The sequence below is a fragment of the Marseilla massiliensis genome, from assembly GCF_023336985.1.
In the GTDB taxonomy this organism is placed as follows: domain Bacteria; phylum Bacteroidota; class Bacteroidia; order Bacteroidales; family Bacteroidaceae; genus Prevotella; species Prevotella intestinigallinarum.
Genome location: NZ_JAMBLP010000005.1, coordinates 173,015 through 230,685 on the forward strand (window position 1 = coordinate 173,015; position 57,671 = coordinate 230,685).

The window sequence follows — 57,671 nt, forward strand, 5'->3', positions numbered from 1 at the left end:
GTGTGTTCAGAAGGAAGTGCGGATTCACTTGCGACCGCAGGTTCTTAAGCTCGGCGTTGACCCTTGCCGACTCAGCTTCCCGCCGCGCATTTTCCGACTCCTGCCATCGCATGGCCAGCTGTATCGTGGTGGCAATGGCAGCAGATATGGCAAGGTTGAACATATCCCTGAGCAAGAAAAACACATACATTATGGGGCTTGGTGGTCGTTGTGGCGGCCTGTTGTCGAACATGGCATGGGTCTGGCCCATCCATAAGTGAAGCGCAATCCCCATGGACAGTATCATTGCTATGTTGGCAAGCCAGTATATTTGCTTGTTTTCGGTGGCAAAATATTTGGGCGTCAGCCAGAGGTAATTGACGTAGAAGACTATCATCAGCGACATTGGCACGGCGCTCATAAACAAAAACTGATGCCACGATGTGCCGGCACCGTGGTTCATGAACATCAGCGGCGATATGAACATTACTGTCCATACCGCTGCGTGAATGCATATTTTGTGTTTGTTATTCATACCTAAGAGCCTCTATTGGGTCTAGCTGTGCGGCTTTCTTCGCCGGATACCAGCCGAAGAACACGCCGGTAAACGTGCACACAGCGAAACTCATGATGATTGTCCACAGCTGGATGGCGATGGGCCAATGGGCAAACGCCTTTATCGAGAACGACGCTCCGATGCCCAGTGCCACGCCTATTAGCCCTCCGCTGACGCTTAGCAAGACGGCCTCGATAAGAAACTGGTTCAGTATGTCGATGCCCCTTGCTCCCACACTCATGCGCAGGCCAATCTCCCTTGTGCGTTCCGTTACGCTGACATACATGATGTTCATTATGCCTATGCCTCCCACAACCAGCGAGATGCCTGCCACACAGCCCAGGAGAATGGTAAGCATGTCGGTCGTTGAGTTCATCATCGATGCCAGTTCTTCCTGTGACCGTATGGTGAAGTCGTCCTCGTCGGCTTCTGTTGTCTCGGTTGCGTCTTTGAGCTTATGCGTGCGCCTCAGGATGTTGCTTATCTCCTCGGTGGCCTTGTCGGTGACTCCCTCTGTCACGGCTGAGCACTGTATTCCGTTGAGATAGGTCTGCGCAAGTATTCGTTTCATTACCGACGTGTACGGGGCAAGCACAAGGTCGTCTTGGTCCATGCCCATTGAGTTGTATCCTTTCTTCTTGAGCACTCCTATAACCCGGAACGGGATGGAGTTGAAACGCACCACTTTGCCTATGGGGTCGCTGCCGTCGGGGAACAGGTTGTCGACAACCGTTTGCCCCAATATGCATACTTTGGCACTTGTCTTGATTTCGGCATCGGTGAAAATCTCGCCGTCGGCCACGTCAATCTGGCGTATCTCAAGGTAGTCTTGGTTGATACCATATATGGTCGAGGGCGTGTTTTCGTTGCCATAGATAAACTGTCCGCTGCTTGACACCATCGGGCTGATGGCCTTTATGTACTGGCATTCGTCCTTGATGGCCTCATAGTCGGACATCTTGAGCGTTTCCATTGACGACGCTTCCTGCCTTACGCCACCCCGCATGTCGGCACCCGGGCTTATCATTATCATGTTTGAGCCCATCTCTGCGATGTTTGCCTGTATGCTTTGCTTCGTGCCCTGGCCGACAGCAAGCATGGTTATCACCGACGCAATGCCGATGATTATGCCCAATGCCGTCAGGAATGAGCGTGTCTTGTTTGCTGCTATAGCTCGCAAGGCTATCTTGAAAAGGTTGGTGTAGTTCATTGTTCATTCGTCTGTGTTGGCCGGCAGGGCCGATAGTCCTTCGGCTGCCGACATTATGTTTTTGTTGTACTCGTCGCTGATTACATGCCCGTCGCGTAACATTATGTTGCGGCTTGAGTAGTTGGCAATGTCGGGGTTGTGGGTGACAAATATTATTGTCCGCCCCTGTGCATGCAGTTTTTGGAACAAAACCAGTATTTCGAACGATGTCCTGGTGTCGAGGTTGCCGGTAGCTTCGTCCGCCAGTATCACGGCAGGGTTGTTTACCAGTGCCCTTGCTATGGCCACACGCTGCATCTGTCCGCCCGACATCTGGTTGGAACGGTGGTAAAGCCTGTCACCAAGACCTACTGCCTGCAGGGCGGCGATGGCTCTCTCGCGGCGCTCTTTGGCGCTGATGCCGGTGTTGTACATCAGTGGCAGTTCAACGTTCTCAACGCTCGTGGTCTTCGGAAGCAGGTTGTAGTTCTGGAAAATGAACCCTATCTTGCGGTTGCGGAGCACTGCGCGCTGTGGCTTTGACATCTTGCGGACAGACACGCCGTCGAGATAGTATTCTCCCTTTGTCGGTGTGTCGAGGCATCCGAGCTGGTTGAGCAGTGTCGACTTGCCCGAACCTGATTTGCCCATTATTGTGACAAACTCGCCTTCGTATATCTTAAACGATACGCCACGCAGTGCATGGACGGTCTCATCACCAACAAGGAACTCGCGCTTTACGTCCTGCAATTCTATTACGACCTTCTTATTATCGTCAACCATGGTTACTTCTTCTTGTCGTCCTTACGTGGTCCGGGGGCAAACGGCGACTGTTCCTGCTGTGGCTCAGCCGGGGTTTCGTCGGCGGTCTCGTTGATTTCCGTTATCACATCCACACCGTTGGCTATGCCGCTGATTATTTCCGTGTGGGTGCCGTCAGACATTCCTGTCTGCACCGAGTGGGCTTTCAGGGTGTTGCCTTCCAGAGTCCACACCTTGTTTTTGCCGCTGCAGTCGGCCAGGGTGTATTTTCCGACAGTCTCTTTGGTTGGGTTGAAGCGCAGCGCTTTGCTCGGAACGCTCAGCACCCCCTGTTTTTCGGCTGTGTATATAGTGACATTTGCCGTTAGCCCGGGTTTCAGCTTAAGGTCGGCATTGGGCGCGCTTATCACAACTTCGTAGGTGACAACGTTGTTCGTCGTGGTGGCTTCCTGTCTCACTTGCGTAACTTTGCCGTTGAAAGTGTCGTTAGGGTAGGCGTCGACGGTAAACGTTGCGCGCGCTCCTTCTTTCACGTCGCCAATGTCGGCTTCGTCTACATCAGCCACAACCCTCATGTCGGTGAGGTCTTGGGCGATGGTGAACAGCTCGGGGGTGCTGTAGCTTGCGGCCACCGTCTGGCCCTCTTCAACTTCCTTTGAGAGCACAATCCCGTCTATCGGCGACGTGATTGTGGCGTAGCCCAAGTCTGTTTCGGCCTTCTTCACTGTCTCTTTTGCCGTCGCCACGCTCTCTTTGGCCTGTACGAAGCTGAGCCGTGCGTTTTCATATTCATCGGCGCTGACCAGTCCTTTGTCATATAAAGCCTTGTATCTGTTGTAGTTTGATGTTTCGTAAGTGAGCTGGCTTTGTGCGCTCGACAGGTTGGCTTTGGCCGTGTTGAGCGAACTGATTAGGTTGGTCTTGTCCAATTCGGCAATCACCTGGCCCTTCTTGACCACCGTGTTGTAGTCTACGAATATCTTGCTTATTATTCCCGAAACCTGCGTTCCGACCGTTACCGAAGTCACCGGTTCGATGGTACCGGTGGCGGTCACTCTGTTTTGTATGTTAGCCGGCTCAACCTTGGCCGTTGCGAAAGTTATCTGACGCTCTTTTTTATTGCCGGACAAGAGCCAGATCACTATTGCCAACAGGATGATAACGCCTGCCCATATCCATATTTTGCTAATTTTCTTCATATATCTGTTCCTTATATGCTTAATGGTTCACCTTTGTAGAATTTAAGTAGTTGGCGGTCAAGTATAGTCATATACTTGCTTTCGAGCATGTCCTGCGTGGCGTTCATCAGGTTTGCCTTGCCGGTCATCAGTTCGACAATGTTCTTTAGCCCGAGGTTAAACTGCTCGCTGAGGAGTTCGTAGCTGGCCTGTTCGCTCTCTACACTGGCCTTGGCTGCCTTGAACTTCTGCTGGTTGGTATATGCGTCGACCCAAAAGCCCTCGATGGTGCTGTAGAGTTGCTTCTGCTTGTCCTTCAGGTCGAGCAGGCTTTGCTCCCGTTGCAGCTTGGCTTTGTTAACAGCCGTCTTGGCGCTTCGGTTGTCGAGGATGGGAACGCTGAGCGTTGCTCCTACCGAGGCATCAAAGTTTGTCTGTATCTGCTTGCCCCATTTGTTTGAGTTCATTGATGTGCTGCTTGTGCCAACACTGCCAGACAGGCTGATGCTCGGAAGCCTGTCGGCCTTTGCCACGGCAATGTTCAGTTCGCTGCTTTGTATCGCCAGCTGGCTGTTTTTAATTTCCGGGCGAGTTGACAGGGCTGCCTCGTAGACAGAAGTGAGCGACGGTATCTCTTCAAGTGCATCGGCATCTGAAGCGGCAGGTATGTAGATGTCAAACTCTTCGCTGTCTGTTAGTTCTAGCAGTTGCTTTAACTGTAGTTTGTACTTTGCAATGTTGCTTTTAGCTTCCACTATGTTATAATTGTCTTGAGCAGTTTGTGATGTCAGCTGAGCGAGGTCGGCTTTCGACATTTTCCCCAGTTTTACCATTTCCCGGCCTTTGCTCTCGTTTTTCAGGCTGGCTTCATAGCTCATCCTGTTGGCTTCGACGGCCTCATTCAGATAAAGTATCTGTACATACAGTTGTGCGATTTGTTCTTGGATACTGTTGGCAGTTTCAGCCAGGCTCAGTTCCGATTGTTGTGCAGCAAGCTTGTTCAGCTTCAGGTTGTTGCGGTTTTTGTTTCCGTTCCATACCGTCCAGTTGGCGTTGATGCCGTAGCTGCCGTTGTAGTATGTTTTGTTGACACTTGTGGCGACGGTACCGTTTGTGACAGTGCTTACGCCAGAGTTAACCCATGGTCTGTAGCCGACGGCATGGTTTGTAGAGAAGCTCAGCGTCGGCATTAGTTCCGACTTGGCTTGTTTAACATCTTCTTCAGCAGAGCGCTTCGACAGCTCCGATTGCTGTAGCGAGATGTTGTTGGCAATGGCGTAGTCGATGCACTCTTGCAATGTCCACTTTTTGGGTGGCCCGGCCATAGAGTAATCGGCGGCCATGACAACTGCCATGACAAACAAGATTCCTTTTTTCATATCCTTTTTCCATGTTATTTTGCGGTGCAAAAGTATGAATTATATCTCGGAGGTGAAAAAAAGATATATGTTTGTAGGCGGTTAGTAGAAATAAGCACCCGAATCTTCGATAAGATTCGGGTGCTTAACACTTATTAGAATTGATGCAGCCGGGCAATGTATTTGCCCAGTATGTCGAACTCAATGTTTACAACAGACCCTGGCTTTATGTCGCAGAAATTGGTGTGCTCAAGCGTATAGGGTATTATGGCAACCTGGAATGTGTTTGCGCCAGGGTTGCACACAGTCAGCGATACACCGTTTACTGTTACGCTGCCTTTGTCGACAGTAAAATAACCTTTGCGGGCCATCTCATCGTTCTCGGGATACTCGAACGTGAAGTAGGTGCTGCCGTCGGCGTCTTCCATTGCGGTGCATACGGCGGTCTCGTCGACGTGGCCTTGCACGATGTGGCCGTCAAGGCGTCCGTTCATGAGCATTGAGCGCTCAACATTTACCTTGTCGCCGACTTTGAGCAGCCCGAGGTTGCTGCGCTCAAGCGTCTCTTTCATTGCCGTGACGGTATAAATGTCGCCGTCTATCTTGACTACTGTAAGGCATACGCCATTGTGAGCCACGCTTTGGTCAATCTTCAACTCATCCGTGAAGGAGCATTTCAGGGAGAAGTCTATATTCTCGCGATCCTTCTCGATTGCCACTATTGTCGCAAATTCTTCTATGATTCCGGAAAACATATAATTGATTGTGGTTATGGATGCAATAAAAATGGTCGTACCGATGATGTGATGAAAACTCCTATAACATAAGATTTGAGAGCTCTCCGCTTTTGTAATCCACCGGCATTTCTGCTACCCTGATGGGTATGTGGCCCGCCATTGGCAAGAGAAGTCATCTCGGTTTTCAATTTAATTTGATGAGTATCCCAATCTAACCGATACGACCTGTTGGATTCTCCTTTTCTTTGTGCAAAGATATGAAATTATTCTCATACTTTCATGCTTTAGGGCTGATTTTGTTTGTTAACGTTTGTAAAGGGCGTCCGGCGGCGTTGCCTTAATGCTGTGGCTTGATTGTGGTGGCTGTCATCAGGTGCATGGGCCGGCCCGTAGGCCTGGCTTTTCGCTGTGGCATTGCCTGAGTCTGTAAGGCCCTGTGTGCCAGGTGGTTTACGATATGGCTCGTTTCGCGTCGCAATATGGGCCGTTTTGCCGTGTGATATGGCATGTTTGGCAATGCAGAACCATAGTTGTCTTTCAGCGATGTGGTATGGGGCTTATCATTCAGGGCTGTGCATTGTCTTGTTTCAAAGCTGTCTGTCGGCGGCAGATTGCCATGTCGTGCTGAACCGGTATGGCTGCATTGGGCAGGATGGGGTGGGTGGTCGCTACTTTGTCTTCGTGATTCTTTTCCCTTATTTTGCTTTTACATGAAGTCGGTTGTGGTTGGGATGTCCTTATTTGTTCAAGCTTCTGTTTGCCAGAGCCGTGCAGGCGGCATATCCATAGGTGAGGGGCATCATTTCCCGGTTTAGGGCTGTAGCCGGCATTTGCGTCTGTGTTGCCCGGTCGAACGTTTGGAACCGGTGGGTCGGAGGTTTGGCTTAAACGTACAACGGGCGGAGCAATGCATGCTCCACCCGTTGTCTTTGTTATATGATGTCGATTAGGTGTGGTAAAGGAAATTATTCACCCTTCTCCATCTTCTCTTTCAGCTGTGCCAGCACATCGATATCGCCGAGTGTGGTAGCAGCGGGCTGGTTGTCTATCTTTATCGAATCCTCTTTGTCTTTCTTTACGCGGGCCTTCTTTGCAGCCTTCTTCTCCTCACGCTGTGCATCCTCGAATGTGCGGCTGTGAGACAAGATTATGCGCTTGCTGTCCTTATTGAACTCGATAACCTTGAACGGAAGTTCCTCGCCGAGTGCAGCCTGTGTGCCGTCTTCCTTTACCAGGTGCTTCGGAGTTGCGAAGCCTTCAACACCCTTCTCGAGAGATATCACGTCACCCTTCTCGAGTGTCTCGATGATCTTGCCCTGGTGTATGCTACCCACAGTGTATATCGTTTCAAACACATCCCATGGGTTGTCTTCCAGCTGCTTGTGGCCGAGGCTCAGGCGACGGTTCTCTTTGTCTATCTCAAGAACTACGACGTCGATGTCTGCACCAACCTGGGTGAACTCTGACGGATGCTTAACCTTCTTTGTCCAAGACAGGTCGCTGATGTGAATCAGGCCGTCAACACCTTCCTCAAGCTCAACAAATACGCCGAAGTTTGTGAAGTTGCGCACCTTTGCAGTGTGCTTGCTGCCGATAGGATACTTAACCTCGATGGTCTCCCATGGGTCTTCCTTGAGCTGCTTGATGCCAAGGCTCATCTTGCGCTCGTCGCGGTCGAGGGTCAGGATGACTGCCTCTACCTCGTCGCCTACCTTCAGGAACTCCTGGGCAGAGCGCAGGTGCTGGCTCCAAGACATCTCGGATACGTGGATAAGACCCTCGACACCGGGCTGTATCTCAACGAATGCACCGTAGTCGGCGATGACAACAACCTTGCCTTTCACGTGGTCGCCCACCTTCAGGTTCGGGTCGAGAGCATCCCATGGGTGTGGAGTGAGCTGCTTCAGACCGAGTGCTATGCGCTTCTTCTCGTCGTCGAAGTCAAGGATAACGACGTTGATCTTCTGGTCGAGCTCAACCACCTTGTGGGGATCGTCAACGCGGCCCCAAGACAGGTCTGTGATGTGGATGAGTCCGTCTACGCCACCAAGGTCGACGAATACGCCGTAGGTGGTGATGTTCTTGACAGTTCCCTCGAGGATCTGACCCTTCTCCAGCTTAGAGATAATCTCCTTCTTCTGGGCCTCAAGCTCTGCTTCGATGAGGGCCTTGTGGGAAACTACGACGTTGCGGAACTCCTGGTTGATTTTCACAACCTTGAATTCCATGGTCTTGCCAACGAACTGATCGTAGTCGCGTATGGGGTGAACGTCAATCTGGCTTCCAGGCAAGAATGCCTCGATACCGAACACGTCAACAATCATGCCACCCTTAGTGCGGCACTTGATGTAACCCTGAATGACTTCTTGATTGTCGAGTGCAGCGTTGACACGCTCCCAGCTCTTGCTCAGGCGGGCCTTCTTGTGTGAAAGAATCAGCTGGCCTTTCTTGTCCTCCTGGTTCTCTACATACACTTCAACCTTGTCGCCTACCTTGAGATCAGGGTTGTAGCGGAATTCACTTGCGGGGATAATGCCGTCGCTCTTATAGCCGATGTTGACTATAACCTCTTTCTTGTCGATAGAGATAACGGTTCCCTCAACAACTTGGTGCTCGCTTACTTTGTTAAGTGTTTCATCGTAAGCCTTGTCAAGTTCTTCTTTGCTGACGTTGACATGTGCGCCATTTTCAAACTCCTCCCAATCGAAGTTGTCTAATGGCTTGACGTTTTTTGTTAAATCTGACATGTTAATATAAAAGTGGTAAATTAATAAAGTTAGACTTTATGTGAATTATTTTAAAATCGGATGCAAAGGTAATCTTTATTTATGAAACGCCATGATGCTTTGCCATTTACATTCCGCCGAATTATGTTTTTTTAAGGTTTTGGGGCTTCAATGGCCGGGTTTGGTCATTTCGTTTTGTCGTTTTGCTTCTTTTTCTTCTTTATATTGAACAGGTCTTTGAACCCGTCGAAGTCTTTCTTCATTATGATTCCGATTCCTTGAGTGTTGAGGCTGGATTTCGTAAAATACCTGTCGTTGGTCTGGTTGTATACCTTTATCGACAAGTTGCCGTTGGGTTTGAGCAGGTATCTTATGTCAAAGTCGCCGATGAAGCTGGTGTTTGCCGTGTTGGCATTGTCCCTGTAGCCGAACTGTCCGTTTATAAGCAGCCTGTTGTCAAGCAGTCTTCCGCTTAGCAAACCTTCGTATTCAGCGTTGTTCCAGCCTTCGTCGCCCGTAGATATGTTTGCCCCGAAGTTCCAGTTATTGCTTTTTATTACAGAGTTGAGCACATTGTTTATCTGTGTCGAGATTGTTCCTGACAGCAGGCTTTGCATGGCCAGTGTCGTCTGGCTTTGCTGCCCGTCGTTCTGTGCTGAGGCGTTGTTTTCTCGCTGAGGGTAGAAGCGTCCTATGCCAAGGAGGTAAATCACCTGCTGGTTCATTTCCTCTTCGCTGTTGATGATGCTTTTTATCATTTGCTTTTCGTCGCTGCTCACCGTCGGCATGTCGAGGTCGAACGTTATTACGGGGCGTTGCGGCTGTCCGCCGATGTTCATCAGGCAGTTGACACGGATGGTGTTGTTGGTGAAACTGTTGCCAACGTTGAGGTCGGACAGTGACACTCCGTTGACGGTATGCTCTGCCTGCAGGTTCAAGTCGGCGTGGTAGGGGTTGCCTCTGAACGTGATGCTGCTGCCTTCGTTGAAGACAAAGTTCTTCTTAATTATGTCTTGGATGGTTATCCCGTATGTTCCATGCAGCACGGTATAAGTGCCGAACATGTTGAAACTGCCCTTGTTGTAGTATGACGCACGCAGGGTGCCGCTGCCGTTGAGGGTGATGTAGTCGTTGGTGCGGCTGTCCATGAGCAGCTTTATGGTCACGTCGGGAGTGCAGTTGAGAAAGAAGTTGAGGTGTGTGTCTGTGGGCGTGTCTTCCTCTTCTGCCTGTTGCGCCTCGTTGTCCTGCCCATTGTTGCCTTCGGCTTTGCCCGAGTCGTTCCATTTTATGAACCCTTGGTCGGCCACGGCGTCGGGGTTTGACACATTATAAGAGAATGTTGAGTTTTCCTTTGGGGTAATGTTGATGTCGATGTTCACCTCTCCTTTTCTGCCGTGTATGCCCACGTCGCCCGAGGCAAACACCGTTCCGCAGAACGTGTTGTCGCCAAATTCGCGGAAATCGTAGGCAAGCAGGTTGTCGGCCTTTACTCCGAGGTCGTATGACAAGTCTTTCAAGTACTTGTGGTGTAGCGCCCCGCTTACTATGCCTTTTTGGTTGTGGATGTCAAATATGGGGGCGTCGAGGAACCGGATTTCATTCGGTTCAAAAGCAATGGTGTCGTTGCGCAGGTAATACTTGCAATTGGTGGGAATCACGGTTGCCTCTCCGTTGACGGCAAGTTTACCCACGAGGTTGATTTGTTTCAGCGGGCCGATAACCCTCACGCTGCCTTGCGCCTGTCCGTTCACGTTGCCCAAGAAACTCTCTGTGAACGATTCCACAAAGTCGATGTGTGTGCCTGCGGCGCTTATGCCGAGGTCGATGTAGTTTCTTGACGGCGATACATAGCCATTGATATACGTCATTGCGTCAGGGCCGTCGTTGGCAATGGCGTTTATGTCTATTTGCTTTTCTTGGTTGTTCCAGTCGACCATGGCGTTGAGCACACCCATGCGACCTTCCTCAAACTTGAAGTTGTCGACTGCGATGGTGCCTTTGGCTGCCGTGTTGCCGAACAGTCCCATTACGTAAGCGCGCCCGCTGGCCTGTCCGCTGAACTCTACGGCGTGGAAGTTGACAAGGTCGAGCAAATAGCCAACGTCGATGCCGCTCAGGTCGACGGCCAGTGAGTCTTGCGCGTTAGGCGTGGCCTTCCCGTTGATGATTATGTGCTGGCCGCCGTGCTTGATGGCGAAGCCGGCCACCTCGATGTTGTTTTTGGAGTAAGTGATGCTCGACGGGAGCACGTTCCACACCACGTCGTTGATGTTTATGTGTGAAGGCTGAACGTTGATTGCTGCGATTTGTTTGCCGTCCTGCGCACGGTAGAACTGTGAGACGGCATTGAACCTGCCGCTGAACTTGTCGGTTGCAGTGTCGTTCCAGGTAAACGATGTAGCCAGGTTGTTGTTGATGGCCCTGCCTTCCAGTTGCATTGCCATTTTCCCGCCCTTTCCCGAGAGCCGGGTAACGCCTACGTTGCACACCAGCGTGTCGTTTTGCGACTTGATGACAATGGCCCCGTCTGAGTACCCAGTGTCGTTGTAGCTGAACGAGCCGACGTTGCAATCAAGTGAAATGTCTCTTTTCTCATCGTCCACTTTGGCGTGCAGGTTTATGGGTTTGTTGATGTGCAGCGGTATGCCAAGCAGCTTTTCCATCCACACTGTGCTCCATACCTCGGCCCTGACGAGGAAGTCGTTGGCAGTGGTGTGCTTCGTCTTTGGTAGCCCCGGCAGCGTTGGCAGTTTATCGCCAATGAAGTTTGTGAAGCTTTGCGCCAAGGTGTTGTATTCAAACTTGCCTGTCAGGTTGGCCCGGCCGAAGTCGCTGTCCAATACCAGGTAGTGGGTGTCGGCATTGAATCCGGACGTCACGCTGGCCCGTTGCATGGCGAAGGTGTCGGTTGGCGACACCATTTTCAGTCCGTTTACCACAATGTTGCCTTTCGCGTCGTTTAGTCCGCTTGCCTTGAAGTCTGCGTTCACTCCTGCCATGAAGCTCGATTCGCCCCATTTGTCGGTCATGTTTAGGGCTTTCGGGCACAGCCTGTTTATTGTGGCGGATATTTTTATGTCGGTCTGTCCGGCTGTTTTGTCAAGATAGCCTTCGACGGCCAGGTTTGCATTGTCGTCGTCGATGCTAAGCAGCCCCGACAGCTTCTTTCCTACGGATGTTCCGTCTACAGATATCTTGCTGTATTCGTAGCCGTTATAGTCAAGTTTGTCTATCGTTCCTTTAATCGACAACGAAGGTGCCGCCTTGTCCTTAATGCTGCCCCTGAGGTCTACGTGAGCCGACACGTCGCCCAGTTTTTCGTTGCCGGTGGCCTGCTTTAGGTCAAACCCGTCGGTAGCTATGCTTCCTTTGAAGTTTCTGTCTCTTGACATGGCGAAGAACATGTCGGCGTGGCCGGCGGCTGTCTGCATTTGGCATGTCGTGGTCAACTCGTTGTTCCTTGTGGCCGCGGCAACGCCCCTGAAGCTGATGTCACCAAGGCGGGCGGCAGGCTTTATTATCGATGAGTCTTTTATTCCGGCTATGCCCATCATGGTGGCCACGACCTCTTGCGACACTTCCAGTTCTTTTATGGCCGCGTTCCAGAGCGGGCGGGCTTCCCAATTCCTTATCCACCCGTTGGCGTTCAGCACAATGCTTCCGCCTGTCGATTTGAGCAATATGTGCGGAACGCGCAGATTGGTGCTTGTGCCGTGGAAGTTTGTGCTCAACGAAATTGACTCGTCGAGTTTCTTCAGTTGCGGAACAAAGCATGCAAAGTCGGCCGGGGTCACTTGCGACTCAACAATGCTTCCCGCATATTGCAGGGTGGCCATTTGGGGCTTTCCGTCTACGGTTCGGTAAGTGGCGGTCAGCGAGTCCAACCCGAAGTTGGTACGGGGCAGCTCGACGTGAACGTCGCTAAGCAGGCAACGGCTTTTCCCGGCTGCCAGCTTTAGCGAGAGCCTGTTCACTTTCAGGCCTGACTGTTCCTTAAGGGCAATTCGCTTTACGTTCACGTTAAGGCTGTCTTCGTTGAGGGCCTTGAGTATGATATGGGCGCTTATGTCGGTAACTCTCAGGTGGTTGGCGTTGAATTTGCCGGGTGTCGGGGCAATGTCATACCTGTCGTAAGCCACGCTGCTGTGCCGCATGATGAACGAGTTGACCCTTAGGTCGAGGCTGCTGTGCCGGGTTGTGTCCTTTGATGCGAGCGAGTCGAGGGCAAACTGGTAGTTGGGCTTGGCCCCGGCCGACGCTTTGTATAATTTCAGGTGGGTGCCGAAGGCCTGGGCCGACGATATTGATATGCGGCCTTCGGCCAGCGGGGCAATGTCGACCTTGGCTGTCAGTCGGGCTGCCTTCAGCATTTCTTTGCCACGCTGGTCAAGTATGAGCACGTCGTCGATTATTATGCGGTTGAACAATCCGAGGTCTACCCGGCCGACAGAAACGCGAGTGCCGAGCTTGTCGGAAATGGCTTGCGCCACCTGTGAGCCGAGAAGCGACTGAACCCCAGACAGCTGCAGCAGCACAATTGTTGAAAAGTACAGGCCTATCAGGGCCCATACCACAAAGCGTACTATGTGTTTAAATGCTTTCAACCAATATATTCCCGTAAATAGGATGACAATGTTTGCGTTATCGCTAATTAGACACAAAGGTACACATAATTATTATATTACAAGTGATTTTGCGATGTTTTTTGGTTTTTTACGTGCTTTTGGCTTGTTGGGCGCTTGCTCCGTTAGGCATTGAGGTGGCTTAGGGCAGCGCTGGGCATGACCGGGCCATTGGCGTATTGGCCGTGTGCCAAATGACGTTCTTTTGTCATTTGTTCTTTTAGTTTATATAAAAAGCAATAACAGATTGGATAACAGGGCGTTACAACGGCGTTGGCGTTTGTTTGTGAAACGGATCGTTTTACGATGCAAAACAGCCCGTATTGCGTTGCAAAATGTGCCGTATGGCAGTGTGAAACGGCCTGTTTGGCGCAACAGCCCTGTTTTTGTGGCGGCATGCTCCCGTGGCGGCCTTGTGCAGCCGGTCCGCAGTCGGTAGGCGCGCAGTGCCTTTCAGGCCCATCGGCCTGTGCTCCGTTGGCAGCGTGTGGCAACGATTGCTTGCACTCGCCCCGAGCCCGGTCTGCTGCCTCCGTCGGCATCTGTTTGCGCTTCCCGGAGGAACATTTATGTGTCTATGAGGTTAAAAACACGTTAAACCTGTCAATTTTTCTTTATCTCGATTAAAGAATTTGGATAAAGATTGCTACCTTTGTAGCGTTTATATTAGAACTTCATGACATTGGTAATTGTACTGTTATTGCTTCTGGGCTGTCTGCTGATAGCCACGTCTCACTTGACAAAAGTGAACAAAGCTGCCATTGCCGTGTTTGTTGGAACGGTGGGGTGGGTGCTATACATTTGCTATGGCACCGACTTTGTCATGAGCCAGCATCCTCACGAGTACATGGAGTTCCTCGCAGGCGAAAGCCCTTCGAGCAAGGCGGTGAAGCATTTCATCTGCGACAACATCTTCCTCAAGTATGTGGGCAAGGCAGCTGCGATAGTGCTTTTCCTGCTCGCAACGATGTCAATCATTGAAATATTGAACAACAACGGCTGCTTTGACTTCGTGAGCGAGTGGATACGCACCCGGAACAGCAAGCGGCTGCTGTGGAGCATAACGCTGGCCACATTCATCATCTCGGCCAACCTCGACAACCTGACCACCACGACCATGATGCTTACGATAATGCACAACATCGTCCAGAGCCGGAGGCAGCGCATGGTGATAGGCTGCGCAATTGTGCTGGCGGCCAACGCCGGAGGGTGCTTCACCGTCATCGGCGACCCTGCGGGCATAATCCTGTGGGACAACGGCGCCGTGACAGCCACCAATTTCTCGGCGTTCCTTGCTCTGCCGGCCATAGTGGCGTGGGTGGTGCCCACGCTCATGCTGGGCAGGAGCCTGCCCGAGAGGCTCGATGCAGAGTGGCCTGCAGCCCCGTATAGGGGCGACGACACCAACCTGAACCGTTGGCAGCGCATCGTGATGCTGATTGTCGGGATAGGCGGGCTGTGGTTCATCCCGACCTTCCACAACATAACCAAGCTCAGTCCTTTCCTCGGGGCGCTGTGCGTTTTGTCGGTGCTTTGGGTGGTGAACGAGATATTCAACCACAAGCTCATGAACGCCGACCAGATGATTCTGCGCAAGGTGCCGCGCACATTGCAGTATGGCAGCATACAGCTCATGCTGTTTGTCATGGGCGTGATGCTGGCCATGGGAGCTGTGCAGGAAACCGGCATACTGGGCATGGCGTCGGAATGGATAGACTACAACATACACAACATTTGGGCTCTTGGGGCATTTGCCGGATTGCTCAGCGGAATATTTGACGCTTTCACCGTGATGATGACAGGGCTGTCGATGTATCCTATAGTCGAGACTTGGCAGTTGAACATGTGGGTCGACGCCGACTACATGGCCAATTTCGTGCAGAACGGAGCTTTCTGGAAGGTGCTGGCATTCTCTACCGCCGTGGGGGGCTGCCTGCTCTGCTTCACAAACCCCAGCGGCCTGGCGCTGATGAAGATGGAGCGAATGCGCGTGGGGTGGTACTTGAAAAACTGCACAGGGAGCGTGTTTGTGGGGTGGCTGCTCGGCCTTGCCGTGTTGTGGTTGGAATATTACTTGATATATTGAGAGATTATAACGAAAATTTAAGGTATAAAGATTATGGGTAAAATAAAGACAATTGGTGTGCTCACCTCTGGCGGTGATGCCCCGGGAATGAATGCGGCTATACGTGCCGTGACGCGTGCCGGCATCTGCAACGGCTTCAACATCAAGGGAATCTACCGCGGATTCGACGGACTGATCAACGACGAAGTGAAGCCTTTCACGACTGAAAACGTGAGCGGAATCATCATGCAGGGCGGTACGATACTGAAGACCGCGCGCAGCAAGGAGTTCATGACGCCCGAAGGGCGCCAGAAGGCTTACGAGACGCTGGTGAAGGAAGAGATAGACGCCCTTGTTGTCATAGGCGGCAACGGGTCTCTGACCGGAGCCCGCGACTTTGCGTCGGAGTTTGATTTCTGTTGCATCGGCCTGCCGGGAACGATAGACAACGATCTCTACGGCACAGATTCAACCATAGGATATGACACGACAATGAACACCATCGTGGAGTGTGTCGACCGCATACGCGACACGGCGCAGAGCCACGAGCGCATTTTCTTTGTCGAGGTAATGGGCCGCGACGCCGGTTTCCTCGCCCAGAACAGTGCAATTGCTTCGGGTGCCGAGGCAGCCATAATACCAGAAGACTCAACAGACGTCGACCAGTTGGCGCGTTTCATGGAGCGTGGCATAAGGAAATCGAAGAAGAGCTGCATTGTGATTGTGTCGGAAAGCCCGAAGTGTGGAGCCTTGTATTACGCCGAGCGTGTGCGCAATGAGTTCCCCAACTACGATGTACGTGTGTCAATCCTCGGGCACTTGCAGCGCGGAGGAAGACCTTCGGCGCACGACAGGATATTGGCAAGCCGTACGGGTGTGGGAGCCATCGAGGCCATAATGCAGGGGCAGCGGAACGTGATGATTGGTGTGCGCAACAACGAAGTGGTTTACGTACCGTTCAGCGACGCCATCAGAACCGACAAACCGCTCGACATGAAACTGATAAAAGTGCTTGACGAACTTAGTATCTAAAGAGCCTAAGAAATGTTATATATTTCTGTATTTTAGATATATTAAGGAAGAAAACGCCAAAACAGGATTCGGTTTCTGACAAATTTGTTACCTTTGCAGTATATAATTAAACGGAGAAACTTAAAATAATAAACGATTATGGCACAAATTATAGGGCGCATCTCGCAGGTAATCGGGCCGGTTATCGATGTCTATTTCGATACCAACGGCCAGGATGCTGAAAAGGTGTTGCCGAAGATTCATGAGGCATTGACCATCACCAGGCCAGACAAACGCACTCTGGTCGTTGAGGTTCAGCAGCATATCGGTGAGGACACCGTTAGATGTGTGGCTATGGACAACACTGATGGCTTGCAGAGAGGGCTTGAAGCCGTTCCCACAGGGTCGCCTATCAGGATGCCGGCCGGCGAACAGATCAAGGGGCGTATGATGAACGTAATCGGGCAGCCCATTGACGGCATGGCTCCGTTGAGCATGGAAGGGTCTTATCCCATCCACCGTGAGCCGCCTAAGTTCGAGGATTTGTCGACGCACAAGGAGATGCTTGCCACGGGCATAAAGGTGATCGACCTGCTCGAACCCTACATGAAGGGTGGCAAGATTGGCTTGTTCGGAGGTGCCGGCGTGGGCAAGACGGTGCTCATCATGGAGCTTATCAACAACATTGCCAAGGGCCATAGCGGCTATTCTGTGTTTGCCGGTGTGGGCGAGCGTACGCGTGAGGGCAATGACCTTATCCGCGATATGATTGAGTCGGGTGTTATCCGCTATGGCGACAAGTTCAGGAAAGCCATGGAGGAGGGCAAGTGGGATTTGTCACTTGTCGACCCTGAAGAACTGAAGAAGTCGCAGGCTACCCTTGTTTACGGGCAGATGAATGAGCCGCCCGGAGCACGTTCGTCGGTTGCGCTGTCGGGATTGACCGTTGCCGAGGAGTTCCGTGACCACGGAGGCAAGGACGGCGAGGCTGCAGACATTATGTTCTTCATCGACAATATCTTCCGTTTCACACAGGCAGGATCTGAGGTTTCGGCATTGCTGGGCCGTATGCCTTCGGCCGTGGGATACCAGCCTACACTTGCAAGTGAGATGGGTGCCATGCAGGAACGAATCACGTCGACAAAGAAGGGGTCTATTACTTCGGTGCAGGCTGTATACGTACCGGCCGACGACCTTACCGACCCGGCTCCGGCAACAACGTTCACTCACCTTGATGCAACAACTGAGTTGAGCCGCAAGATTACCGAGCTTGGCATTTATCCGGCCGTCGACCCGCTGGGAAGCACATCGCGAATACTCGACCCGCTCATTGTCGGCAAGGAGCATTATGAATGCGCCCAGCGCGTGAAGGAGATTCTCCAGAGGTACAAGGAGTTGCAGGATATCATTGCAATCCTTGGCATGGACGAGCTCTCCGACGAAGACAAGCTGACCGTTAACCGTGCGCGTAGGGTTCAGCGATTCCTGTCGCAACCGTTTGCCGTTGCCGAACAGTTCACAGGCCTTCCCGGTGTCATGGTTTCGATCGAAGATACCATAAAGGGCTTTAATGCCATACTCGATGGCGAGGTCGACGACCTGCCGGAGCAGGCTTTCCTCAATGTCGGCACAATAGATGATGCCATAGCCAAAGGAAAGCGGCTCATGGAAGCTGCAAAAGGAAATTAACGTAGTGGAGGTGACATGAGTTTGAAACTTAAGATTGTTTCTCCCGAGCGGATTGAATATAGTGGCGAGGTTACAAGCGTGCTTGTCCCGGGAACAATGGGTAGCTTCGAGATACTCAATGACCATGCACCTATAATTTCATCACTGCAGCCCGGGGTTGTGGAATATGCCACTGCCGACGGCAAAGTGCAGCTTACCATTAAGGGAGGTTTCGTTGAAGTGCAGAAAAACGAGGTGAGTCTTTGTGTGGAAATCAATTGACACAGGTTATATGGACAGGAAGTTGATAGAACAAATAGGCCGTAAATACAACAAGTTCTGTTTGTGGGTAATAGCTGGGGCGACATTGATAGCTTTGTTGGCAATCAACATCTGCAATGCAAACCAGTTTGTCACCCCGTTGGCTATCAGCGTTCTCTATGCCTTGGCCTCAAGCATTGCCTATGGGTTTGGCTGGAGGTCGGTGGCTGGAACGTCTCCGGCTACGCTTAGCAAGTTCTACCTGGTGGCATCTGCCTTACGCATGTTGCTGGCGTTGATGGTCGCCGTGGTGTTCTGTGTCGTAAGCCGTGACAGGGAGTCCATTATCAACTTCATCATAGTTTTCGCTGCATTCTACGTAGTGATGTTGATTTTTGACGGGGTGTTTTTCGCCCGTCTGGAAAGAAAATTAAATCAAAAGATTTGAGTTTATGAGGTATTTCAGACATTTGCTTTGCGTCGTTGCTTTCATGTTTGCCTGCATATCGGCAAATGCGGTAGGGCATGGCACAGACGAAAACGGAAGCATTGATTTGCAAGGCATTCTGTTCGGGCATATCCAGGATTCGTATGAATGGCACATAACCACGGTAAATGGGCATCCGGTTGTTTTGCATCTGCCTGTCATAGTGAAGAGTTCCACCGGGTGGCATGTGTTTTCCAGTGGTGAGTTTTCCGAGGAGGCCGATGCCGCAGGCAACCGTCCGGGACCCTATGGGCTATACATTTCGGGGAGCGAAGCCAATGCAAACAAGATTTGTGAGAAGGTGGACGGAGCTGAAGTCAGGCCTTTCGACATCTCAATCACAAAGACTGTGGCTGTGTTGTTCATCGATGCCATTTTGCTCCTGCTGTGCGTGCTCATCCCGGCCAGGTGGTGCAAGAGGCATCGTCCGGAGGATCCCGCGCCCAAAGGTTTTACCGGTCTGATGACAATGTTTATAATGTACATATATGACGAAGTAATCAAGGCGTCCTTGGGCAAGGAGGCCGACAAGTACGCACCCTATCTGCTGACTTGCTTCTTCTTCATATTCATAGCCAATATAATGGGAGTCGTTCCGTTCCCACCGGGTGGTGGCAACCTGACGGGCAACATTACGTGTACCTTCTTCTTGGCTTTGTGTACGTTCATCATTACAAATGTTACCGGTACAAAGGCTTATTGGAAGGACATCTTCTGGCCGGAAGTGCCCACGTGGCTAAAGGTTCCTGTGCCGCTCATGCCTTTCATTGAGTTTTTCAGCATCTTCACAAAGCCGTTGGCGCTGATGATTCGACTCTTTGCAAACATGATGGCGGGTCACGCAATAGCATTGTCGTTGTCATGCATCATCTTCATCATGTTTGGCATCAATGCTGTGGCAGGAGCTTCAATGACAGTTGTGAGTGTGCTCATGAGCGTGTTCATGATGCTGCTGGAGGTGTTGGTGTGCTTCATCCAGGCTTTGGTGTTCACCATGCTCAGTGCCGTGTTCATCTCATTGGCCCACGTCCACGGCCATGCCGTTAAGGAGTAATATAGTAATTTAAACAGAATAATAAAACAACATTAAAATTTAAGATTATGATTTCATTATTATTGGCAGCAGATGCTGTAGCAAAATTAGGTGCCGCAGTTGGCGGAGGTTTGGCTGCAATCGGTGCAGGCATTGGTATTGGTAAGATTGGCGGACAGGCCATGGATGCCATGGCGCGCCAGCCGGAGAAGATGGGCGATCTGCGTTCGTCAATGATTATTGCTGCTGCCCTTGTTGAGGGTGTGGCTTTCTTCGCTGTCATCATAGCTCTGCTTGCTCTGTTTGTATAGCCAATACAGAGATTGTTTTTAAGCAATAGAAATCAGAACAGCTTATGTCATTGATAACACCTGATTTTGGTTTGTTGTTCTGGATGGCTGTTGTCTTCCTGATTGTGCTGGGCATCCTGTGGAGATTCGGGTTCCCGGTCATAGTGAAGATGGTGAACGACCGTAAGGACTATATCGACGATAGCCTGCGGAAAGCTCACGAAGCCAACGAGCGGCTGGCCAATATCAAAATCGAAAGTGAATCCATTCTGCAGGAAGCAAGGGAGAAGCAGGCCCAGATATTGAAGGAGGCTGCTACCACCCGCGATGCCATTGTGGAAAAGGCACAAGACAAAGCTCGCGAAGAAAGCAACCGGCTTATAGCTGAAGCCAAGGCAGAAATCGAGGCTCAGAAGCAGGCTGCAATAAGCGACATACGTGCCCAGGTGGCCGAGCTGTCTGTCAAAGTGGCCGAGAAAATACTCCGCAAGGAGCTCGGCGACAGCGGCAAGCAAATGGATTTGATTGACAGATTGCTGGATGAAGTTTCTTCTTCTGATAAAAAACAATAAGTTATGGATATAGGAGTAATATCGGTAAGGTATGCGCGTGCCCTGCTTAAGGGGAGTTGCGACGCAAAAATCGAAGACAAGGTATACCTTGAGATGCAGCTCTTGGCAAAGAGTTACATCGAGGTGCCACGGTTGAGGTTTACTATAGACAATCCGATGATCTCTAAAGCCAATAAGGAGTCGCTTCTTGTTGCAGCTGTCGGCGGTGCCCCATGTGAGCTGACAAAGGCATTTTTCCGCCTTGTCTTGAAGGAGGACCGCGAGAGCGTCATTCAATTCATGGCTAATTCGTATATCACTCTATATAGGAAACAGAAGAACATCATCCGTGGTAAGCTTACCACTGCGGCTGCGGTGTCGCCCGTTACGGAGCGTCGCCTGCAGCAGATGGTGGAGGATAAGACTAATGGAACTGTGGAGTTTGAGACAGAAGTGAATCCAGATATCATCGGGGGCTTTGTGCTTGAGTACGATACCTTCCGTATGGATGCAAGCGTTAAGACGAAGCTGAAGTCTATACTGTCACAGCTTAAAATGTGATTATTTTGCAAGGCGGGGGCAAATGTCTACCGTGTCATGTCTTCACTACTGCGTGATATGTGTAAGCTTGTTCCTTGCGATGCGTTAAGTGTAAATGATTATGTCAGATAAAATAAAACCAAGTGAAGTGTCCCAAGTGCTCCTCGAACAGCTGGAGGGCATCAGTGGCGGCGAGCAGTTTGATGAGGTCGGTTCTGTGCTTCAGGTCAGCGATGGCGTAGCCAGAATCTACGGTCTCCGTAATGCTGAAGCCAGTGAGCTGCTGGAATTCGAGAATGGCACCATGGGCATTGTGATGAACCTGGAGGAAGACAACGTTGGTTGTGTGCTTTTGGGTACCACTTCGGGGATTAAGGAAGGCATGATTGTTAAGCGTACAAAGCGAATAGCGTCGATACGCGTTAACGACAATATGCTCGGCCGTGTCATCAACCCGCTGGGTGAGGCCATAGACGGCAAGGGCAGCATCGACCTTACCGGTGCTTTTGAGATGCCATTGGACAGAAAAGCCCCAGGAGTGATATACCGTCAGCCGGTGAAAGAGCCGCTTCAGACAGGTTTGAAGGCTGTCGACTCGATGATTCCTATCGGCCGTGGGCAGCGCGAGCTTATCATTGGCGACCGCCAGACCGGCAAGACAGCCATCGCTGTTGATACAATCATCAACCAGAAGAGCTTTTACGAGGCAGGAAAACCAGTTTATTGCATTTATGTGGCCATAGGCCAGAAGGCATCGACTGTAGCCGCTCTCGTACAGAATCTTAAGGAGCATGGTGCTCTTCCATACACCATAGTGGTTTCTGCCACGGCTGCCGACCCGGCTGCCATGCAGTATTATGCACCTTTTGCAGGTGCTGCCATCGGTGAATATTTCCGCGACAGAGGCTATTCGGCATTGGTAGTATACGACGACCTGTCAAAGCAGGCTGTGGCATATCGTGAGGTTTCATTGATTCTGCGCCGTCCGTCAGGGCGCGAGGCATATCCCGGCGACGTGTTCTATCTGCACAGCCGTCTGCTGGAGCGTGCCGCGCGAATCAACGACCAGCAAGAAGTTGCCGAGCAGATGAACGACCTGCCCGAGTGCATGAAGGGCCATGTGCGTGGTGGAGGTTCGCTTACTGCCCTTCCAATCATCGAGACACAGGCCGGTGACGTGTCTGCTTACATCCCGACGAATGTGATATCTATCACAGACGGACAGATTTACCTTGAGACCGACTTGTTCAACCAAGGCTTCCGTCCCGCCATCAACGTTGGTATATCAGTGTCTCGTGTAGGTGGTTCCGCACAAATCAAGAGTATGAAGAAAGTGGCCGGTACGTTGAAGATAGACCAGGCCCAGTACCGTGAGCTCGAGAGTTTCTCTAAGTTCTCAAGCGACATGGACGCCGTTACGGCTATGACCCTTGACCGTGGGCGCAAGAACAACCAGTTGCTCATTCAGCCCCAGTACAGCCCGATGCCTGTCGGTGAGCAGGTGGCAATACTGTATTGCGGTACACACGGACTGATGCACGATGTTCCGGTAGAGAAAGTGCGTGAGTGCCAGGATGCTTTTCTTGACAAGTTGCGCTCAACACACCCCGAGGTCATTGAAACATTGGGTAGCGGAAAGATTGACGACAGCTTGACCGCAGTCATCGAGTCTGTCATGGCAGACATTGCAGGACAGTATAAAAATCAGTAGCCTATGCCTTCACTGAAAGAGATTAAGACCCGGATTGCTTCAGTCAACAGCACGCGCAAGATAACAAGCGCCATGAAGATGGTTGCTTCGTCTAAGTTGCATCATGCGCAGGTGATGATTGAGAACATGCTTCCCTACGAGACTCTGTTGGAGCATATACTCAAGACATTCCTTGCCTCAGAGGCTGATGCCAACAGTGTGTTTACCGTGGAGCGTAAAGTCAAGCGGGTGGCTCTTGTGGTATACTCGTCGAACAGCAGCCTGTGTGGTGGCTTCAATGCCAATGTAATCAAGCTGATGCAGCAGGTTGTTGACGAGTATAGGCATTTAGGTTTGGACAATATAGTGGTCTATCCCATAGGGCGTAAGGTAGCGGAAAAGAGTGTCAAGCTTGGCCTGAAGACTGAGGGCGACTATTCGCTGCTTGCCGACAAGCCCAACGTGAAAGACTGCATCAAATTGTCACAAGAACTCGGAAAGAGGTTTGTTGACGGCGATATTGACAAGGTGGAATTGATTTATCACCATTTCAAGAGTGCCGGTTCACAAATACTTACCCGCAAGACATATCTTCCGATAGACCTGTCTACAGAGTTGAACCGTGATCATGAGCGCGATTTGTCATCTAATGTAGTGACAAAAAAGGCACAGGAGTATTTGCGCAAGAAAGGCAATGCTTCAGGAAGTTCTGTTTCAGAGCAAGCTAAACCGCTCAATGATAACTTCATCGTAGAGCCGGACATGGATACCATATTGACAGAATTGATTCCAAAGCTGGCTCATCTGATGTTATATACAGCTTTATTAGACAGCAATGCCAGTGAGCATGCAGCACGAATGGTGGCCATGCAGACGGCGACAGACAATGCTGACGAGTTGCTTCGCGAACTCAATCTGCAATATAACAAGAGCAGACAGCAAGCAATTACGAACGAATTGCTGGACATCGTCGGAGGAACGGTTAACAATTAGCATTAAAAGGGAATCTCAAGAGAGATTCCCTTTTTGTTTTTCTATAATCCTGTGCTATTGTTTCTGAGGCCAGCCTTTTGTTTTCGTCATGTGACCATAGAATGCAAGAGCTGATTTGCCGTAGCAGGATGAATAGTCTATTTCCATGTATATGTATTTTTATTATCATATAATCAGCAAGGGGTAATAATCGGGTCAAAATCACTCATGATCTTTCAGAGCATTTGTTTCGACAGTTGCATTATGCTCATGAATCTCTCACTGCCTTATAGGGGCTTCTTGCTTTGCATTTAGTCTCTTTGTTGCCAGATGCGCTTTCGGTGAAGCCTATTGTCTGTCTTTGCGTCGACAAGACTTTATTGTTCTATGGCTGAGCTCTGTTGTTTCGTAAAATGTGGGTGTGCCATTGTTGTTATTGCGCATGAATTGTATGGTAAGAATATGTTACAATGTCTATTGTTGTGTTGGTTCAGGACTGTTTTAGCCTTCGATTTGGGCGTTTTGAGCCAACGAAACAGCTCGTTTGATGGGCCGGAACGATAGTTATTGAAACCCTGTGGGCCTGCTGCCATAAGTATTTGGCACACAGATGGTTATGCACTCGGGTCCGAATGGTGAAAAATTTTGATATTATCATGTTGGGTATGGTGTATTGCCATTGAATCGTCTTGTTGCGTTCAGCCTGCCTTTCTCTATGACGCTTGTTTGTTTGTGGGCAATTTTCTCAATTGCCAATGGATATTACCGACATTTGGGTAGTCGGTAATTGGTTTGGTAGCGTCATCGTAGCACTTATCAAAGACTGGTTGATTGTCTAATTGCCGTGGCAGGATGGCATGTTTGCCTTTGCATTGTCTGTATGCTTTGATATTGCGATTATAATCAAAATGGCGCGCGCATCACTGCGAACGCCACTGTAGTTTATAATAGAAATTTGGATTATAAAAGGTATGCTAATATATATTTAAAGGGTTTTCATATAAATTCATCCGCCAAATGTCGGCGCTTCATTCCTATCGCAAATCTTCAGTGGGTTCGCAGTGAGCATGATTGCGCAGAATGGCTGTGAGACTACTTATTGGCATTTTCCAGCCAATAAGACACATATGTCATTTTCAATGACAATCGATAAAGTTACTGTCTCTTGCGGAGAGAAGAGCAATGCAACAAATCTACGCAGAATAAACATGTATGACATTGATGAAACCAAAACATGATAGCCCAATAATTTATACTTAACATATTGTAACTCAGAATCACACACAAGAGATAAAATGACCTCACATTAATAGACAATTAAAGCCTATGCGGCATAATGCCCTATATGTGTCACTATATTTTAAATATGATTGTTTTGTTTTTAATGATTGATTTTATCAAAACAATCGACAAATGTTTTGCCATTTATAAAATATTGCCTATCTTTGTAACTGATAATCAGCAAGAAATGTACTCATCAATTTATTCAAAACTGCGAGTGTTGGCATGTATGCTCTTCTCTCCGCAAGAGAAATTCTTAGTGCTGGCTGATGATTATTGCCATTTAGCACATCTGTGATGAAACACAATATCTAATGATAATTCATTGATATGGCCACCTTTTAAGGCTTTGATGCTGAGTGTTTTGATGGCAATCTCGTAGTGTTTCTGATGCGAAACACCTCTTCTCGTTTTGTAAAATGCCTCTGTGGTGCTGAGTAAACCATCTCGGCCGATGTGTTTTGTTGTTCATTTGTCGTTTTTTGTTTAGTGCTATGCCATTTTCCTTTAGGCAGGCCAGTTGTCTGCTATGCAGAATAGTCGGGTCTTTTTTCATGTTTTTTGTCGACACTGCCAAACTGTTTGGCTATGTGGTTGCCTCTTTATGCTTAAAGTGAACATAAAATTTTGTAATGTGCCCGAATTAGAGTAACTTTGCGCAAATGAACGAAGATATATTAGGACAACTAAATGACAGCCAGCGCGAAGCTGCCGTGTATTGTGATGGTGCCGAGCTTGTGATAGCCGGCGCCGGTTCGGGCAAGACTCGTGTTCTGACATATAAGATAGCATATCTGTTGCAATCAGGATATAGGCCTTGGAACATTTTGGCTCTGACTTTTACAAACAAGGCTGCAACAGAGATGAAAGAACGAATCAGCAATCTTGTTGGCCATGACAAGGCGCGGTTGCTTAGCATGGGCACGTTTCACTCGATATTCTCAAGGATATTGCGTACAGAAGTGTCGCATATTGGTTATGACCATAATTTCACGATTTATGACCAAGGCGACTCGAGGTCGTTAATAAAGACGATAATCAAGGAAATGGGGCTTGACGAGAAGCAATATAATAGTTCTTCGGTAGCCGACCGAATAAGCCTGGCAAAAAACAATCTCCTTACTGCGCATGATTACTCTTCCAGCATCCACGTGCGGGAGGATGTAGAGCGTAAGGTGCCTGCCGTGAAAGACGTGTACATGCGCTATGCTGAGCGTTGCCGCCAAGCCAATGCCATGGATTTTGACGACCTGCTGCTTAATACGTATTTGCTGTTTGCCCGGCATGAGGATGTGAGGCAGAAGTATGTGGATCGTTTCAGGTATGTGCTTGTAGATGAGTATCAAGACACCAACTATGCACAGCAAGCCATAGTAATGCAACTCACGCGTGACCATCAGCGTATATGTGCCGTTGGCGACGATGCGCAGAGCATTTATGGGTTCAGGGGGGCCAACATTGACAACATTCTCAACTTCACTAAGGCTTACGATAACGCTAAGCTTTTCAAGCTTGAGCAGAACTATCGTTCCACTCAAATGATTGTCCAGGCTGCCAACAGCCTGATCAGGCACAATGCAAGGCAGATTCCCAAGAATGTGTTCAGTGACAACGAGAGAGGTGAGAAGGTTGTGTTCAAGCAGGCTTACAGTGACCGTGAGGAGGCGGCCATTGTTTGCAAGGAAATCAAGCGGATAAGGAGCAGGGAAAAATGTGGATTTGGCGATTTTGCCATTTTGTACCGTACTAATTCGCAAAGCCGGAGCATTGAGGAAGAGTTGCGCAAGAGCAATGTGCCTTACAGGGTATTCGGTGGCTTGAGTTTCTATCAGCGCAAGGAGATAAAGGACATCATTGCATATTTTAGGCTTGTGGCCAACCCGAACGACGAAGAGGCTTTCAGGCGTATTATTAATTACCCTTCACGTGGCATTGGCGGCACTACTCTGTCTAAGATTGCCACAACAGCCAACAAGCATGCTTTGAGCCTGTGGACCGTTGCGTCGCAACCACTTGTGTTTGGGCTGGAGGCCAATCGCGGCACCTATGCCAAGCTTGAGGCTTTCTGCTCGATGATAAGCTCGTGGCAGGCTGTTATGCAGTCGGTCGACGCTTATCAGCTCGGGCAGGATATAATAAAGGGGAGCGGCATCAGCAAGGAGATATACGAGAAGCGTGAACCCGAAGATCTGGCACGTCAAGAGAATGTGTATGAGTTTCTTGCCGGCCTGCAAGACTTTGTGGAAAGCAGGAGGGAGGAAGGTGACGGGGAGCATGTTTACCTTTCAGACTTCTTGCAGGAGGTTGCTTTGCTTACCGATTTGGACAGCGACAGTGATGGCGACGACAAGGAGCGCGTTGCGCTTATGACGATACACAGTGCCAAGGGATTGGAATTTCCCAATGTCTTCATTGTTGGGTTGGAAGAGAACATCTTCCCTTCGCCAATGAGTTGCTCAAGTCTTAGGGAATTGGAGGAGGAACGTCGTTTGCTATATGTTGCCATGACACGTGCCGAAAAACGCTGTTTCCTCACTTGTGCACAGAACAGGTTCAGGTATGGCAGGGTAGAGTATGGCACTCCATCACGATTCTTGCAGGACATAAGCCCGGAATATCTAAAGAAAGATGAGATTTCAACGCCTGCTTCTCCTGCGTATTACAGGGGTGGTGGACAGGCATCTGGCAGTTATGGCTCTAAACCGGAATGGATGCAGAATCCACGGCCTGTGGCTTCACAGTTTAAGGCAGACCCGATGCCCCGTGCTGTGCCTCCACGGCGTGAGGAAAATGCACCTTCGCCATTTTCGGAAGAGTTTGAGAAGAGGCTCAAAGTGGCTAAGTTGAGGTTGAAACCTGTTACAAAGGCAGAGATAGACGAACTGACCGCTCCGCCGGTTTCTGAAGATGTCGGCATCAGCGTTGGCAATGTCATCGAGCACCAACGCTTTGGCATTGGCACTGTGATACAGTTGGAAGGACGCGGTGAGAATCTTAAGGCAACCGTACAATTCACAAACTCTGGCACCAAACAGTTGCTTTTAAAATTTGCAAGGTATAAGATAGTGAAATAATCGATAATCATAAAGCATCATCTTCCGGGCGTTCCGGAAGATGATGCTTTATTTTTGGCAAATGCTTCTTTTTCCTGAGATAAGCCGCTTTCTTTAGTTCGTACTCTTCTCTGTGCCGTTCAAGAAAGTTGTCTGCCATGTTTCTTATTTCGTTGTTCTGTTGTATATCACGCTGATTGTTATCGGGTCATGTGGATTAGCCGAACCGCCAACAAGCCTTGCGCTCTTCAACGACATCTCGTTTGACACGTTTGTAATAGAGGCAGAGGTGTTCCCCGACGAACTCGTTGTGCTTATTGATACAGGCACCAGCACAACTTTGTTCCAATTTTCAGTGACCCCATTGTTCTGTTTTGCCTGATACATCCTGCTTATCAGGTTTGATATGTTGTTGAATGTATATGTATTCTGGCTGCTGTTGTATGTTCCGATATACGAGGTGCTGTTGTTCGGAACGTTTTTATTCTCAAAGAAGCTGTACAAACTGTCCTTGGGAAGCATCAGTACATACTCAGGTACGCCAAAAGCGTCGTCTGATGTTTGGTTCATGCAACTGAATACTATGCGCGCCCCGCTTATGGTGTCGTTCTCATGATTGTACTTTATCTCATCTACAGGCAGCGTCACTTCAGTGAAAATGCCTGCCGGAGCTTTGATGTGTGTGCATGTATTGTCTGATGCAAGCTCTCTCAAGCGTTGCCGGTCATTGTCTATGTGGGTGGTTTGCATCACCTCTTCTGTACCCGACAGAAGCGTGCTGCCTTGATAGACGGAGTCGCCACTCATGTATTTGTAGTGGAACACAAGCTCTGTGAGGTAGACTTCCGACATCACTCCGAGCCCGTCGGTTGACTTGATGTAGAACCCCGGGCAAACATTGTGGATGAAGTTATAAGAGTTTCTGAAATTTTCAGGATTCTCATAATACTTCTGCATGATGTATGTTCCGTAATTCTTATAGGCTTTACCCGATTTGTCGCGATACGTTTCGTTAAGTGGTATGGTTACAGACTCCATGTTCGTTTTGTCTGTAATCAGGTTTCTTAGGCTGTCGCTGAGGTTTAGGTCAAGCGTCGTATACATCTTGTTCTTCCTGATTGCGTTCGCGTCGGTTCTCAGCATGCCTGCTGCCTCTGGGTCAAAATTAGAGTAATACATCGTTCCCTCTTCTGCGGGCCTTTCCATTTCCAATGCTGTCAACTTCATGGAGTTTAGAGAATCGCCGATGGAAGAGTAAAAGTAAATCTGCAACCTGCAAGAGTCGGCTATCACATTACCGTCTTCCGTGCTCATTATGCTGTCTTTCTCCGGAAGGAAAGGGGTACCATCTAATGACTCCAAAATGGCAAATTGGGTGGTATAGTGGCTTGTCACATACGTCCCAGTCTCCGGGTCTTTAATGCGCCCAAGGTAGCTGTATTGGTTTCTGGATAACACAGAGTCTGCCAAAATAGACCGTGTTGAGACAAAAAACGTGTCTGTCAATATTTCAAAGTGGTCTGCTTCGTTTGTAAGCGAGTTGCCCAATGTGTCTGTTGTATCATCACATGACAGGAAAGCCAGTGTTGACATGGCTATCCCAAACAGGAACTTTGCTTTCATCTTGGTCTTCTTTCTAGATGATATTAACCCTAATAGCTGTATCGTTTTTGTGTATTTGGCTTGTTAATCCTGACAGATCCTTTCGTAGAATGCCTCATATTGGTCGGCAAACTGCTCGCCGGGGTAGTCAAGAAGGGGCACATTGCAACTTTTTGCATAGTCGACCAAACCCGGATAAACAGTTTCGCTGGCCTGTATTATGCCGTCAGAATAGTCGATGGCAAGTTTGCCCAGTTCTTCAAAACCAAAGTTGTCATCATACTTTTCCAGCAAATCGGCTTTGGCATCCCTGAACTCCAGGCACTTCTTGAAGTTCTGTCCGAGGTCCTTCTTCAGTGCCTTCGAAAAGAGTGAAGTGACTATCTTGGCATTGGCAAACGACGGCTCTTCTTTGTAAGCTGTCTTTACATAGAATGGCACAACAGCCCCCATCCATCCTTGGCAATGAATGATTTCTGGTACCCAGCGCAGTTTTTTCACTGTCTCGAGCACCCCGCGAGCAAAGAATATGGCTCTTTCACCATTGTCAGGATAATCTTCCCCCGTTTCATCGACATCCATTTGACGCTTTGTGAAATAGTCGTCATTGTCTATGAAGTAGACTTGTATGCGTGACGATTGTATGGAGGCGACTTTAATTATCAGCGGATGATCTGTGTCATTGATAATAAGATTCATTCCCGAAAGGCGGATTACCTCGTGCAACTGCCCCCGGCGCTCATTGATGTTTCCCCATTTGGGCATGAACGTCCGTATTTCATGGCCTTTCTCTTGTATGGCCTGTGGCAGCTCTCTTCCCATTAGCGAAAGCTCACTGTCAGGTACGTAAGGTGATATCTCCTGGTTTATGAATAATATTTTTCTTGCCATTGTTCATCTGTTTATCAACTGCAAAGATACAAAATTTATTTGATATTTGAGTATTAGGCAATGCCTTTTATGAAAAAAAGGCTTTTCTTGGCTATATTTTCCATGTATTCTTTTTTAGTTTGCCAAAAAAGTTGTTATTTTGCAGCGAATTTGTAGTATAGCGTTTAAAACGTTGTTAGAAATGAAAATTTTTCATAAGAATGTGGATTTGCAAAACGAACTCTTCGCAGTTCGCAAGCTAGGCAAGACCGTTGGCCTTGTTCCAACAATGGGGGCTCTCCATGAAGGTCATGCTTCGCTGGTGAGACGGTGTGTTTCGGAGAATGACGTTACAGTTGTCTCTGTGTTTGTTAATCCTACACAGTTTAACGACAAGAACGATTTGCAGAGCTATCCCCGCGATTTGGATGCGGATTGCAAGTTGTTGGAGTCATGCGAGGCAGATATTGTTTTTGCTCCCTCTGTTGAAGAGATGTATCCCCAGCCCGATACGCGTCATTTTGAATTCCCGCCTATAACGACGGTGATGGAAGGTGCCCATCGTCCCGGTCACTTCAATGGCGTGTGCCAGGTTGTAAGCCGTTTGTTTTATATCGTGCGCCCCCAAAGGGCATATTTCGGTGAGAAAGACTGGCAGCAAATAGCAGTTGTCAAGGCGATGGTTAAAAGCCTCGGCCTGGATGTGGCGATTGTTGAGTGTCCGATTGTGCGTGATGCCGACGGTTTGGCCCGTTCAAGCCGCAATTCGCTGCTTTCAGCAGATGAGCGTTCGATTGCCCCGGAGATATTTAAGCAATTGAAGCAGAGCATAGAGTATTCCAAGGGCCATACGGTGGAGGAGACCCACAAATATGTAGTGGATGGCATAAATTCTGTCGACGGGTTGGATGTCGAGTATTTTTCGATTGTCAACGGCGACACCCTACAGGACGTAAGTTCGTGGGATGACGCTCCTCACGTTGTTGGTTGCATTACCGTTTATTGCGGAAAGCGCCCTGTAAGGCTTATCGATCACATAAAATATAAATAGAGATGATGATAGAGGTTCTTAAGTCCAAGTTGCATTGCGTTACAGTTACCGAGGCCAATCTCAACTATATGGGGAGCATCACGATTGATGAAGACCTCATGGATGCTGCCGGCATGATAGCGGGAGAGAAAGTCCAGATTGTCGATAACAATAACGGTGAGCGGTTTGAGACATATATTATTAAAGGGGAGCGTGGTTCGGGGGCTATTTGCCTCAACGGTGCTGCTGCGCGCAAAGTCCAGGTTGGTGATGTTTGCATAATAATATCATACGCCCTGATGGATTTTGAGGAAGCGAAGTCGTATAAGCCCACGATAGTGTTTCCAAAAGAAGGTAACAGGCTTTAGTTGCCTGTGGCCTGTACGGAAAATCCCGATTGCACGACAATGTCTGCAATCGGGATTTTCGTTTGGGTAAGATAGTCAACTTATTCGATGGCAACCAATACGTCGCCTTCCATGACGCTTTGGCCGGGCTGCACCAATATAGCGCTAACTTTTCCGCCCTTCTCGGCATCAAGGTTGTTGGCCATCTTCATGGCTTCGAGCACAACAACAGTGTCGCCTGCCTTGATTTCATCGCCCACAGCGACCTTGATCTCAGTGATGACGCCTGGCAATGGGGCTTTTACGGCATTCTGGTAATTTGCCTTAACTGTGCCGCCGCCGGCCTCCTCCTGGCTTGCAGTTGCTTGTGCAGCCACAGGTGCGACCTTTACCTTGGGCTTTTCGGGCTTGGCTTCTTCCTCCATTTCCACCTTGTACGTTTCGCCGTTGACGATGACAGTAGCCACGTTGCCTTCTATGGCATCAATGTTCACCTCGTATTTATTCCCGTTGATAGTATATTTGTATTCTTTCATGTCTTATGGCTTATGGTTTTGGCTGGCCGGTCATGGTAAGAGCATGGCCGTTCCATTCCGTGAAATGTTCAATAATCGTTATTTTTCCAGACTCCTGGTCGTGCACGTTGTTGCCCATGAACTCGTGCAACGCCAAAGAGATGGCAGCAAAAACCTCTTTGTCCTGTTTCATATCTACAATGTTTTGGCCACAGAATCCGGTCTGTTTCAGCACAGGTCTTTTCCTCGTGCACGACCGAGTCCTGTGGCCCGTTATGCTTTTTTACATTGGTATGTTGCCATGTTTCTTGGCAGGCAGGCTCTCGCGCTTGGTTGAAAGCTGTGCGAGGGCTCGGCAGATGCGGAAGCGGGTGTTGCGCGGCTCTATCACGTCGTCGATGTAGCCATACTTGGCAGCCTGGTATGGGTTGGCAAACATCTCGGTGTATTCCTCCTCTTTCTCCGCGAGGAAGGCCTGAACGTCTTCACCGGCGGCTTTCTTGTCCTTTGCCTCCTTGGCGCACAATACGGCTACTGCGCCAGATGCGCCCATCACGGCAATTTCTGCTGACGGCCAAGCGTAGTTGATGTCTGCGCGCAGTTGCTTGCATCCCATCACGATGTGGCTGCCGCCATAGCTCTTGCGCAGGGTGACAGTAATCTTTGGAACGGTAGCCTCGCCGTAAGCATAGAGCAACTTTGCACCGTGGAGTATGACGGCGTTGTACTCCTGGCCGGTGCCGGGCAGGAATCCGGGAACGTCGACGAGCGAAACGATTGGGATGTTGAATGCGTCGCAGAATCTCACGAAGCGCGCACCCTTGCGGCTGGCGTTGACGTCGAGCACGCCTGCATAGCATGACGGCTGGTTGGCAACGATGCCCACGCTTTGCCCATTGAAGCGTGCAAAGCCCACGATGATGTTCTTGGCAAACTTTGGCTGTACCTCGAAGAATTCGCCGTCGTCGACAATTGCGCCGATTACCTTGTACATGTTGTATGCCTCGTTGGGGTTCTCGGGGATGATTTCGTTGAGCGAGTCTTCCAGGCGGTCGATGGGGTCTTCACACTTTTTGCGTGGTGCCACCTCCATGTTGTTCGACGGTATGTAGCTAAGCAGTGTGCGTATCATCTGCATGGCCTCTTCCTCGGTGGCAGCCGTGAAGTGGGTCACGCCGCTCTTTGTCGAGTGCACGCTTGCTCCTCCGAGGTGCTCCTGGTCGATGTCCTCGCCTGTTACGGTCTTTACAACCTTCGGGCCAGTAAGGAACATGTATGACGTGTTCTCCATCATAAGCGTGAAGTCGGTGAGGGCAGGCGAGTACACTGCGCCGCCGGCGCAAGGCCCGAAGATTCCGCTGATCTGCGGTATCACACCCGAAGCCAGGATGTTGCGCTCGAATATCTCGGCGTAACCTGCCAATGCGCAGATGCCTTCCTGGATGCGCGCTCCACCGGAGTCGTTGATTCCGATGACGGGGGCGCCCATCTTCATGGCCATGTCCATGATCTTGCATATCTTCTGTGCCATGGTTTCAGACAGAGAACCGCCATTGACAGTGAAGTCTTGTGCGAATACAAACACGAGCCTTCCGTCTATTGTTCCCGAGCCTGTAACCACACCGTCGCCCAGATACTGCTTCTTCTCCATTCCAAAGTTGGTGCAACGGTGGAGCTTGAACATGTCGTACTCTTCGAAGCTGCCTTCGTCCAGCAGCATATCAATGCGTTCACGGGCTGTGTACTTGCCACGGGCGTGCTGTTTCTCGATGGCTTTCTCGCCGCCACCCATGCGTGCTTTCTCGCGATTCTCGATAAGCTGCTTTATCTTCTCCAATTGTTTGCTCATTGCTCTCTATGTTTTAATGTTCACAAAGTTCGGTCAGGATTCCCACTGTTGACTTCGGGTGCAGGAACGCAATGTTAAGGTTCTCCGCTCCCTTGCGCGGCTCTTTGTCGATGAGGCGTATGCCTTTTTCATCACATTCAGCCAGCGCATTAGCCACGCCGTCTTCGATGCAGAATGCTACGTGGTGTACTCCGTGGTTGCCTTTGTCAAGCCATTTTTGTATGGTGCTGTCGGGTGACGTTGGCTCCAGCAGCTCAAGCTTCACCTCGCCGCATTTCAAGAATGCGGTCTTCACTTTCTGATCTGCCACTTCTTCGATGTTGTAGCATTTCAGACCCAATACATTTTCAAAGTAAGGCAGAGACTCCTCGATGCTTTGGACGGCTATGCCTAAATGTTCAATGTGTGAGATTTTCATTATGCTGTAATTTTGTTAGGGTTTAGTCTTCTTTTCTTTATACCATTGCAAAGATAGTTAATATAATCAAGATTGTAAAATTATAAATTGAAAAGATTGTTAAGGGAAGTGGCTGTTTTCGGGTGTTGTGTGTGCTGTGGTGCCGTGTGCTCTCAAATGCAATGGCCACATGTCAATTGGCTTCGCCCTTGCCGTGGCATTTGTGGCATTGCGGGCGGCTGTTCGGATGGCCGGAAAAGCCTTGTCGGGTGTAAGGTTTTGTTGTTTTTTCCGGATTTTTCCGCAATCCGCTGACGTACAGCCCGTTGGCGGCCTATGTCGTTTGGGGGCCTAAAACGGCCCTTGCGGGCGGCCCAAACGGGCCGTTCCGCGTTGCAACGGCGCCCGTTTTGCAATGCAGAGTCAGGAGCGTTGCTTGTCGTGAGTGGTTTGTAAATGATTTTGCCCGAAGGTGCCAGGGATTTCATGTCGCCTGTAGTCCGGCCATTTGCTGTGGCTCATGATCAGTGGCACAGGCTGCATGACGGCTTGGCACCGGACTGGCAGCGTGGGCGCCAGGGCAGGGCAAACCGATGCCTGTGTGTTAACGATATTATGATGCTGCCATTGTCAGAACTCAAATATTACCCTGCCGTTAATTTGGCGCCCTGTTAGGTAGTTGGGTACGGCATACTGCTGGTTTGTGACGTCAGTCACCCAATAGTAAGAGTTGACGTTGCTTATCCCGAAAAGGTTAAGGCAATCGACGCCGAGCCAGATGTTTTTGAATATGCTGTGCTTCTTTCTGTCGTCGTTGTCGTAGGCGCGATAGCTCAGTCCAACGTCTACGCGCTTGTATGCCGGTGCCCTGAAGTTTTGGTACTCCAGGCCCTTGTGCGGCGCTCCGAAAGGCAATCCGTCGGCGAAGGCCAGGCTTAGGGTCATCTTCCAGCGCTCTGTTCCGGGGAAGTAATCGGTGAAATGCAGGTTTATAGCATACCTTTGGTCGGTTGGCATTGGCACCTGCTTGCCGTTGATCTTTTGCTTTGTGCTCATCAGTGAGAAGGTAACCCACGAGTCTGTGCCCGGCACAAACTCGCCGTAAAGCTTCAGGTCGAGCCCGGCCGCATATCCGCTGCCCATGTTTTCGCCGTAATACGTCACCTTGACGTTGTTCACGTTATAGGGTATTATGTTTGACAGTGCCTTGTAATATGCCTCTGCCGTAAACTTATACGGGCGTTCCTTGATTTTGAACCTATAGTCGAATGCTGCCACGAAATGCAGCGATCGCTGGCTTTTTATCCTGTTGTTGAGCGTGACCACGGTCACCCCGTTGACCTTTGTCGTGTCTCTTAGCTCTTTGAAGAACGGTGCTTGGTAATAGAGGCCGGTGGCAAGGCGGAATGTCATGTTGTTGTTGAAAGCGGGGATAATGGCCAGCGATGCCCTTGGCGACACAATTGTTTCGCTGTTGAACGACCAGTTGCTGAACCGTATGCCGTAGTTGAGCGTGTAGAACGTTGAGTTTTCCTCGCCGCTTGTAAATTTGTATGTGTCTTGTATGTAACCCTCTATTCGGTGGCTGTTTAGCGTGTTGCGCGAGTTGAGCGTATAAATCAGGTCGAGCCTGTCGCCGGTGTGCGGTATGGAATAGCCGCTTGAGTCTCTCATTTCATATTCGCGTGAGTTCTCTTCGACATGCTCTATCTTGTAGGTCAGGCCTCCTTCTATCGTGTGGCGTTTTGTTTTGTGGTTCAACATGAGCTTGAAGCTCTCGACGTTGGCTGTCAGGTAGTTGCGTGCATGCTCCATGTAGGTGCCTACACCAAGGTTTTCGCTCGTTTCTGTGTCGTCGAGCCAGTATTGCCCTTGTATGTCGTAGGTCTCCTGTTCCTTCGTGCGGAAGGCCGAAGCAATCAGTGACAGTTTTGTGTTGGCTCCAAACTGGCGCGATATAGTCAGTGCCCCGAAGAGTGTCCTGAACACGTCTTTCTCTTGACCGTCGAAGTAGACCCTGAACGATTTCACGTCTTCCATCGTGCCAAACGACGTCTCGCGGTCGGTCGGTACAAAGTTATAGTGGTTGTCAGATATGTTTCCTATGAAGTCGATGCTCCACCGTTGGTTTGGCCTGAAGCAGATATAGGTCTGGTAGTCAAGGAAGTTGGGCTTGTATTCGCCGTTGGTCTCAAGCGAGCCAAGCAGGTAACGGTTTGTCTTGTAGCGTATTCCGTGGCTCATCGAAAACTTCTTGGTGCCCACGCCTACATAGGCGCTTGCCCCGAGAAGCGAGGCTGAGATGTTTGCCTCGAACTTCTTCGGTTGCTTGTACGTTATGTCCAATGCCGACGACATCTTGTCGCCATACTTTGCTTCAAACCCTCCTGTGGAGAAACCAATCGACTCCACCATGTCGGGGTTTATCACGCTCAGCCCTTCCTGCTGTCCGCTCCTTATGAGAAGCGGGCGGTAAACTTCCACATTATTTATATATACAGAGTTCTCGTCGAAGCTTCCTCCACGTACGTTGTATTGTGATGACAGCTCGTTGTGGGTCGAAACACCGGCCTGTTGCTGAATCAGGGCCTCCACTGCGTTGCCGCTTGCGGTGGCCAAGCCCTTCATGTCTTTTATGTCAAGGCGTTCGGTGCCTGTCGTCTGCCTTCGCTTCTCGGTGACGACAATCTCGCCCAGGGCGGCCATCGATGGCAAAACGATTTCTATCCTCTGCTTTCCGCGCGGGTTGCGGAACAGGCGCTTGCGCGCATTGTAGCCAATCATCGAGAACTTAACGACTACGCTGTCTGCCGAAGCCAGCGTTATGCTGAACTCGCCCTTTAGGTTGGTCATCGCTACCTTGCCTTGCTCCAGGCACGACACGGTGGCAAGTTCTATGGGGTTTTGCTCTTCGTCCACGACCCTTCCGGTCAGGGTGAAGCTCTGTGCAGAAGCGGTGAGTGTGGCCACCAGCATGAGGGTGAGCACAGCTATGGTATGTTTGGAGGTCGTTGTCTTCATTTGCTAATTAAACGTACGAATCGTTGGTAATATTGTGTTGGCCATGTCACAAATACACCGTGTTGCCGCCGTTTGCTCGGCGTGTCGCGAATTATGCCTGGCAAATGTGCATTGAATGAAATTTATTCGCTATATTTGCAGGCGTTTACAGCGAAAGGCCGTTGCACATGTAGCTTTGACGCATGTCGTAACGGACGGTAATTACATGGAATCAACTTAAACCGCATGAACGAAGATATAGTATTGAACAGCCATAACAAGGAGGAATTTCCGCCTGCGCATACCGCCGAGCATCTGTTGAACCAGACTATGGTGCGCATGTTTGGGTGTGAGAGGTCGAGCAACGCTCACATAGAGCGCAAAAAGAGCAAGATAAGCTATGTGTTAGACCACAAGCCTTCGCGCAAGGAAGAGAAGGCAATTGAAGACAGGATGAATGAATTGATAGCCGAAGACTTGCCCGTTAGCTATGAGTTTGTTAGCAAAGACAGCCTTCCCGACGATGTCAAGGCCGACAGGTTGCCTGCTGATGTGTCTGACACCATACGCCTGGTAAGGATTGGCGACTACGATGTGTGCCCATGCATAGGCAAGCACGTGCGCTCAACGTCACAGATAGGGCGTTTTGAAATGCTCGGAACCAATTGGGATGAGATGTCCAAGTCATTCCGCATCCGCTTCAAGGTGGTTCAGTGAATGCCTTCCGTTGTCGGCGGTTAGCAATGTTTCCGCTTGGCGGGCCAGTGGCACAAATGAAGAGTGGAGGCGCCTTACGGCTGCCTCCACTGTGTTCATTTGGTTTCTATTTCCTCTTTCATGTCGATGAAATTGCCCTTCTTGTCATAGAATTCATATTGCAAGAAAGCCAGTTTCTGCGACGGGATGATGCTGAGTCCAAGCCCGTATTTCATCTGCCATTTCCGTTTTAGCGAGAAAAGCCCTTGGTTTATGTAGGCCGCTACATACGGATGCACATGCAGGTTGAACTTCTTGATTCCAATCTTTGTTACCAGTCGGTCAATCTTGCTCTCCAATTGGTCTGTAAACAGGATGCTTGACTTAATCTTTCCTTTGCCGAAACAAGTGGGGCAGGTCTCTTCCACGTTGACATCCATTGCCGGGCGCACGCGCTGTCGGGTTATCTGCATAAGCCCGAATTTGCTCAATGGCAGGATGTTGTGCCTGGCCCTGTCTTTCTGCATGTTCTTGCACATACGCTCATAAAGCATTTGCCTGTCTTCAGCGAGGTTCATGTCGATGAAGTCAACCACTATGATGCCTCCCATGTCGCGTAGGCGCAACTGTCTAGCCAACTCGTCGGCAGCGCCAAGGTTCACCTCCAGGGCATTGGCCTCTTGGCCGTTTTCAGAGCGCGTTCTGTTCCCGCTGTTCACGTCAACCACGTGCAGTGCCTCGGTGTGCTCTATGATTAGGTATGCACCACGCTTGTAGTTGACTGTCTTTCCGAATGCCGACTTGATTTGCTTTGTGACGTTGAAATTGTCGAAAATGGGCACCTGGCCGGTATATCTCTTGACGATGTCTACCTTCTCCGGGGCAATCAGTTTCACGTAATCGCGCACCTGGTTGAACACCTCTTCGTCGTTGACGTATATACCGTCGTACGTTGGGTTGAATAAGTCGCGAAGCAATGCTACAACCCTGCCGGTCTCTTCGTAGACAACTTGCGGTCTTGTTGTGCTCTTTTGAACTTTTGTAATTGTGTCTTCCCACCGCTTGAGCAGTGTTTTCATTTCTTTGTCAAGTTCGGCCACCCTCTTGCCCTCTGCCGATGTGCGCACTATGACGCCAAAGTTCTTGGGCTTGATGCTTTGGATGAGTTGCTTCAGGCGTGTTCTTTCTTCGCCTTTTTTGATTTTGGAAGATACTGAGACTTTATCGTTGAATGGTATCAGCACCATGTACCTGCCTGCGAAGCTCAGTTCGCACGTGAGTCTCGGGCCTTTGGTCGAGATGGGCTCTTTCACGATCTGCACCATCACTTCTTGCCCAACCTTAAGTGTCGTTTGCACGCTGCCGTCTTTTTTCAGCTCGGGCAGGCGGGTTGCCTTAGATATCGGATAAAGTTTCTTTCTGTCGCTTTGTACCTGTTTGAGATACTTCTCGTAAGAGCTAAATTGAGAACCCAAATCAAGATAGTGCAAAAATGCATCCCGTTCAAATCCGACGTCTACGAAACAGGCATTGAGACCGGGCATAAGCTTCTTAACCTTTGCCATGTAGATGTTGCCCACAGAGAATGAAGCCGACCGCGTCTCGTTCTGGTATTCAACGAGGCTTTTGTCTTCGAGCAGTGCTATTGATATCTCTTTGGGGTGGACGTCAATGATAACTTCGCTTGTCATTACTTTAAACGGTTTTCTTTCGTTGGTTTCACAAGGTGCACGGCCATTTGCCTTGCACCGCTGTTTCTCTCTTCGACGGAATCAGTGCCTATGTCTTTTCACAACAAAAACTACGCGATTTGCCGTAAAAATAGACAAAAGAGATGGTTAATTGTTTGTTTTTGGACAAATGCACGGATTCCCTGCTAATTTAACAGAAAGGGTGTGCCATAATCCGAATGGATTTTCTGACACACTCCTCTCATTAAAATCTTTGAACAAACCTCAGAGGCTGTATTGCTTACTTGCTCTTGTGCCTGTTCTTTCTCAGTCTTTTTTTACGCTTGTGCGTAGCCATCTTGTGGCCTTTCTTTTTCTTTCCGCTTGGCATAGCTTGATATTTTTAAATGTTATTTGTAAAATTGTTGATTATTTCATCTTTGCAATAAAGCTCTTGGCCGGCTTGAATGCAGGGTAGTCGTGTGCCTCGATGACGATGGTCGTGTTCTTTGATATGTTGCGGGCAGTCTTCTGTGCCCTGTGCTTAACGATAAAGCTACCGAATCCCCGCAGGAAAACATCTTCTTTGCGTATGGTAAGGCTCTGCCTCACTTCTTCCATAAAAGCTTCTATTGTCGTGGCTACATCCTGCTTGGCGAGACCGGTGTCCTCAACTATCTTGTTGATTATATCAGCTTTTGTCATCTTTCTTTTATGTTTAATGTTGTGATATTTTATTCGTCTCCGATTATTCGGAGTGCAAATATACTCATTTTTGGCGGTATGAGGAAATTTATAACGACTTTTTTTGTGAAAATGGCAAGAATCGGGTGGCGGCGATTTAAATTCCACATATTAAGTGGTTTACACATTAATTATAACACCGACTTTATGGCTCGGAAGGTTGCTTTGCCACTTGTTTAGCTTGTAAGAAAATGCGAATCCGCCGACACTGTTGCGGCGTTTTGCCGTGCTTTATGTCACAAAATGCGCTGTTTGCGCATGGCGCGGCTTTGGCAATCGCCCTGAATGGCAGTGGCTGTCGTGGCGTTTGTAAAAAATAATTTCCTTTTCGGCGTGTTCGGCGTAATGCGTTGACAGGCAACATGTTGCAATACGGGCGTTTCTGTCGTGTCAAACGTGTTGTTTTGAGGCATGATACGGCTCGTTTTAGTGTGCAAAACGGCCTCTTTTGTAGTCTGTATGGGGTGTGGTAGTGTGTTTGGGTGGGTAAATTAGGTTGCTTGTATGAATATTTCATACGTGCCTTCCGAATGCCAATTAACGATAATTTTGACTGCCAAAGACGTTGTTTGGGGTGGGGCGGCCTTGCCGCGGGGTGCACGTCGGTAGGTGCTGCCGCATTTGTGCGCATATCGTAGGCGGCTGACGTTCACGCGGCAACGGCCGTTCGCTTCGTGTTTATGTGGCGGGGGTGGGCGTGAGGCTGTTGCCGTGGCTGTGGAACATGGCGCGCAAACGTTTCTGTTATGTTTTTTTATGAAAAATAGACGGGTGCCAAATGACGTCTTATCAAAAAAAAATCGTATATTTGCAAAATACTAAAATCAATAGGTTATGGCAAAATATAATATCACAGAAAAGAAAGAAAAAGAGGCCGCTTACCGTGATTTGGTCAGCCCGCAGCTGATGGACGAGATGAAGGAAAAGATACTTAACATCATAGTGCTGCAGAAAAAGTATAAAGACAAGGACTATTCTGCCAAGAAACTAGCCGAAGACCTTGGCACAAACACTCGCTATATTTCTGCGGTCATGAACGTGAGGTTCCACATGAATTACTCTTCGTTCATCAACAAGTTCCGCATTGAGGAGGCTATGGCCATACTTGTAGACAAGCGATACCTTGACTTGAAGATGGAGGACGTGAGCGACATGGTGGGCTTTTCCAACCGTCAGTCGTTCTATGCGTCGTTCTATAAAATCATGAGGATGACCCCGCGTGCATACAGGATGCAGCACATTGCCCAGCATCCGGAGAAAGCCAAGGCCGCAAAGGCCGCCAAGGCTGCGCGAAAGAGCAAAAAAGCGGAGGGGGGGAACTGAATGGCAGGCAATAGCTTCAATTACTCTGACATCCGCTTTGCGGACATCCAGATGCTGAGGTACAGGCTGCATGGCTTTGATGGATTGTCATTGCGCCAAAAGCAGTATGTCTATTGCCTTTCGCAGGCCACGCTCTATGGGCGCGACATCACATTCGACCAATTCGGCAAATACAACCTCAAGATAAGGAAAACCCTCGAGGCCATCTACACCGACGGTGCCATAGACCATGGCGACAAGGAGTTTGCCGCCCTCGAGGAGTACCTGATGCGCGTTTGGTTTTCCAACGGCATATACCATCATTATGGCTGCGATAAGTTTGTTCCGGGCTTCAGCAAGGAGTATTTTCGTGCAGCCATGAATGCCGTGGACAAGTCGTCGTTGCCGCTCGAGAACGGAATGACTGTTGATGACCTGTGCAACGAGCTCGTGCCGGTGATGTTCGACAGGGATGTCTTGGCCAAAAGGGTAAACAAGGCTCCCGGGGTCGACATCGTGGCCACGTCTGCTTGCAACTACTACGATGGCGTCACCCAGGCCGAGGCCGAGGAGTTCTATAGGGCGAAGAAAGCCGCTTGCGGTGACTGCGCCCCGTCGTTCGGCCTCAACACCAAGCTGGTCAAGACCGCAGAGGGGCTGCATGAGGAGGCTTGGACGGAAGGAGGACTTTATGGACCGGCTATTGAGCGCATAACATATTGGCTTGGCCGGGCTTCGTCGGTGGCCGAAAACCAGAAGCAGGTAGATGTGATAAACAAGCTGATTGAGTATTACCGCACTGGCGATTTACATGTCTTTGACGAGTATTCCATACTTTGGGTCGAGGCGCTCGACGGTAAGATTGATTTCATAAACGGCTTTATAGAGGTGTATGGCGACCCGTTGGGAATAAAAGGCTCGTGGGAAGGTATTGTGGAATACAAGGACGAAGAGGCCACCAAGCGCACCCGCACCATCAGCGAGAATGCCCAGTGGTTTGAAGACCACTCGCCTGTGGATGCCCGTTTCCGCAAGCCCGAGGTAAAGGGAGTCACTGCCAACGTTGTCTGTGCGGCAATGCTCGGTGGCGACGAATATCCGTCGACAGCCATAGGCATCAATCTTCCCAATGCCGATTGGATAAGGGCGCAGCACGGAAGCAAGAGCGTCACCATTTGCAACCTGACCGACGCTTACAACAAGGCGGCTAAAGGAAACGGCTTCTACGATGAGTTTGTCATCGACAGAGACACGCTTGGGCTGATAGACAAGTATGGCGACCTGTGCGACGACCTGCACACCGACCTGCACGAGTGCCTCGGCCACGGAAGCGGCAGGCTGCTGCCCGGCACCGACCCTGATGCGCTTAAGGCTTACGGCAACACGATTGAAGAGGCGAGGGCCGACTTGTTCGCGCTATATTACATGGCCGACAGCAAGATGGTTGACCTCGGTCTGCTGCCAGACCGTGACGCATACAAGTCTCAGTACTACACTTACATGATGAACGGGCTGCTTACCCAGCTTGTACGCATAGAGCCCGGGGCTTGCATCGAGGAGGCCCACATGCGCAACAGGGCGCTGATTGCGAATTGGTGCGTGGCAAAAGGCGATGCCGTCAGGTTGGTTGACAGAGGTGGCAAAACCTTTGTCGAGATACTCGACTATGACGGTCTCAGGGCCCTTGTGGCGCAATTGCTGGCCGAGGTTCAGCGGATAAAGAGCGAGGGCGACTACGAGGCCGCCAGGGATTTGGTTGAAACATATGCTGTGAAGGTTGACCCCGAGGTGCATGCCGAGGTACTCAAGCGTTACGCCGGACTGAACATTGCGCCATACAAGGGCTTTATCAACCCGGTGCTGCGGCCCGTGCGCAATGGCAATGGTGAAATCACAGACATAGAAGTCGACTACTCTGAGGGCTATGTTCACCAGATGCTGCGTTACAGCAAGGAGTATTCAACGTTGATCTGACTCTGTGCCATGGCAAGGTGCGGCTGTTGCCGCCAATAGGGGTCTGCCCCTTGGCGTGTGGCAACGGCGTGGCACTTTGCCGGATGGCGCTTTGCCGGGTTGGCCCGAAGGGATTGTCGGGCTTTTTAAAATTAAAGAATGATGGATAACAATAGCAATATTGACAGCAGACTGAAAGAGATAAAGCAATCTTTCAGGCTGCAGATGAATGGAGTGGCGGCACAGTCGATGAGAGACAAGGGCTTGGACTACCACGTTAATTGGGGTGTTTCATTGCCAGCCCTGAAGGCCAAGGCTGCCGAGATAGGCAAGGACTACGACCTTGCACTGGCTTTATGGAAAGACAATGTCAGGGAATGTAAGATACTGGCAACGCTGATTATGCCTCCCGGTGAGATATTGCCGGAGGTTGTTGATATATGGATGGAGCAGACAGACAACGTGGAGATAGCCGAGCAGGCATCGTTGAACCTATACCAGCACCTGCCTTTTGCTGCCGAAAAGGCTTACCGCTGGATTGCCTCCGAAAGCGAGTTGTACCAAATCTGCGGCTACCATGTACTGTCGCGACTGTTCATGCGTGGGCAGGAACCCAATGAGCGTGGTGCCAACGAGTTCATCGACCAGGCGCTGGCAGCCATCCAAGGCGACTCGGTAGTGCTTAAGAAGGCCGCCTGGTCAAGCGTCTTGAGGTTTGCCGATTTGGGAGATGGCTTCAGGCAAATGGCCCAAAAGGCCATGAAGTCTATAGGGGTCGACCTGTAGAGTTTGCCTGTCGGCCTCGCGGCCTGCACGGTAGTGCTCACAAGCATAGGTGCATCGGCCGTGATTTTGGGTGATTACAGTCGGTCGGCTTCTGCGTTACTGCCAGACATCAGGCAGGCTTCAGTCGTATGATGCCGACAATGTTGATTGCATATAACCAATTGACCGCATGCTACTTACAGCTGTATTGCTGAAGCGGCGTGCGGTCTTTTTGTGTTGATTTTGGCATGCTTGTGTTGTAATCAAGGCAGGATTGCACAGCCATTGGCATATGCCTTTCGCTCGGTGGTCATGCGGTTGCGCTCTGAAAATCGCCCCAAGCCAGCAGTCAATCCCCCAAATGATGGCATGCCTATAGGTATTCTGATTTGTTGTTGCCTATTTCTGTTGCATTGCATACAGCTGAGATGCATGCCACCAAGCAAGAGGCCGTGCGGGGTATGCAAGCGTTTTGTTGCTCATAATATATAGGTAGACAAACATTCAGCGGCATATTGACCGGTTTGAGACGGCCTGCCCGCAGTGTTTCAGAACCTAACGCTGAGTTCTACGTCGAGCATGCTGTAATTGTGTTTGGCCAGGCTGCGGTCGTTGATGAAGGCGTATTCGGCTTGCAACTCAAGGTTTTTGCAGAACAGATAGTTCAGTCCAACCTCATATTGCGTGCGGCTGTCGGCCCACGTTCCCGATTTTCTATACATGTCATAACGCGCCTTGGCCCTCAGTTTTTGCCTGATGATTGGTGCTATGCACAGCGCATAAACACCGTCAGCCTTGTTTCCCTGGGCATAGTTGACCGTTGCGTCAGCCGCATCGTCTCCGCTTTGCTTTGTGGTCTTGAATCCGTAGCCCGTGCTGTGTATGTATTCAGAGCGTATCTGCCAGTCTTCGTCCTTGTATTCGGCGCTTATGGCATAGCGGTATTGCCCCAGGCTCACCGTGCCCTGGTGCTCGTTGCCGGCGCCGTCGGTCCAGTGGCCCTTGCGTGCGTGCGAGCCGGCCCAGCCGAACGCCCCAATGCGCAGCCCTTTTGCGGGTGCCACCCATACGCCGCCTATTATATCCTTGCGGTTGTCTACATCTTTGGTGTTAATGCCCTGCCCGTTGAACACACCAACCTGATAGTGCAACAGCTTCCGTCCGTTGCCGCATGGCAGGAAATCGCCCTGCAGCTGTATGCCGATGTCGCGCCCGTTGCTTGCCTGTTCGCCCGTGCGGTCGTTGAATCCCGACAGCCGCTGCACGTTTTGCGAGTAGCCCATGAACCCTTGGTCTACAGGATGCATGGGGTTTTCAAACGTGAAAGGACGCTTAAACTGGCCTATTTTGATTCGCGCGAAGTCGTATCGTTGCCATTCCACAAACAAATCCACGATGCGCGGACTCTCGCCCAGAGTTGACGTGTTGCCGTTTATTTGCCCCTGTACTTTGTATTCAAACTCACCCAACAGATGGCCTCCCACCGAGACGCGGGCCATTCGGATGTTGAAGGTATTGCTGTTGTTTTCCTGAAAATTGGCTTGGTACTGTCCAATGATATATCCACTGAACTTTGGCTTGTCGGCTATGGGCGTAACACTTTTGCCGGCATGCGCAACCAGCGAGGCCGAAGCAAGCACAGCAACGGCCCAAAAGGTCTTTTTCATAATAATGTATTATTTAGTGATATTGAAACATTCAATGCGCAGCATGCCCGCCCCGGTGCCGCTCAACGGCGCTTGAGCAGCACCACGTTCTCTACGTGCGGTGTATGCGGAAACATGTCTACCGGCTGCACGGCAGCCACCTTGTAGCTTGCGTCGAGCAACCCGAGGTCGCGTGCCTGTGTGGCAGGGTTGCAACTGACGTATACAATGCGGTCGGGGGCTGCATTGAGAATGGTGTTGACCACGTCCTGGTGCATTCCTGCGCGAGGCGGGTCGGTTATTATCACGTCGGGTTTGCCGTGGGCAGATATAAAGTCGTCGGTGAGAATGTCCTTCATGTCGCCTGCATAGAACAACGTGTTGGATATGCCGTTAAGCCCGGAGTTGACCTTGGCGTCCTCAATGGCTTCGGGCACATATTCTATTCCGATGACCTGGCGCGCACGCCCTGCAACGAAGTTGGCTATAGTTCCGGTGCCGGTATACAGGTCGTAGACCAGTTCGTTGCCCGTGAGCGAGGCAAAGTCGCGGGCCACGCAGTAAAGGTGGTAGGCCTGTTCGGTGTTGGTCTGGTAAAAGCTCTTGGGGCCAACCTTAAACCTCAGGTCTTCCATTTTCTCAATGATGTGGTCTTCGCCTTTATACACCATCACCTCCTGGTCGCCGATGGTGTCATTGCATTTCTGGTTGTTGACATATAAGAGCGACGTTATCTGCGGGAACGCGTCGCCGATGTGCTTGAGCAATGCCAGCGCGCGCTCTTCGTCACCCGGCTCATCGTAGTGGAACTGGACTATCACCATCCATTCGCCCGAGCTTGAGTTTCGGATGATGATGTCGCGCAGCAGTCCCTTCTGGGCGCGCAAGTCGAAAAACGACATGCCTGTGGCAAAGGCATAGTCGCGTATCTCATTCCTTATCTTGTTGTGGGTGTCGTCCATCAGCCAGCACTTCTCGATGGGCAGTATTTTGTCGAACGCCCCGGTGATGTGGAAGCCAATGCCGTTCATGTTGTCATACTTGAATCCGGATGCAATCTGCTCTTTGGTCAGCCAGCGCTTGTTGGAACAGCCAAACTCAAGTTTGTTGCGATACTCCGATGTCTGGGCCGAGCCGAGGATGGGGCGGAACTCGGGCAGTTCAACCTTCCCAATCCTCGACAACTGGTCGAAAACCTGCTTCTGCTTGAACCGCAACTGCTCCTCGTAAGGCAGGTTTTGCCACTTGCATCCGCCACATACGCCGAAATGCTCGCACATGGGCTTTGCGCGCAACTGACTGTATTCCACAAAACGAGCCACCTCTGCTTCGCAGTAATTGTGTTTCTTTTTCTTTATCTGGAGGTCAACAATGTCGCCCGGAACGGTGAAAGGCACGAACACGACAAGGTCGTTGACGCGGGCCATCGACTTGCCTTCGGCTGCCACATCGGTGATGGTGACATTTTCAAGTATTGGGAATGGTTTTTTCTTTCTGCTCATCTCAATTTATGTTTTGGCGTGCAAAGTTACAAATTCTGGGCCACATTTGCACCCTGTGCCGGGCAAAAAAGCAAAATATTTATGCCCCCATGCGCCGCAGCCACTGGGTTTTCCACCCGCTGGCCGGCCGGTGGCACCGGGGCGCAGTGTACGTATATTTCCGTATTGATGCCTCTGCGGGTAATCGGACTGTAAATCAGCGCCTTGCCATTTGGGCCGTATTGCAGCCCGAAACGGGCCGAATTGTCGCTTAAAACGGCCCGTTTCTCACTTCAAAATGGGCCATATTGGTCCAACGGCCCGTCAAAAGGAGGCCATGGAGCCGTTGGCGACAGTATGTTGTAAGGATAATTTTCACTGGCCGATGCCAAGCCATACCCGCGTGAAAAACGCTCATGCATGGCGAAAATGTTGAAATGTAAACTCCACACATCAATTTTTTCTTGCATTTTCTTGCTACATAATGATAAATCATTTATATTTGCAAAACGAATTACAAATTGTAAAATGTCAATCATAAACAAAACTAACTTATGAATGAAAAAAGAGTTTATACCTTCGGCAACGGTAAAGCCGAGGGTAGGGCAGATATGAGGAATCTGCTTGGAGGTAAGGGAGCAAACCTGGCCGAAATGAACCTCATCGGCGTACCTGTACCTCCCGGATTTACAATCACTACCGATGTGTGCAATGAATATTTTGAGAAAGGTAAGGACGATGTAGTGGCTTTGCTCAAAGACGATGTAGCCAAGGCCGTCAGCCATATCGAAAACCTCATGAACAGCAAGTTTGGCGACGTGGACAACCCGCTTCTCGTCAGCGTGCGCTCTGGCGCCCGGGCATCCATGCCTGGCATGATGGACACCATCCTTAACCTCGGTCTCAACGATGACGTTGTTGAAGGATTGGCCAAGAAGACTGGCAACGAGCGTTTCGCTTACGACAGCTACCGCCGCTTCGTGCAAATGTATGGCGACGTTGTGCTTGGCATGAAGCCGGTAAACAAGGAAGACATCGACCCGTTTGAGGCTATTATACAAAAGGTGAAGGCCCAGCGCGGCATTACGCTTGACAACGAGATGAATGTTGATGAGCTCAAGCAGCTTGTCAAGCTGTTCAAGACTGCCATAAAGGAGCAGACGGGCAAGGATTTCCCGACAGACCCGATGGAGCAGCTCTGGGGCGCCATCTGTGCAGTGTTCGACTCTTGGATGAATGAGCGCGCCATCCTTTATCGCAAGATGGAGGGTATACCCGCAGAGTGGGGTACGGCTGTTACAGTCATGGCCATGGTGTTCGGAAACATGGGCAACACCTCTGCAACCGGCGTTTGTTTCAGCCGCGATGCCGCCACTGGCGAGAACATATTCAACGGCGAGTATCTGGTCAACGCACAGGGTGAGGACGTTGTGGCTGGAATACGCACTCCGCAGCAGATTACCAAGGAGGGCTCACGCCGCTGGGCTACGCAGCAGGGCATCGATGAGTCGGTCAGGGTAAGCAAGTATCCGTCGATGGAAGAGGCCATGCCCGAGATTTTTGCACAGCTCAACGCTCTCCAGGACAAATTGGAGAAGCATTACCATGACATGCAGGACATGGAGTTCACCGTGCAGGAAGGCAAGCTGTGGTTCTTGCAGACCCGAAACGGCAAGCGCACCGGTACGGCCATGGTGAAGATTGCCATGGACTTGCTGCGCGAGGGTGAGATTGACGAGAAGACTGCATTGTTGCGTTGCGAGCCCAACAAGCTCGACGAGCTGCTCCACCCGGTGTTCGACAAGGAGGCTCAGAAGAAGGCTCGCGTGCTTACCCGCGGACTGCCTGCATCGCCGGGTGCTGCTTGCGGACAGATTGTATTCTTTGCCGACGATGCTGAAGAATGGCATGCCAACGGTCACCAGGTGGTGATGGTAAGAATCGAGACAAGCCCCGAAGACTTGGCAGGAATGTCGGCCGCCGAAGGCATCCTTACGGCACGTGGCGGCATGACGTCACATGCTGCAGTGGTGGCGCGCGGCATGGGCAAGTGCTGTGTGTCGGGTGCAGGCGCTATCAATGTTGATTACAAGGCGCGCACGGTAGAGATTGACGGCGTGGTATTGAAAGAAGGCGACTATCTTTCACTCAACGGCTCAACCGGCGAGGTATACTATGGCGAGGTGAAGACAAAGCCCGCTGAGGTTACCGGCGACTTTGCTGCACTGATGGAACTGTGCAACAAGTACACCAAGCTGGTTGTACGCACCAACGCCGATACACCCCACGACGCTGAGGTGGCACGCAACTTCGGAGCTGTCGGCATAGGTCTCTGCCGTACGGAGCACATGTTCTTTGAGAACGAGAAGATCAAGGCCATGCGTGAAATGATTTTGGCAGATACAGTGGAAGGCCGTGAAAAGGCTCTTGAGAAACTGTTGCCATATCAGAAGCAGGATTTCTACGGCATACTGAAGGCAATGGACGGATATCCTGTAAACATACGTCTGCTTGATCCTCCTCTCCATGAGTTTGTGCCCCACGACCTTGCCGGACAGGAGGCCATGGCCAAAGAGATGGGCGTTTCCGTACAGGAAATCCAGCATCGAGTAAACAGTCTGAGCGAGCACAACCCGATGCTCGGCCACCGCGGATGCCGCCTTGGAAACACATATCCCGAGATTACGGCAATGCAGACTAAGGCAATACTTGGTGCTGCCATACAGTTGAAGAAGGAAGGCCACGACCCGCATCCTGAAATCATGGTGCCGCTGATTGGAATTGTCAATGAGTTCGATGCGCAGGAGAAGGTGATACGTGATACAGCCAAGGCCCTGTTCAAGGAAGAGGGAGTGGAGATTCCGTTCCGCGTCGGTACGATGATCGAGATACCTCGTGCGGCACTGACCGCCGACAACATTGCCAAGAAGGCCGAATACTTCAGCTTTGGAACAAACGACCTCACGCAGATGACATTCGGTTACAGCCGCGACGACATTGCAAGCTTCTTGCCCGTTTACCTCGATAAGAAGATTCTTAATGTCGATCCGTTCCAGGTGCTCGACCAGAATGGCGTTGGCCAGCTTATCAAGATGGCTGTCGACAAGGGCCGCAACACTCGTCCCAACCTCACATGCGGTATTTGCGGCGAGCATGGCGGTGAGCCTTCATCTGTCAAGTTCTGCCACAAGGTAGGCTTGAATTATGTTAGCTGCTCACCATTCCGCGTGCCCATAGCACGCTTGGCAGCGGCGCAGGCTGCGATAGAGGATACTCTCTAAAAATATCTTAGGCATTGATTTAGGCTGTAATGTCCTGTATGACAGGCATTACAGCCTAAACTGTTTTTATACGGTTCGTTCATTTGACCGCATAAATTGAGCCAAATAAACGGCTCTTGCATACAAATTACATACGAAATTCTGATGCTGCGCATACAAAAGGACATACAAAAGTAATTCATTACAAACCAACAATTTATGGCAACATTTAAAGCAATCGTAAGGTACAAGAGAGCCGATGGCTTCTACCAAGTCTATATCCGTGTCATTCACCGCTCAAAAATGGGATATATAAAGACAGACAAGTTTATCACCGATAAGCAACTTACCAAAGCTGGGGAAATTAAGGATGCGGTAGTGAATGAATTTTGTTCGCGTGAAATATTACGCTACTCTGATATGATTAATCGTCATGAGGTATCAAACTATTCAGTCTCTGAGTTGATAGAATTTCTTCAGCACTCGGATGGTGATGTAAACTTTAGTGAGTTCGCAGCTAATTTCATTGCTCAAATGATAAATGGTGGTCATGCTCGAAATGCAAAAAATTATCAGCTTGCCGTTAATCATCTTGAGCGATATTTGGGAACGACACAAATTATGTTCAGCACACTTACCTCTGTTGTTTTGAAAAAATGGATAGACAGTCTGGCAAAAACAAACCGAGCCAAAGAAATGTATCCTACTTGTGTGAGACAGATTTTCAAAAAAGCCATTATCGAGTTAAACGATGAAGAACGTGGCATCATGCGTATAAAGTTCAACCCTTGGCTGAAAATAAAGATTCCAAAATCAGATAGCACAGTGCAAAGGGCAATCAGTGCGGAAGCTTGCCGTGAGTTCTTCAACCGTCCGCTTCCAAAAACAAAGATGCTGTCTCCCCTTCCGGAGCTTGGCCGGGATGTGGCTCTTCTTTCGTTGTGCATTGGTGGCATCAATACCGTTGACCTTTACGAACTCAAAAAGAAGGACTACAACAATGGCATTATCGGCTATAAAAGAGCCAAGACCCGCAACAGCCGGAAAGACGAGGCATACATGGAAATGCGTATCGAACCATTTATCCAGTCCACTTTTGAGAAGTATTTGTCCGGCGAGGATGATGAATACCTGTTCGTATTCCACAGCCGTTACAGCAACTCCGACAGTTTCAATGCCAACGTGAATATCGGAATACGCAAGATATGCGCCGACATGGGCATGAAAAAGGAGGACTACTACTGTTATTACACGTTCCGGCACACGTGGGCGACCATCGCCCAAAATGACTGTGATGCCAACCTTTATGAAGTGGCGTTCGGCATGAACCACAGCCACGGGCTGAATGTCACCCGTGGCTATGTCAAGATAGACTTCACCCCGGCATGGAGGCTGAACGCCAAGGTCATCGACTTCATCTTTTTCAGTGACGAGAAGAGCAAGCAAGGCAAAGCGCGTGACATTGAGGCTCCGGCAGACAAGCTGTTCCGCATATCCAAGAAGATGATGATTCTCGGACGGGCCTATTTCAAAGGAAAGGTGCTTTCCGAATTTACGGACATCGGTTTCAGCAATGTTGACCAAGTGATTGCCAAGCTGGCAAACAAGCTTCCGAGCGACATACCGACCGGATGCACCGTACAGTTCCGTATCACCAACTGTGATACCCAGAAGGAAGTGGTATATGAGAGAAGCAAGGGAAAAGGATTTTAGCCCGTTTGTCAGTAAGGGCTAACACCTGACATGAGGGAAAAACACCATTCCATCCGAATACAGCACGAAGCTGTACCTGCCCTTTCGAGACAGGTGCGGCTTTGCTGTTTCGCCATTATCTTGAATTCGGCGGACGGTTTGCGCCACATCGCCCCAAGAAGATGCCGACTAACAGCAACAACCCCTTCCATAAAAAGACACATCCCCTCTTCATCAGCCATCCGGTAAGCCACAGCACGTTCCTTGCCAGCCATAATACCAACCGCCACAACAGCGAAAGCACGATGATGACCGGCACCAGGTATATTATCAGTAACAGTTCAAACATATATCTTCAAATTCAAGTGAAGCCATAAGCCATACGAGGCTATTTTCACCTTAAATATACTAAAAATCAACGAGATATGGAAATTTTACAGCAACTATTTCCCGGTAAAATCACTAATTGTCAGATGAATATCCATTACGCTTGCATATCAAGATTGCTTCATATCCATAGCTTGGAAGATACGGGTGACAAGTGTCGTATTTCCCAAAATTCAAGGTTGTCAAGTGCATATATTTCTGGTTATTCAAGTCTGATGAATGGATGCAAAGGAATGTAATGGACTACTTAACCACCCATAACCTTATTGTATTCTACTGAAAAATCCAAGCTCATTACTAATCTGTTAAATGAAAACCGCAGTTTCCTTTTCCCTCCTGTTGTCGGACGAGCGGATAATGTTCCCGATAATTCACGGATGGATGAATCGACATAACCACCCACCTGAAACTAGCCTAATCTTCATCCCATATATCGAAATTCTACACAATCGAAAAACATCATATACATAAATACAAAGCAAAATTCACTGGCATACCCGGCAATCGGATGTCCTTGACACCACGGTCAAAATGGTACGCTCCTTGAAGAATAGTGTTGTGCATTTTGTACGGAAGCCACTTTCCACGGTAATTTTGGTGCAAAAAAGAACCCGGGATGATATTGCCCTGCGTTGCAGGATTTTCCAAGCAAGTTGTACTTTTGTGGCCACAAAACACCGTTTGTTCTCCCAAAAAGTGACTTGCCGGATGCCCTGCACCAGAGCGGCACCGCCGCTGTTTCGCCCTGCGAAATAAGGTAAGACAATCCCGGTTGCAAACAAACCGGAACATGAAGGAACATAGGAACAAGTACATCAAGGTAAGGATGACCCCGGAAGAAGTCCGGGAGTTCAAGGAGAAATCGGCTGAATACAAGACCGTAAGCCACTACGTGCGCAAGGCACTCGAAGAGTATTCAAACGTAAGCGTCAGGCAGCAGCTTGAACTCATGCAGGAACTCGGTTCGTTTTACCGAAGATACCAGGGCGAACTGTCCCATATAGGCGGAAACCTCAACCAGGCAGTAAAGCGCGCCAACGAGCTGGCGGTTGCAGGGTTGCTGCCCCCAAGCTATATCCGGGAAGTTCTGTTGCCGCTCATCCGGGACACACAGGAAACCGTCAACGGGATAAAAAGACAACTTGACATCCTCACATCAAGAATAAACAAGCCTTAGAACCAGACATATCACCAATCCAGATAACACCACCCCAAGATGATAGCGACCATATTACCCGGAAGCGCGGACTTCCATGCCGTTGGTTACAACGAACACAAGGTATCGAAAGGGCTTGCCCGGCTCATCGAGATGCGGAACTTCGGGACAATCGGTCTGGCAGGCAGACCCACCACGGAGGAGCTTACCGGCTATCTCAAAAAATACAGTTCCACCAACAGCCGCATCCGGAAACCGCAGTTCCATGTGGCCGTCAGCTGCAAAGGCCGTGAGATGACGGAATCCGAGCTGCTGGATTTCGCGCACCGATACCTCAAGGAAATGGGATATGCCGAACCTGGACAACCTTGGCTCATCTACGCCCACCATGACACCGACAACACCCACCTGCACATCATCACCTCGCGTGTCGCCCCCGACGGCAGGAAGATAGCCTATAGTCACGAGCGCAGGCGTTCCCAGGAAGTCATAGACAGGATTCTCGGCACGGACAGGCAAAAGAAGATTGCCGACGACATGGACGCGGCCAGGCAATATACCTTCTCCTCTTTCGCCCAGTTCAAGGCAATCATGGTTTCTATGGGATATGAGGTATATAAGAAAGATGAAAACGTATTTATCAAGCATGGCGGCAAGGTGCAGCGGCAAATTCCGTTGGCCGAAGTCGAACAGCTTTTCAAAAGCGGCTATAGGGAACGCGCCCGTTGCCGCCAGCTGCGGAGCATCCTCAAAAAATACCGGGACGTGAGCGGCGGCAAGGAAGAGCTGCAGAAAGAGCTGAAGGAGAAGTTCGGCATCGACCTCGTGTTCTTCGGCAGGAAGGATGCGCCCTACGGCTACATGATTGTCGACCACGCCCACCGTACCGTCATCAACGGGGCAAGGGTGCTGGCCACGGAACAGCTTCTGGACTTCGCCACCCCGGAACAACGCTTCGCACGCATAGAGGACTACATAGACCGGCTGCTCACCCTCAACCCGAAAATCACGCAGGGCGAGATTTTCCAGAAGCTGAGGAAGCAGCGTGCCTATATCAAGAAAGGCGTCATCCACTTTGACGGACAGACACGCCCGTTAAAGCCGTTCATGGCGGAAGCCATCGACCGGAACAACCGCATCCGTTTCATCGAGATGTTCCACCCGGCCACAGAAGCTGAACGCGATCTGCTCTGCAAAATCTTCAAGGTGAACCGTCCTGATCTGGTGGACCTGTCAGGCGAAAGGCCGCAGTCCCATACGGATGCCGTCAGCCGCCTGCATGAAATCTTCAATGACGAGAACGTCTTTTCCGTGAAAAGTGCCCTTCATGAGGAAGGCTTCATCATCCGCGAGGAAGCGGGCGCGGCATATGCCGTCAACTTTAAAAGACACATCGTGATAGACCTTGCGGCGGAAGGGCTTGACACGGAACGGCTGAAACCCCGGCCACGGAAGCAACAGGCCAAGCAGACACATTCCACCGGAAACGGCGGAAAGAAGATACACATACACGGACTGAAGGATTCCGGTGCCGGAAGCCATGCCGAAAAGCGTGAGTGGGAAGTCGGCGGCAAGGGAGGCTACGATGACATTGACGACGGACGCAACCTTAAACGGTAGACCATGAGGAAAAAACGGAGACTCCCTTTTGTCACCTGTCTGGCCGCATAAGCCGTCATACCTTTTAATCCGCTGCATAAAATACTTCGGTCAGGCTGACCTGAAGCACAAAAGTGTTGTGCATTTCGTTACCGTCCTATCCGGTGCATACTTTTGCACCGAACCAAACGACCGTGGACAAAATGATACAGACACCCGTCATCGTGACATTCGCCAACCAGAAAGGGGGAGTCGGCAAGACGACCCTCTGCGTCACCTTCGCCAACTACCTTGTGACGAAGGGCGTGCGTGCCGTGGTCGTCGACTGCGATTTCCAGCACTCCATCATGAAGTGCCGCAAGGCCGACATCAAGAAATACGGCGAGGAAGCCGTACCCTACGACGTGCTGGCCTACGAGGCCAACGACAAGCAGGCCATGACCGCGCTCATGGAGAAGCTGCACAACGACCCCAGCATAGACGTGGTGCTCATGGACTCGCCCGGCAGCCTGAAGGCGGAGGGGCTGATACCCATGTTCGTCAACTCGGATATCATCGTCGTACCGTTCCATTACGACCTGGTGACCGTCCCCTCCACCGCGAGCTTCCTCCTGTTCATCGACCGTCTGCGCAAGGCCGTGGGCGGACGGATGAAAGCCCGGCTCTTCATCGTCCCCAACCTCCATGACGGACGGGTGGGCAAACGCTCCGAGCTGGAACTGTGGGAGAACACGGGGAAGACCTTCGCCAACTACGGGCTGGTGACGGACAAGATTCCCAAGCGGGCCGACATGGAACGTTTCAGCACGGTGGCGGAACTGGATATGCAGGCCGGCATCGTCAGTCCGGTGTTCGACAAAATATACGCCGGAATTTTCGTTGACGGCACCCCCAAAGACATAAACCATCAATGACCATAGCGTAATGAACAAGGAATTACAAATAGACGACCTCACCAGAGGCATCAATGACGACGAACCTGCATTCAAGGGAGAAGGACAAGCGGAGCAAGGCACCGCACATCCCGGTGACAAGTGCTGGCAGGACTTCATGGCCTACCTTGAAGCGCCGACGGACGGGAACGGCAAGGCAGACCGTCTGGTATGCAAACTCGACCGCGACCTGGCCGACTCGCTTGACGACTGCGACATCCGTGGCCGCTGCCGTTCCGACCTCGTGAACGCCATCATCCGCTCGTTCTTCGAGAACCACCTTTCCCTACTGGCGCAATACCGCCGCGAGAAGAAATCATTGTTCAACAACTATAACCCCGAATCCCATGCGTAGAATCGACTGGACAGAAACCATGCTCTCCCGGCTTGCCGAGCTTTATCCCGTGGAGACCACCGCACATACTGCCTATATGCTCCAGATAGGCGTGACGGCCGTGAAGGAAAAAGCCCGCGAACTCGGACTGGAGAAGCTGGCCAAGAGCCGGTGGCTGGAACGTGCCGGACATATCAGCCGCCACTTCGACAACCGTTCCTACGCCGAGATGGCCGGCGACCTGGGCGTCAGCCGCACCACAGTCAGCCGCATGGCACGCAAGCTGGGGCTGAGCCGGAGCAAGGCAAAGGGTTACGCGATGTCGTCCCGTGTCCGCAATGAGCTGGTACGCCGCGAACGGCGCAGGGCTGTATTCGGTCTTGACCCCCTCACACGCCTCAAGGTTATCTCACACCGCGCCAAGGTCAGGAT

General features: G+C 50.3%; 47 protein-coding genes and 1 pseudogene (2 of these 48 running past the window's edge). 26 read left to right on the forward strand and 22 right to left on the reverse strand.

Features of this window, described 5'->3' with window-relative positions:
• The 8 genes from M3089_RS05790 to M3089_RS05825 form a co-directional block, all read right to left on the reverse strand.
• Positions 1-514: the beginning of a sensor histidine kinase gene (locus M3089_RS05790; RefSeq protein WP_249082387.1), read on the reverse strand. It extends 539 nt beyond the left edge of the window; 514 of the gene's 1,053 nt are visible here — the first part of the coding sequence; the start codon lies at positions 512-514; its stop codon lies off the left edge, out of view.
• A complete protein-coding gene (locus M3089_RS05795) occupies positions 507-1,745 on the reverse strand; it encodes an ABC transporter permease (RefSeq protein ID WP_249082390.1) in 1,239 nt (412 codons plus the stop codon). Before M3089_RS05795 ends, M3089_RS05790 begins: the two co-directional genes overlap by 8 nt.
• 3 nt (positions 1,746-1,748) lie before the next feature.
• On the reverse strand, positions 1,749-2,507 hold the full coding sequence (locus M3089_RS05800; RefSeq protein WP_249082391.1) for an ABC transporter ATP-binding protein: 759 nt from the start codon (positions 2,505-2,507) through the stop codon (positions 1,749-1,751).
• Between the two features lie 2 nt (positions 2,508-2,509).
• The gene (locus tag M3089_RS05805) at positions 2,510-3,685 is read right to left on the reverse strand and encodes an efflux RND transporter periplasmic adaptor subunit (RefSeq protein ID WP_249082393.1); all 1,176 of its coding nucleotides are present in this window, start codon (positions 3,683-3,685) and stop codon (positions 2,510-2,512) included.
• Between the two features lie 11 nt (positions 3,686-3,696).
• Complete coding sequence (locus M3089_RS05810) at positions 3,697-5,043, reverse strand: TolC family protein (protein ID WP_249082394.1); 1,347 nt, start codon at positions 5,041-5,043, stop codon at positions 3,697-3,699.
• A 134-nt stretch (positions 5,044-5,177) separates the two neighbouring features.
• On the reverse strand, positions 5,178-5,777 hold the full coding sequence (locus tag M3089_RS05815; RefSeq protein ID WP_249082396.1) for a riboflavin synthase: 600 nt from the start codon (positions 5,775-5,777) through the stop codon (positions 5,178-5,180).
• A 947-nt stretch (positions 5,778-6,724) separates the two neighbouring features.
• Positions 6,725-8,506: a 30S ribosomal protein S1 gene (rpsA, locus tag M3089_RS05820; RefSeq protein WP_205107773.1), complete on the reverse strand. Its 1,782-nt coding sequence runs from the start codon at positions 8,504-8,506 to the stop codon at positions 6,725-6,727.
• A 164-nt stretch (positions 8,507-8,670) separates the two neighbouring features.
• Positions 8,671-13,092, reverse strand: coding sequence for a translocation/assembly module TamB domain-containing protein (locus tag M3089_RS05825; protein WP_249082397.1), 4,422 nt, complete (start codon positions 13,090-13,092; stop codon positions 8,671-8,673).
• Positions 13,093-13,786: 694 nt separating this feature from the next.
• On the opposite strand from M3089_RS05825, the gene M3089_RS05830 reads away from it, so the two are divergent.
• From M3089_RS05830 to M3089_RS05890, 13 genes are all read left to right on the forward strand, one after another.
• Positions 13,787-15,196, forward strand: coding sequence for an SLC13 family permease (locus tag M3089_RS05830; RefSeq protein ID WP_249082399.1), 1,410 nt, complete (start codon positions 13,787-13,789; stop codon positions 15,194-15,196).
• Positions 15,197-15,229: 33 nt separating this feature from the next.
• Positions 15,230-16,207, forward strand: coding sequence for a 6-phosphofructokinase (gene pfkA / locus M3089_RS05835; protein WP_205107779.1), 978 nt, complete (start codon positions 15,230-15,232; stop codon positions 16,205-16,207).
• Positions 16,208-16,345: 138 nt separating this feature from the next.
• Positions 16,346-17,875, forward strand: a complete 1,530-nt coding sequence (gene atpD, locus M3089_RS05840; protein ID WP_249082403.1) for a F0F1 ATP synthase subunit beta — start codon at positions 16,346-16,348, stop codon at positions 17,873-17,875.
• Between the two features lie 15 nt (positions 17,876-17,890).
• Positions 17,891-18,136, forward strand: a complete 246-nt coding sequence (gene atpC / locus M3089_RS05845; RefSeq protein ID WP_205107783.1) for an ATP synthase F1 subunit epsilon — start codon at positions 17,891-17,893, stop codon at positions 18,134-18,136.
• Between the two features lie 10 nt (positions 18,137-18,146).
• The gene (locus M3089_RS05850; RefSeq protein ID WP_249082406.1) at positions 18,147-18,563 is read left to right on the forward strand and encodes a hypothetical protein; all 417 of its coding nucleotides are present in this window, start codon (positions 18,147-18,149) and stop codon (positions 18,561-18,563) included.
• A 4-nt stretch (positions 18,564-18,567) separates the two neighbouring features.
• Complete coding sequence (gene atpB / locus M3089_RS05855; protein ID WP_249082408.1) at positions 18,568-19,656, forward strand: F0F1 ATP synthase subunit A; 1,089 nt, start codon at positions 18,568-18,570, stop codon at positions 19,654-19,656.
• A 47-nt stretch (positions 19,657-19,703) separates the two neighbouring features.
• Positions 19,704-19,946, forward strand: a complete 243-nt coding sequence (atpE, locus tag M3089_RS05860; protein WP_205107789.1) for an ATP synthase F0 subunit C — start codon at positions 19,704-19,706, stop codon at positions 19,944-19,946.
• 44 nt (positions 19,947-19,990) lie between these two features.
• Positions 19,991-20,497, forward strand: coding sequence for a F0F1 ATP synthase subunit B (atpF, locus tag M3089_RS05865; protein ID WP_249082411.1), 507 nt, complete (start codon positions 19,991-19,993; stop codon positions 20,495-20,497).
• Positions 20,498-20,500: 3 nt separating this feature from the next.
• On the forward strand, positions 20,501-21,037 hold the full coding sequence (locus tag M3089_RS05870) for a F0F1 ATP synthase subunit delta (RefSeq protein WP_205107793.1): 537 nt from the start codon (positions 20,501-20,503) through the stop codon (positions 21,035-21,037).
• A gap of 100 nt (positions 21,038-21,137) precedes the next feature.
• On the forward strand, positions 21,138-22,727 hold the full coding sequence (gene atpA / locus M3089_RS05875) for a F0F1 ATP synthase subunit alpha (protein WP_249082413.1): 1,590 nt from the start codon (positions 21,138-21,140) through the stop codon (positions 22,725-22,727).
• A 3-nt stretch (positions 22,728-22,730) separates the two neighbouring features.
• The gene (locus M3089_RS05880; RefSeq protein ID WP_205107797.1) at positions 22,731-23,699 is read left to right on the forward strand and encodes a F0F1 ATP synthase subunit gamma; all 969 of its coding nucleotides are present in this window, start codon (positions 22,731-22,733) and stop codon (positions 23,697-23,699) included.
• Between the two features lie 1,363 nt (positions 23,700-25,062).
• The gene (locus M3089_RS05885; RefSeq protein WP_249082416.1) at positions 25,063-25,257 is read left to right on the forward strand and encodes a hypothetical protein; all 195 of its coding nucleotides are present in this window, start codon (positions 25,063-25,065) and stop codon (positions 25,255-25,257) included.
• Positions 25,258-25,621: 364 nt separating this feature from the next.
• Positions 25,622-28,033, forward strand: coding sequence for an ATP-dependent helicase (locus M3089_RS05890; RefSeq protein WP_249082419.1), 2,412 nt, complete (start codon positions 25,622-25,624; stop codon positions 28,031-28,033).
• A gap of 7 nt (positions 28,034-28,040) precedes the next feature.
• On the opposite strand, the gene M3089_RS05895 is transcribed toward M3089_RS05890, so the two are convergent.
• The 3 genes from M3089_RS05895 to M3089_RS05905 all read right to left on the reverse strand — a co-directional run bounded on the left by M3089_RS05895 (position 28,041) and on the right by M3089_RS05905 (position 30,505).
• On the reverse strand, positions 28,041-28,172 hold the full coding sequence (locus M3089_RS05895; protein WP_205107801.1) for a dehydrogenase: 132 nt from the start codon (positions 28,170-28,172) through the stop codon (positions 28,041-28,043).
• A gap of 5 nt (positions 28,173-28,177) precedes the next feature.
• On the reverse strand, positions 28,178-29,635 hold the full coding sequence (locus tag M3089_RS05900) for a DUF4270 domain-containing protein (protein WP_249082423.1): 1,458 nt from the start codon (positions 29,633-29,635) through the stop codon (positions 28,178-28,180).
• Between the two features lie 63 nt (positions 29,636-29,698).
• Positions 29,699-30,505 (reverse strand): glycogen/starch synthase, encoded by an 807-nt coding sequence (locus M3089_RS05905; protein ID WP_249082425.1) that lies wholly within the window; start codon positions 30,503-30,505, stop codon positions 29,699-29,701.
• Positions 30,506-30,686: 181 nt separating this feature from the next.
• Here M3089_RS05905 and panC point away from each other — a divergent pair, with 181 nt between their 5' ends.
• Together panC and panD are read left to right on the forward strand one after the other, a co-directional pair.
• Positions 30,687-31,535 carry a pantoate--beta-alanine ligase gene (panC, locus tag M3089_RS05910; RefSeq protein WP_249082428.1) on the forward strand — a complete coding sequence of 283 codons (849 nt, stop codon included), beginning with the start codon at positions 30,687-30,689 and terminating at the stop codon, positions 31,533-31,535.
• Between the two features lie 2 nt (positions 31,536-31,537).
• Positions 31,538-31,882 carry an aspartate 1-decarboxylase gene (gene panD / locus M3089_RS05915; RefSeq protein ID WP_205107810.1) on the forward strand — a complete coding sequence of 115 codons (345 nt, stop codon included), beginning with the start codon at positions 31,538-31,540 and terminating at the stop codon, positions 31,880-31,882.
• Between the two features lie 80 nt (positions 31,883-31,962).
• Here panD and M3089_RS05920 read toward each other — a convergent pair whose 3' ends face one another.
• The 5 genes from M3089_RS05920 to M3089_RS05940 all read right to left on the reverse strand — a co-directional run bounded on the left by M3089_RS05920 (position 31,963) and on the right by M3089_RS05940 (position 37,598).
• On the reverse strand, positions 31,963-32,397 hold the full coding sequence (locus M3089_RS05920; RefSeq protein WP_249082431.1) for a biotin/lipoyl-containing protein: 435 nt from the start codon (positions 32,395-32,397) through the stop codon (positions 31,963-31,965).
• 10 nt (positions 32,398-32,407) lie between these two features.
• Entirely contained in the window at positions 32,408-32,569 is a 162-nt protein-coding gene (locus M3089_RS05925; RefSeq protein ID WP_205107814.1) for a hypothetical protein, read from the reverse strand.
• A 90-nt stretch (positions 32,570-32,659) separates the two neighbouring features.
• A complete protein-coding gene (locus M3089_RS05930) occupies positions 32,660-34,225 on the reverse strand; it encodes an acyl-CoA carboxylase subunit beta (RefSeq protein ID WP_249082434.1) in 1,566 nt (521 codons plus the stop codon).
• A 13-nt stretch (positions 34,226-34,238) separates the two neighbouring features.
• Complete coding sequence (mce, locus tag M3089_RS05935) at positions 34,239-34,643, reverse strand: methylmalonyl-CoA epimerase (protein ID WP_205107817.1); 405 nt, start codon at positions 34,641-34,643, stop codon at positions 34,239-34,241.
• 609 nt (positions 34,644-35,252) lie between these two features.
• Complete coding sequence (locus tag M3089_RS05940; protein ID WP_394802255.1) at positions 35,253-37,598, reverse strand: TonB-dependent receptor; 2,346 nt, start codon at positions 37,596-37,598, stop codon at positions 35,253-35,255.
• 279 nt (positions 37,599-37,877) lie between these two features.
• Here M3089_RS05940 and M3089_RS05945 point away from each other — a divergent pair.
• Positions 37,878-38,339, forward strand: a pseudogene (locus tag M3089_RS05945) (alpha-amylase family glycosyl hydrolase); the annotation flags it as partial.
• Between the two features lie 95 nt (positions 38,340-38,434).
• On the opposite strand, the gene M3089_RS05950 reads toward M3089_RS05945, so the two are convergent.
• The 3 genes from M3089_RS05950 to M3089_RS05960 form a co-directional block, all read right to left on the reverse strand.
• On the reverse strand, positions 38,435-40,009 hold the full coding sequence (locus tag M3089_RS05950; RefSeq protein WP_205107823.1) for an Rne/Rng family ribonuclease: 1,575 nt from the start codon (positions 40,007-40,009) through the stop codon (positions 38,435-38,437).
• 408 nt (positions 40,010-40,417) lie between these two features.
• On the reverse strand, positions 40,418-40,693 hold the full coding sequence (locus M3089_RS05955; protein WP_205107825.1) for an HU family DNA-binding protein: 276 nt from the start codon (positions 40,691-40,693) through the stop codon (positions 40,418-40,420).
• Positions 40,694-40,968: 275 nt separating this feature from the next.
• Positions 40,969-41,145 carry a hypothetical protein gene (locus tag M3089_RS05960; protein WP_249082438.1) on the reverse strand — a complete coding sequence of 59 codons (177 nt, stop codon included), beginning with the start codon at positions 41,143-41,145 and terminating at the stop codon, positions 40,969-40,971.
• Positions 41,146-41,566: 421 nt separating this feature from the next.
• On the opposite strand from M3089_RS05960, the gene M3089_RS05965 reads away from it, so the two are divergent.
• From M3089_RS05965 to M3089_RS05975, 3 genes are all read left to right on the forward strand, one after another.
• Complete coding sequence (locus tag M3089_RS05965) at positions 41,567-42,055, forward strand: helix-turn-helix domain-containing protein (protein ID WP_249082441.1); 489 nt, start codon at positions 41,567-41,569, stop codon at positions 42,053-42,055.
• Entirely contained in the window at positions 42,056-44,008 is a 1,953-nt protein-coding gene (locus M3089_RS05970) for a dipeptidyl peptidase 3 (protein ID WP_249082443.1), read from the forward strand.
• Positions 44,009-44,146: 138 nt separating this feature from the next.
• Positions 44,147-44,773, forward strand: a complete 627-nt coding sequence (locus M3089_RS05975; RefSeq protein ID WP_249082446.1) for a DNA alkylation repair protein — start codon at positions 44,147-44,149, stop codon at positions 44,771-44,773.
• Between the two features lie 527 nt (positions 44,774-45,300).
• Here M3089_RS05975 and M3089_RS05980 read toward each other — a convergent pair.
• From M3089_RS05980 to M3089_RS05990, 3 genes are all read right to left on the reverse strand, one after another.
• Positions 45,301-46,419: a porin gene (locus tag M3089_RS05980; RefSeq protein ID WP_205107830.1), complete on the reverse strand. Its 1,119-nt coding sequence runs from the start codon at positions 46,417-46,419 to the stop codon at positions 45,301-45,303.
• Between the two features lie 62 nt (positions 46,420-46,481).
• Positions 46,482-47,900, reverse strand: coding sequence for a 23S rRNA (uracil(1939)-C(5))-methyltransferase RlmD (gene rlmD / locus M3089_RS05985; protein ID WP_249082448.1), 1,419 nt, complete (start codon positions 47,898-47,900; stop codon positions 46,482-46,484).
• 272 nt (positions 47,901-48,172) lie between these two features.
• Entirely contained in the window at positions 48,173-48,418 is a 246-nt protein-coding gene (locus tag M3089_RS05990) for a hypothetical protein (protein WP_249082451.1), read from the reverse strand.
• 15 nt (positions 48,419-48,433) lie between these two features.
• On the opposite strand from M3089_RS05990, the gene ppdK reads away from it, so the two are divergent.
• From ppdK to M3089_RS06025, 7 genes are all read left to right on the forward strand, one after another.
• Positions 48,434-51,160, forward strand: a complete 2,727-nt coding sequence (gene ppdK, locus M3089_RS05995) for a pyruvate, phosphate dikinase (protein WP_249082454.1) — start codon at positions 48,434-48,436, stop codon at positions 51,158-51,160.
• A 198-nt stretch (positions 51,161-51,358) separates the two neighbouring features.
• Positions 51,359-52,852, forward strand: a complete 1,494-nt coding sequence (locus M3089_RS06000; protein WP_249082457.1) for a tyrosine-type recombinase/integrase — start codon at positions 51,359-51,361, stop codon at positions 52,850-52,852.
• Positions 52,853-54,008: 1,156 nt separating this feature from the next.
• Complete coding sequence (locus M3089_RS06005) at positions 54,009-54,395, forward strand: plasmid mobilization protein (protein WP_087330311.1); 387 nt, start codon at positions 54,009-54,011, stop codon at positions 54,393-54,395.
• Between the two features lie 39 nt (positions 54,396-54,434).
• On the forward strand, positions 54,435-55,994 hold the full coding sequence (locus M3089_RS06010) for a relaxase/mobilization nuclease domain-containing protein (RefSeq protein ID WP_087207488.1): 1,560 nt from the start codon (positions 54,435-54,437) through the stop codon (positions 55,992-55,994).
• A 182-nt stretch (positions 55,995-56,176) separates the two neighbouring features.
• Positions 56,177-56,887 carry a ParA family protein gene (locus tag M3089_RS06015; protein ID WP_087207586.1) on the forward strand — a complete coding sequence of 237 codons (711 nt, stop codon included), beginning with the start codon at positions 56,177-56,179 and terminating at the stop codon, positions 56,885-56,887.
• A gap of 10 nt (positions 56,888-56,897) precedes the next feature.
• Positions 56,898-57,260, forward strand: a complete 363-nt coding sequence (locus M3089_RS06020; RefSeq protein WP_087207491.1) for a hypothetical protein — start codon at positions 56,898-56,900, stop codon at positions 57,258-57,260.
• Positions 57,253-57,671, forward strand: partial view of a MarR family transcriptional regulator gene (locus M3089_RS06025; protein WP_249082460.1) — the 5' portion only. Its footprint extends 169 nt past the window's final position; only the first 419 of its 588 coding nucleotides appear in the window; the start codon lies at positions 57,253-57,255; its stop codon lies off the right edge, out of view. The genes M3089_RS06020 and M3089_RS06025 overlap by 8 nt, the downstream gene beginning before the upstream one ends.

Coding starts and splice junctions, on each gene's coding strand:
- M3089_RS05900 (WP_249082423.1), bottom strand. CDS start 29,635: ATGAAAGCAAAGTTCCTGTTTGGGATAGCCATGTCAACACTGGCTTTC.
- M3089_RS05810 (WP_249082394.1), bottom strand. CDS start 5,043: ATGAAAAAAGGAATCTTGTTTGTCATGGCAGTTGTCATGGCCGCCGAT.
- M3089_RS05905 (WP_249082425.1), bottom strand. CDS start 30,505: ATGGCAAGAAAAATATTATTCATAAACCAGGAGATATCACCTTACGTA.
- pfkA (WP_205107779.1), top strand. CDS start 15,230: ATGGGTAAAATAAAGACAATTGGTGTGCTCACCTCTGGCGGTGATGCC.
- atpD (WP_249082403.1), top strand. CDS start 16,346: ATGGCACAAATTATAGGGCGCATCTCGCAGGTAATCGGGCCGGTTATC.
- M3089_RS05800 (WP_249082391.1), bottom strand. CDS start 2,507: ATGGTTGACGATAATAAGAAGGTCGTAATAGAATTGCAGGACGTAAAG.
- M3089_RS05870 (WP_205107793.1), top strand. CDS start 20,501: ATGGATATAGGAGTAATATCGGTAAGGTATGCGCGTGCCCTGCTTAAG.
- M3089_RS05990 (WP_249082451.1), bottom strand. CDS start 48,418: ATGATTGACATTTTACAATTTGTAATTCGTTTTGCAAATATAAATGAT.
- M3089_RS05890 (WP_249082419.1), top strand. CDS start 25,622: ATGAACGAAGATATATTAGGACAACTAAATGACAGCCAGCGCGAAGCT.
- rpsA (WP_205107773.1), bottom strand. CDS start 8,506: ATGTCAGATTTAACAAAAAACGTCAAGCCATTAGACAACTTCGATTGG.
- panD (WP_205107810.1), top strand. CDS start 31,538: ATGATGATAGAGGTTCTTAAGTCCAAGTTGCATTGCGTTACAGTTACC.
- atpA (WP_249082413.1), top strand. CDS start 21,138: ATGTCAGATAAAATAAAACCAAGTGAAGTGTCCCAAGTGCTCCTCGAA.
- M3089_RS05895 (WP_205107801.1), bottom strand. CDS start 28,172: ATGGCAGACAACTTTCTTGAACGGCACAGAGAAGAGTACGAACTAAAG.
- atpF (WP_249082411.1), top strand. CDS start 19,991: ATGTCATTGATAACACCTGATTTTGGTTTGTTGTTCTGGATGGCTGTT.
- M3089_RS06005 (WP_087330311.1), top strand. CDS start 54,009: ATGAAGGAACATAGGAACAAGTACATCAAGGTAAGGATGACCCCGGAA.
- M3089_RS05940 (WP_394802255.1), bottom strand. CDS start 37,598: ATGCTGGTGGCCACACTCACCGCTTCTGCACAGAGCTTCACCCTGACC.
- atpC (WP_205107783.1), top strand. CDS start 17,891: ATGAGTTTGAAACTTAAGATTGTTTCTCCCGAGCGGATTGAATATAGT.
- M3089_RS05970 (WP_249082443.1), top strand. CDS start 42,056: ATGGCAGGCAATAGCTTCAATTACTCTGACATCCGCTTTGCGGACATC.
- M3089_RS05815 (WP_249082396.1), bottom strand. CDS start 5,777: ATGTTTTCCGGAATCATAGAAGAATTTGCGACAATAGTGGCAATCGAG.
- panC (WP_249082428.1), top strand. CDS start 30,687: ATGAAAATTTTTCATAAGAATGTGGATTTGCAAAACGAACTCTTCGCA.
- M3089_RS05955 (WP_205107825.1), bottom strand. CDS start 40,693: ATGACAAAAGCTGATATAATCAACAAGATAGTTGAGGACACCGGTCTC.
- M3089_RS06010 (WP_087207488.1), top strand. CDS start 54,435: ATGATAGCGACCATATTACCCGGAAGCGCGGACTTCCATGCCGTTGGT.
- M3089_RS05885 (WP_249082416.1), top strand. CDS start 25,063: ATGATTGATTTTATCAAAACAATCGACAAATGTTTTGCCATTTATAAA.
- M3089_RS05930 (WP_249082434.1), bottom strand. CDS start 34,225: ATGAGCAAACAATTGGAGAAGATAAAGCAGCTTATCGAGAATCGCGAG.
- M3089_RS06000 (WP_249082457.1), top strand. CDS start 51,359: ATGGCAACATTTAAAGCAATCGTAAGGTACAAGAGAGCCGATGGCTTC.
- M3089_RS06020 (WP_087207491.1), top strand. CDS start 56,898: ATGAACAAGGAATTACAAATAGACGACCTCACCAGAGGCATCAATGAC.
- M3089_RS06015 (WP_087207586.1), top strand. CDS start 56,177: ATGATACAGACACCCGTCATCGTGACATTCGCCAACCAGAAAGGGGGA.
- atpE (WP_205107789.1), top strand. CDS start 19,704: ATGATTTCATTATTATTGGCAGCAGATGCTGTAGCAAAATTAGGTGCC.
- M3089_RS05880 (WP_205107797.1), top strand. CDS start 22,731: ATGCCTTCACTGAAAGAGATTAAGACCCGGATTGCTTCAGTCAACAGC.
- M3089_RS05850 (WP_249082406.1), top strand. CDS start 18,147: ATGGACAGGAAGTTGATAGAACAAATAGGCCGTAAATACAACAAGTTC.
- M3089_RS05920 (WP_249082431.1), bottom strand. CDS start 32,397: ATGAAAGAATACAAATATACTATCAACGGGAATAAATACGAGGTGAAC.
- rlmD (WP_249082448.1), bottom strand. CDS start 47,900: ATGAGCAGAAAGAAAAAACCATTCCCAATACTTGAAAATGTCACCATC.
- M3089_RS05830 (WP_249082399.1), top strand. CDS start 13,787: ATGACATTGGTAATTGTACTGTTATTGCTTCTGGGCTGTCTGCTGATA.
- M3089_RS05795 (WP_249082390.1), bottom strand. CDS start 1,745: ATGAACTACACCAACCTTTTCAAGATAGCCTTGCGAGCTATAGCAGCA.
- mce (WP_205107817.1), bottom strand. CDS start 34,643: ATGAAAATCTCACACATTGAACATTTAGGCATAGCCGTCCAAAGCATC.
- M3089_RS05975 (WP_249082446.1), top strand. CDS start 44,147: ATGATGGATAACAATAGCAATATTGACAGCAGACTGAAAGAGATAAAG.
- M3089_RS05980 (WP_205107830.1), bottom strand. CDS start 46,419: ATGAAAAAGACCTTTTGGGCCGTTGCTGTGCTTGCTTCGGCCTCGCTG.
- ppdK (WP_249082454.1), top strand. CDS start 48,434: ATGAATGAAAAAAGAGTTTATACCTTCGGCAACGGTAAAGCCGAGGGT.
- M3089_RS05950 (WP_205107823.1), bottom strand. CDS start 40,009: ATGACAAGCGAAGTTATCATTGACGTCCACCCCAAAGAGATATCAATA.
- M3089_RS05925 (WP_205107814.1), bottom strand. CDS start 32,569: ATGAAACAGGACAAAGAGGTTTTTGCTGCCATCTCTTTGGCGTTGCAC.
- M3089_RS05965 (WP_249082441.1), top strand. CDS start 41,567: ATGGCAAAATATAATATCACAGAAAAGAAAGAAAAAGAGGCCGCTTAC.
- M3089_RS05805 (WP_249082393.1), bottom strand. CDS start 3,685: ATGAAGAAAATTAGCAAAATATGGATATGGGCAGGCGTTATCATCCTG.
- atpB (WP_249082408.1), top strand. CDS start 18,568: ATGAGGTATTTCAGACATTTGCTTTGCGTCGTTGCTTTCATGTTTGCC.
- M3089_RS05960 (WP_249082438.1), bottom strand. CDS start 41,145: ATGCCTCAAAACAACACGTTTGACACGACAGAAACGCCCGTATTGCAA.